The organism is Acinetobacter sp. CAU_H_S170_2 (assembly GCF_058890445.1).
On the sequence record NZ_JBZYAE010000001.1, the window covers coordinates 1,780,880 to 1,838,550 of the forward strand.

General features: G+C 40.8%; 53 protein-coding genes, 1 tRNA gene and 3 pseudogenes (2 of these 57 running past the window's edge). 32 read left to right on the forward strand and 25 right to left on the reverse strand.

All coding sequences use genetic code 11. From position 1 onward, the window contains the following. Together mtlD and AC5EUN_RS08765 are read right to left on the reverse strand one after the other, a co-directional pair. Window positions 1–539, reverse strand: the beginning of a protein-coding gene (mtlD, locus tag AC5EUN_RS08760; protein WP_010326620.1) for a bifunctional mannitol-1-phosphate dehydrogenase/phosphatase. 1,603 nt of this gene lie to the left of the window's left edge; the window shows 539 of its 2,142 coding nt (coding positions 1–539); the start codon lies at window positions 537–539; its stop codon lies off the left edge, out of view. Between the two features lie 205 nt (window positions 540–744). After that, window positions 745–1,644, reverse strand: coding sequence for a LysR substrate-binding domain-containing protein (locus AC5EUN_RS08765; RefSeq protein ID WP_005399541.1), 900 nt, complete (start codon window positions 1,642–1,644; stop codon window positions 745–747). A 100-nt stretch (window positions 1,645–1,744) separates the two neighbouring features. Between AC5EUN_RS08765 and AC5EUN_RS08770 the strand changes: the two genes are divergently transcribed. Further along, window positions 1,745–2,161 (forward strand): CidA/LrgA family protein, encoded by a 417-nt coding sequence (locus tag AC5EUN_RS08770; protein WP_010326619.1) that lies wholly within the window; start codon window positions 1,745–1,747, stop codon window positions 2,159–2,161. 9 nt (window positions 2,162–2,170) lie between these two features. Further along, a complete protein-coding gene (locus tag AC5EUN_RS08775; RefSeq protein WP_010326618.1) occupies window positions 2,171–2,872 on the forward strand; it encodes an LrgB family protein in 702 nt (233 codons plus the stop codon). A 19-nt stretch (window positions 2,873–2,891) separates the two neighbouring features. On the opposite strand, the gene AC5EUN_RS08780 is transcribed toward AC5EUN_RS08775, so the two are convergent. The 10 genes from AC5EUN_RS08780 to AC5EUN_RS08825 all read right to left on the reverse strand — a co-directional run bounded on the left by AC5EUN_RS08780 (window position 2,892) and on the right by AC5EUN_RS08825 (window position 16,077). Next, complete coding sequence (locus tag AC5EUN_RS08780; RefSeq protein WP_010326617.1) at window positions 2,892–4,118, reverse strand: MFS transporter; 1,227 nt, start codon at window positions 4,116–4,118, stop codon at window positions 2,892–2,894. Between the two features lie 75 nt (window positions 4,119–4,193). After that, complete coding sequence (locus AC5EUN_RS08785) at window positions 4,194–6,458, reverse strand: TonB-dependent receptor (protein WP_010326616.1); 2,265 nt, start codon at window positions 6,456–6,458, stop codon at window positions 4,194–4,196. 15 nt (window positions 6,459–6,473) lie between these two features. Next, window positions 6,474–7,733 carry an MFS transporter gene (locus AC5EUN_RS08790; protein ID WP_010326615.1) on the reverse strand — a complete coding sequence of 420 codons (1,260 nt, stop codon included), beginning with the start codon at window positions 7,731–7,733 and terminating at the stop codon, window positions 6,474–6,476. Then, complete coding sequence (locus AC5EUN_RS08795; RefSeq protein WP_010326614.1) at window positions 7,721–8,101, reverse strand: hypothetical protein; 381 nt, start codon at window positions 8,099–8,101, stop codon at window positions 7,721–7,723. The genes AC5EUN_RS08790 and AC5EUN_RS08795 overlap by 13 nt, the downstream gene beginning before the upstream one ends. Beyond that, the gene (locus AC5EUN_RS08800; protein WP_010326613.1) at window positions 8,098–8,742 is read right to left on the reverse strand and encodes a GNAT family N-acetyltransferase; all 645 of its coding nucleotides are present in this window, start codon (window positions 8,740–8,742) and stop codon (window positions 8,098–8,100) included. Before AC5EUN_RS08800 ends, AC5EUN_RS08795 begins: the two co-directional genes overlap by 4 nt. Window positions 8,743–8,769: 27 nt before the next feature. After that, window positions 8,770–10,605, reverse strand: coding sequence for an IucA/IucC family protein (locus AC5EUN_RS08805; protein WP_010326612.1), 1,836 nt, complete (start codon window positions 10,603–10,605; stop codon window positions 8,770–8,772). After that, window positions 10,602–12,053 (reverse strand): lysine N(6)-hydroxylase/L-ornithine N(5)-oxygenase family protein, encoded by a 1,452-nt coding sequence (locus AC5EUN_RS08810; protein WP_010326611.1) that lies wholly within the window; start codon window positions 12,051–12,053, stop codon window positions 10,602–10,604. Before AC5EUN_RS08810 ends, AC5EUN_RS08805 begins: the two co-directional genes overlap by 4 nt. After that, a complete protein-coding gene (locus tag AC5EUN_RS08815; RefSeq protein WP_159152797.1) occupies window positions 12,046–13,830 on the reverse strand; it encodes an IucA/IucC family protein in 1,785 nt (594 codons plus the stop codon). The genes AC5EUN_RS08810 and AC5EUN_RS08815 overlap by 8 nt, the downstream gene beginning before the upstream one ends. Window positions 13,831–14,245: 415 nt before the next feature. Continuing rightward, the gene (gene ybaK, locus AC5EUN_RS08820) at window positions 14,246–14,713 is read right to left on the reverse strand and encodes a Cys-tRNA(Pro) deacylase (RefSeq protein ID WP_005399552.1); all 468 of its coding nucleotides are present in this window, start codon (window positions 14,711–14,713) and stop codon (window positions 14,246–14,248) included. Between the two features lie 146 nt (window positions 14,714–14,859). Beyond that, complete coding sequence (locus AC5EUN_RS08825) at window positions 14,860–16,077, reverse strand: alkane 1-monooxygenase (protein ID WP_159152798.1); 1,218 nt, start codon at window positions 16,075–16,077, stop codon at window positions 14,860–14,862. A gap of 169 nt (window positions 16,078–16,246) precedes the next feature. On the opposite strand from AC5EUN_RS08825, the gene AC5EUN_RS08830 reads away from it, so the two are divergent. Together AC5EUN_RS08830 and AC5EUN_RS08835 are read left to right on the forward strand one after the other, a co-directional pair. Beyond that, a complete protein-coding gene (locus tag AC5EUN_RS08830) occupies window positions 16,247–17,194 on the forward strand; it encodes a helix-turn-helix transcriptional regulator (RefSeq protein ID WP_159152799.1) in 948 nt (315 codons plus the stop codon). Between the two features lie 268 nt (window positions 17,195–17,462). Further along, window positions 17,463–19,667 carry an OsmC domain/YcaO domain-containing protein gene (locus AC5EUN_RS08835; protein ID WP_159152800.1) on the forward strand — a complete coding sequence of 735 codons (2,205 nt, stop codon included), beginning with the start codon at window positions 17,463–17,465 and terminating at the stop codon, window positions 19,665–19,667. A 70-nt stretch (window positions 19,668–19,737) separates the two neighbouring features. On the opposite strand, the gene lpxB is transcribed toward AC5EUN_RS08835, so the two are convergent. After that, the gene (gene lpxB, locus AC5EUN_RS08840) at window positions 19,738–20,910 is read right to left on the reverse strand and encodes a lipid-A-disaccharide synthase (RefSeq protein ID WP_010326605.1); all 1,173 of its coding nucleotides are present in this window, start codon (window positions 20,908–20,910) and stop codon (window positions 19,738–19,740) included. 675 nt (window positions 20,911–21,585) lie between these two features. Between lpxB and AC5EUN_RS08845 the strand changes: the two genes are divergently transcribed. From AC5EUN_RS08845 to AC5EUN_RS08870, 6 genes are all read left to right on the forward strand, one after another. Next, window positions 21,586–23,145: a PepSY-associated TM helix domain-containing protein gene (locus tag AC5EUN_RS08845; protein ID WP_010326603.1), complete on the forward strand. Its 1,560-nt coding sequence runs from the start codon at window positions 21,586–21,588 to the stop codon at window positions 23,143–23,145. Beyond that, complete coding sequence (locus tag AC5EUN_RS08850; RefSeq protein ID WP_493352289.1) at window positions 23,142–23,438, forward strand: hypothetical protein; 297 nt, start codon at window positions 23,142–23,144, stop codon at window positions 23,436–23,438. Before AC5EUN_RS08845 ends, AC5EUN_RS08850 begins: the two co-directional genes overlap by 4 nt. A 195-nt stretch (window positions 23,439–23,633) precedes the next feature. Continuing rightward, a complete protein-coding gene (locus AC5EUN_RS08855; protein ID WP_029575011.1) occupies window positions 23,634–24,230 on the forward strand; it encodes a hypothetical protein in 597 nt (198 codons plus the stop codon). 103 nt (window positions 24,231–24,333) lie between these two features. After that, window positions 24,334–25,230, forward strand: coding sequence for a sulfite exporter TauE/SafE family protein (locus AC5EUN_RS08860; protein WP_010326599.1), 897 nt, complete (start codon window positions 24,334–24,336; stop codon window positions 25,228–25,230). Window positions 25,231–25,369: 139 nt separating this feature from the next. Further along, window positions 25,370–26,461 carry a 3-deoxy-7-phosphoheptulonate synthase gene (locus tag AC5EUN_RS08865; RefSeq protein WP_010326598.1) on the forward strand — a complete coding sequence of 364 codons (1,092 nt, stop codon included), beginning with the start codon at window positions 25,370–25,372 and terminating at the stop codon, window positions 26,459–26,461. A 56-nt stretch (window positions 26,462–26,517) separates the two neighbouring features. Beyond that, window positions 26,518–27,042, forward strand: a complete 525-nt coding sequence (locus tag AC5EUN_RS08870) for a protein tyrosine phosphatase family protein (RefSeq protein WP_010326597.1) — start codon at window positions 26,518–26,520, stop codon at window positions 27,040–27,042. Here AC5EUN_RS08870 and ispF read toward each other — a convergent pair. Next, window positions 27,030–27,518: a 2-C-methyl-D-erythritol 2,4-cyclodiphosphate synthase gene (ispF, locus tag AC5EUN_RS08875; RefSeq protein ID WP_010326596.1), complete on the reverse strand. Its 489-nt coding sequence runs from the start codon at window positions 27,516–27,518 to the stop codon at window positions 27,030–27,032. The genes AC5EUN_RS08870 and ispF overlap by 13 nt on opposite strands. A 101-nt stretch (window positions 27,519–27,619) precedes the next feature. On the opposite strand from ispF, the gene AC5EUN_RS08880 reads away from it, so the two are divergent. The 5 genes and pseudogenes from AC5EUN_RS08880 to AC5EUN_RS08900 form a co-directional block, all read left to right on the forward strand. Further along, on the forward strand, window positions 27,620–28,270 hold the full coding sequence (locus AC5EUN_RS08880) for an A1S_1983 family putative colistin resistance protein (protein WP_029575009.1): 651 nt from the start codon (window positions 27,620–27,622) through the stop codon (window positions 28,268–28,270). 44 nt (window positions 28,271–28,314) lie between these two features. Then, window positions 28,315–28,797: a CinA family protein gene (locus AC5EUN_RS08885; RefSeq protein WP_010326594.1), complete on the forward strand. Its 483-nt coding sequence runs from the start codon at window positions 28,315–28,317 to the stop codon at window positions 28,795–28,797. Between the two features lie 84 nt (window positions 28,798–28,881). Then, window positions 28,882–29,112: pseudogene (locus AC5EUN_RS08890) on the forward strand (aminotransferase); the annotation flags it as partial. A gap of 11 nt (window positions 29,113–29,123) precedes the next feature. Further along, window positions 29,124–30,056: an IS5-like element ISAha1 family transposase gene (locus AC5EUN_RS08895; RefSeq protein ID WP_004637176.1), complete on the forward strand. Its 933-nt coding sequence runs from the start codon at window positions 29,124–29,126 to the stop codon at window positions 30,054–30,056. Between the two features lie 148 nt (window positions 30,057–30,204). Continuing rightward, window positions 30,205–30,571, forward strand: a pseudogene (locus tag AC5EUN_RS08900) (transposase domain-containing protein); the annotation flags it as partial. A gap of 126 nt (window positions 30,572–30,697) precedes the next feature. On the opposite strand, the gene AC5EUN_RS08905 reads toward AC5EUN_RS08900, so the two are convergent. Both AC5EUN_RS08905 and AC5EUN_RS08910 read right to left on the reverse strand, forming a co-directional pair. Beyond that, window positions 30,698–30,774, reverse strand: a tRNA-Ile gene (locus AC5EUN_RS08905). 231 nt (window positions 30,775–31,005) lie between these two features. Next, the gene (locus tag AC5EUN_RS08910) at window positions 31,006–31,329 is read right to left on the reverse strand and encodes a hypothetical protein (protein WP_035330454.1); all 324 of its coding nucleotides are present in this window, start codon (window positions 31,327–31,329) and stop codon (window positions 31,006–31,008) included. Between the two features lie 91 nt (window positions 31,330–31,420). Between AC5EUN_RS08910 and AC5EUN_RS08915 the strand changes: the two genes are divergently transcribed. Further along, window positions 31,421–31,993, forward strand: a complete 573-nt coding sequence (locus tag AC5EUN_RS08915; protein WP_029575008.1) for a 1-acyl-sn-glycerol-3-phosphate acyltransferase — start codon at window positions 31,421–31,423, stop codon at window positions 31,991–31,993. A 261-nt stretch (window positions 31,994–32,254) separates the two neighbouring features. After that, window positions 32,255–33,004: a YebC/PmpR family DNA-binding transcriptional regulator gene (locus tag AC5EUN_RS08920; protein ID WP_010326591.1), complete on the forward strand. Its 750-nt coding sequence runs from the start codon at window positions 32,255–32,257 to the stop codon at window positions 33,002–33,004. Window positions 33,005–33,056: 52 nt separating this feature from the next. Here AC5EUN_RS08920 and AC5EUN_RS08925 read toward each other — a convergent pair whose 3' ends face one another. The 3 genes from AC5EUN_RS08925 to AC5EUN_RS08935 all read right to left on the reverse strand — a co-directional run bounded on the left by AC5EUN_RS08925 (window position 33,057) and on the right by AC5EUN_RS08935 (window position 34,882). Further along, complete coding sequence (locus AC5EUN_RS08925) at window positions 33,057–33,272, reverse strand: GrpB family protein (protein WP_010326590.1); 216 nt, start codon at window positions 33,270–33,272, stop codon at window positions 33,057–33,059. Window positions 33,273–33,367: 95 nt separating this feature from the next. Beyond that, a complete protein-coding gene (locus tag AC5EUN_RS08930) occupies window positions 33,368–33,838 on the reverse strand; it encodes an Lrp/AsnC family transcriptional regulator (RefSeq protein WP_004693423.1) in 471 nt (156 codons plus the stop codon). 279 nt (window positions 33,839–34,117) lie between these two features. Continuing rightward, window positions 34,118–34,882: a glutathione S-transferase family protein gene (locus AC5EUN_RS08935; protein ID WP_010326589.1), complete on the reverse strand. Its 765-nt coding sequence runs from the start codon at window positions 34,880–34,882 to the stop codon at window positions 34,118–34,120. 380 nt (window positions 34,883–35,262) lie between these two features. On the opposite strand from AC5EUN_RS08935, the gene AC5EUN_RS08940 reads away from it, so the two are divergent. The 9 genes and pseudogenes from AC5EUN_RS08940 (at window position 35,263) to AC5EUN_RS08980 (ending at window position 44,483) form a co-directional block, all read left to right on the forward strand. Beyond that, a complete protein-coding gene (locus tag AC5EUN_RS08940; protein WP_010326588.1) occupies window positions 35,263–36,465 on the forward strand; it encodes an SfnB family sulfur acquisition oxidoreductase in 1,203 nt (400 codons plus the stop codon). Window positions 36,466–36,475: 10 nt separating this feature from the next. Continuing rightward, window positions 36,476–37,699 (forward strand): SfnB family sulfur acquisition oxidoreductase, encoded by a 1,224-nt coding sequence (locus tag AC5EUN_RS08945; RefSeq protein ID WP_058952060.1) that lies wholly within the window; start codon window positions 36,476–36,478, stop codon window positions 37,697–37,699. Continuing rightward, the gene (locus AC5EUN_RS08950; protein WP_010326586.1) at window positions 37,699–39,117 is read left to right on the forward strand and encodes an LLM class flavin-dependent oxidoreductase; all 1,419 of its coding nucleotides are present in this window, start codon (window positions 37,699–37,701) and stop codon (window positions 39,115–39,117) included. The genes AC5EUN_RS08945 and AC5EUN_RS08950 overlap by 1 nt, the downstream gene beginning before the upstream one ends. A gap of 22 nt (window positions 39,118–39,139) precedes the next feature. Further along, window positions 39,140–39,982, forward strand: a complete 843-nt coding sequence (locus AC5EUN_RS08955; RefSeq protein ID WP_010326585.1) for a MetQ/NlpA family ABC transporter substrate-binding protein — start codon at window positions 39,140–39,142, stop codon at window positions 39,980–39,982. Between the two features lie 9 nt (window positions 39,983–39,991). After that, window positions 39,992–40,827, forward strand: a pseudogene (locus AC5EUN_RS08960) (MetQ/NlpA family ABC transporter substrate-binding protein). An 11-nt stretch (window positions 40,828–40,838) separates the two neighbouring features. Further along, window positions 40,839–41,909 carry a methionine ABC transporter ATP-binding protein gene (locus AC5EUN_RS08965; protein ID WP_010326584.1) on the forward strand — a complete coding sequence of 357 codons (1,071 nt, stop codon included), beginning with the start codon at window positions 40,839–40,841 and terminating at the stop codon, window positions 41,907–41,909. After that, complete coding sequence (locus AC5EUN_RS08970; protein WP_010326583.1) at window positions 41,890–42,549, forward strand: methionine ABC transporter permease; 660 nt, start codon at window positions 41,890–41,892, stop codon at window positions 42,547–42,549. Before AC5EUN_RS08965 ends, AC5EUN_RS08970 begins: the two co-directional genes overlap by 20 nt. 313 nt (window positions 42,550–42,862) lie before the next feature. Continuing rightward, a complete protein-coding gene (ychF, locus tag AC5EUN_RS08975) occupies window positions 42,863–43,954 on the forward strand; it encodes a redox-regulated ATPase YchF (RefSeq protein ID WP_004693442.1) in 1,092 nt (363 codons plus the stop codon). Between the two features lie 190 nt (window positions 43,955–44,144). Then, window positions 44,145–44,483, forward strand: a complete 339-nt coding sequence (locus tag AC5EUN_RS08980) for a hypothetical protein (protein ID WP_010326582.1) — start codon at window positions 44,145–44,147, stop codon at window positions 44,481–44,483. A 57-nt stretch (window positions 44,484–44,540) separates the two neighbouring features. On the opposite strand, the gene AC5EUN_RS08985 is transcribed toward AC5EUN_RS08980, so the two are convergent. Next, complete coding sequence (locus tag AC5EUN_RS08985; protein ID WP_010326581.1) at window positions 44,541–45,080, reverse strand: Mpo1 family 2-hydroxy fatty acid dioxygenase; 540 nt, start codon at window positions 45,078–45,080, stop codon at window positions 44,541–44,543. Between the two features lie 117 nt (window positions 45,081–45,197). On the opposite strand from AC5EUN_RS08985, the gene AC5EUN_RS08990 reads away from it, so the two are divergent. Beyond that, window positions 45,198–45,893, forward strand: a complete 696-nt coding sequence (locus AC5EUN_RS08990) for a Crp/Fnr family transcriptional regulator (protein WP_010326580.1) — start codon at window positions 45,198–45,200, stop codon at window positions 45,891–45,893. 302 nt (window positions 45,894–46,195) lie between these two features. On the opposite strand, the gene AC5EUN_RS08995 is transcribed toward AC5EUN_RS08990, so the two are convergent. Beyond that, a complete protein-coding gene (locus AC5EUN_RS08995) occupies window positions 46,196–46,678 on the reverse strand; it encodes a hypothetical protein (RefSeq protein WP_004693449.1) in 483 nt (160 codons plus the stop codon). Between the two features lie 101 nt (window positions 46,679–46,779). Between AC5EUN_RS08995 and AC5EUN_RS09000 the strand changes: the two genes are divergently transcribed. The 5 genes from AC5EUN_RS09000 to dapC all read left to right on the forward strand — a co-directional run bounded on the left by AC5EUN_RS09000 (window position 46,780) and on the right by dapC (window position 53,214). Next, complete coding sequence (locus AC5EUN_RS09000; RefSeq protein ID WP_010326579.1) at window positions 46,780–47,532, forward strand: AzlC family ABC transporter permease; 753 nt, start codon at window positions 46,780–46,782, stop codon at window positions 47,530–47,532. Next, complete coding sequence (ygaH, locus tag AC5EUN_RS09005) at window positions 47,529–47,876, forward strand: L-valine transporter subunit YgaH (RefSeq protein ID WP_004980107.1); 348 nt, start codon at window positions 47,529–47,531, stop codon at window positions 47,874–47,876. Before AC5EUN_RS09000 ends, ygaH begins: the two co-directional genes overlap by 4 nt. A gap of 234 nt (window positions 47,877–48,110) precedes the next feature. Beyond that, window positions 48,111–49,325, forward strand: coding sequence for a formate-dependent phosphoribosylglycinamide formyltransferase (gene purT / locus AC5EUN_RS09010; protein WP_171056718.1), 1,215 nt, complete (start codon window positions 48,111–48,113; stop codon window positions 49,323–49,325). A 28-nt stretch (window positions 49,326–49,353) separates the two neighbouring features. Beyond that, window positions 49,354–52,020 (forward strand): [protein-PII] uridylyltransferase, encoded by a 2,667-nt coding sequence (glnD, locus tag AC5EUN_RS09015; RefSeq protein ID WP_010326577.1) that lies wholly within the window; start codon window positions 49,354–49,356, stop codon window positions 52,018–52,020. 24 nt (window positions 52,021–52,044) lie between these two features. Then, window positions 52,045–53,214, forward strand: a complete 1,170-nt coding sequence (gene dapC / locus AC5EUN_RS09020) for a succinyldiaminopimelate transaminase (RefSeq protein ID WP_010326576.1) — start codon at window positions 52,045–52,047, stop codon at window positions 53,212–53,214. 58 nt (window positions 53,215–53,272) lie between these two features. Here dapC and AC5EUN_RS09025 read toward each other — a convergent pair whose 3' ends face one another. From AC5EUN_RS09025 to AC5EUN_RS09040, 4 genes are all read right to left on the reverse strand, one after another. Next, complete coding sequence (locus AC5EUN_RS09025) at window positions 53,273–55,495, reverse strand: TonB-dependent receptor (protein ID WP_010326575.1); 2,223 nt, start codon at window positions 55,493–55,495, stop codon at window positions 53,273–53,275. 169 nt (window positions 55,496–55,664) lie between these two features. Then, a complete protein-coding gene (locus AC5EUN_RS09030; RefSeq protein ID WP_010326574.1) occupies window positions 55,665–56,288 on the reverse strand; it encodes a LysE family translocator in 624 nt (207 codons plus the stop codon). A gap of 47 nt (window positions 56,289–56,335) precedes the next feature. Beyond that, entirely contained in the window at window positions 56,336–57,187 is an 852-nt protein-coding gene (locus AC5EUN_RS09035; protein ID WP_010326573.1) for an AraC family transcriptional regulator, read from the reverse strand. Between the two features lie 21 nt (window positions 57,188–57,208). Further along, a protein-coding gene (locus AC5EUN_RS09040; RefSeq protein ID WP_010326572.1) for a glutathione peroxidase crosses the window boundary here: on the reverse strand, window positions 57,209–57,671 show its 3' portion. Its footprint extends 20 nt past the window's final position; 463 of the gene's 483 nt are visible here — the last part of the coding sequence; its start codon lies off the right edge, out of view; its stop codon occupies window positions 57,209–57,211.

Here is a 57,671-nt window from a genome sequence, read left to right on the forward strand (position 1 = left end):
ATACCATTTTCAGAGTCTTCAAACATGAAACACTGCGCAGGTTCGAGGTTCAGTTTTTGCGCTGCACTTAAAAAAATTTCAGGATGTGGTTTCCCCTTTTCAACCTCATCACCACAGACCAAAACATCAAAAAACTTATAAACATTGGCATTGATTAAATACTCTTCAGCAATCGCTCTTCGGCTAGAAGTCGCCACGGCCATACGTAATCCTGCTTTACGTAAGCGTTCTAGAACTTGTACCAAACCTTTTTTAATCGGCACACCATATTGGCGCACTGTTTCTAATTCTAATTCATCTGCTCGCTTACGAATCTCTGCATAGGGAACTTCCTGTCCATATTGCTTTTGCGCCAAGGCTTCCGCACTTCGAGCGCTTAAGCCTAAACATGCCATAAGGTAGGCATCTGAAAACTCGACCCCAATTAGCTCTTTGGATGCCTGTTTCAAGGTTTGAAACCGTAAACGTTCGGTATCAAACATTGTTCCATCCATGTCAAAAAGCGCACCGTGCACAATATCATTCTTAAATTTAAACATTTAGCCTCCGTTTTTATGTTTGCACTTAGACTATACAAAAATCGGGCACAGAGACTTTGATCTGATTTTATGAAACATTTTTGTTTAATTATTGATCAATAAATTGGCATTTAGGCATTTTTTTGTAAGCATAAGGTAATCTTAGGTAATCAGAACGTAATCAAAGTGATCATTTTTTAATAAAGCGTGTTTGAAGATGAAATATCTAAAAATGAATTTGATCTTTATATTCATCAATGATCGATAACCATGCACGTGTTGCAGGATTCATCACCACGGTTGAATTCCATGCCATATTTAAGTTCCACCGCAAGCTTGGTTGTTCCACTAGACTGACGCTGAATTTTGCGCGATCTAACTGCTCACAATAAATTTGCGGCAATAAAGCAATACCGACACCTGACTCGACCATTTTGGCAATAAAGTCCCACTGGCTACTTTTGCATAACACTTTGGGTTCAAAACCAGCCGCCATCGCCGCATCTAGAATCACATGGTTTAAAGTAAAGGTGTCTGCATACAGTAAAAATGACTCTTCTTTAAGTTCAGCAAACTGTACCACATCGCGCTTTCTCCACTGTGAATCGTAGTTGGAAAGCAAACACAACGGTGAATCGATAATTTGAATGCCTTGAATGCTGGGTTTTAACTCGCCCAATAAAATCCCAACGTCAATTTTTTTGGCCAAAATGGCTTCTTCAATGCCTGTTGCACCGACTTCTAAAAAGTTCAACTCAATGTTGGGATACAATTTGTGAAATTTAACAATTAAGGAACTCAACAATACTGAGCCTAAAGGTGGCAACCCCAATCTCAGCACACCTTGTTTCAACCCACGAATTTGATCTGCTGCTTCAAAGATCTGTTGCTCCTGCTGCAAAATCTGCACGGCATGTAGATAAACTTGTTCTCCCATATAGGTCAGTTTGACTTCTCGCTTGCGCCCTGCTTCACCTTTATGAAATAGAGGCAGTCCTATCTCGTCTTCTAATTGTTTTAAAGATTTACTAATAGTGGGTTGAGTCACAGATAGTTCCTCCGCAGCAAGACTAAAACTGTGACTTTTCACCAGCTGCACAAATATTTTTAGCGCTTTAAAATCCAAAATTATTCCAATTAAGCATAATTATTATTTTATTATTCATAATTACAAGATCAGGTCAAACTTAAAATAACACCAACAACTTATACCCTGTGGTCTTCCAATGCTTTCGTTCAAATTGCCTTATCGTTCTACTCTTCAAGTAGCTTTGCTGATTGGGATTTGGTATATCGGAACGCTGATACAAGTCGCCCTGTCTTTACCGATATCAGGTGGGGTCGTGGGTCTAACGCTTTTACTTATTTCTCTGTTAGCGGGTCTATTTAAGCTGGACTGGGTTAAGTCGGGTTCGGATTTACTTTTAGCTGAACTGTTGTTGTTTTTTATTCCTTGTATTATTGGCTTAATCAAATATAAACATCTTTTTCTTACCCAAGGTTGGCAACTGGTTTTATCTATTGTCCTTGGGACCATTTGCGTGATGACCTGCACTGCCTACTGTGTTTTCTTGGGCTTTAAGCTTGAAGCCAAGTTTCAAAAAAAGTCCAAGCAGTCACATCAGCTGAAAAGTCAAATTTAAGGAACGATCATGCATATTCATTTCGTTGCCTTGATCTGTTTTATCGGAACGGTACTGGCCTATCTTTGGGGTAAAAAGTTTTATCAGAAACACCCGTATGTATTGCTCTCACCAGCGATTTTTATTCCCTGTCTGATTATTTTGTGTCTAGTGTTTTTCAACATTCAGTATGACAACTATATGTACTACAGCAAATGGTTAGTCTGGATGTTAGGCCCTGCAACGGTCGCGTTTGCCATTCCGATTTATGAATATCGCAAAGTCATTCAACAGCATGCTTTTTCAATTGCTTTAGGCATAATCGTGGGTATGTTGGTTGGTGTAGTCAGCTCTTTTTACTTGGCACGTTTATTCCATTTCGATGCTGCAACCAGTTATAGTTTGATGAGCCGCTCTATCTCTACCCCTTTTGCCATGGAGGTCACTCAAGCCGTCGGAGGCTCAGTCGAGCTGGTGATTTTATTCACTGTGATTACGGGGATCGTTGGTGGACTCTTGGCCAACACCGTATTACTTGTTCTAAAATTGGATTCTAAATTTGCTCAAGGTGCGTCATTAGGTAGTGCCGCACATGGTTTTGGTACCAGTACTGCGTTCAGACGTCATAAAGAAGAAGGTGTCGCGGCCTGTCTCAGTATGGTTTTGGCAGGTATTTTCATGGTGCTGTTTGGCCCAAGTTTAATTCACGCTGTCGTTTATCTTCTTGGTTAAACACCATCAATAAAGGATCTCATGCCACACTACTGAGATCCTTGTTGGCTTGTATGTGTTTAAAGCTAAAGTACAGCATCAGCCCCGTCATCAACGCCAATAGAAAATAATAGGGTAAATGTTGATTCCATTGATATAAGCCTGTACTTAGTAAAGGTGCAAAAACGAAACTCAGTGCTTGCGTAGCTGTGCATAAACTGGCAATTTTAGTTTGTAGCGTGGCTGGTGCGGTTTGGGCTGCCCCTGTGGTAAAAGCTGGAATTAAACAGGCCACGGCGATGCCGTAAAAAACATAAGCCGCTTGGAAAGTCCAAATCTGACCAGCACTCAGTGAAAGTAATAAACCTAAAACCATCGTCACAAGACCGATCCAAAGTAATTGTTTAATTGACCATTTAAACCATTTTGAAATCGCCAGTTGCATCAAAACGAGCGCTATCCCCACAATCAATGAACACTGAGAAAAATACACTGCACTCTGATACGTGTCGAAATGGAATCGATCTTGGATATAAAAACCAGCAGTTAAATTCAGGGTGACAATCGCGACATATAAGCTAAAACCCAGCAATAACCAAATCCCTAACTTTGACCATTGCAGCTTTTCTGTAGACACGTCTTGTAATTTAGCTGTGGTTTCGTCCCATTCTTGTGTCTGTGATGCTTGCTTTCCTTGAAAGCCTAGTACAATCCAAGCAGCCATACTCGTTAGAATAGCCACTGCGCCCCATAACGGTGTCAACATGCTCCATGTCAGCAATAATGTCGTCGCTAAAGGACCTATCACCACGCCTAAACTGTTCAGCGCGCCAAACTTCGCCATATTCTGGCTACGTTCCTGTTCACTGTGAAAAGCCGTCATGACATAACTTTGCAGCGCAATTTGTGGCATCGCCATAAAAAAGCCAGTACTGGCACGGGTCAATATCAATAAACTAAACAAAGCAGCAAATGAAATGGCATAACTCAGCCCATAACTGAGTACCGCCGCAAATAAGCCCCAAGTGATCGCCATACCGATAAAACCGATACTTAACAATTGATAAATGCTGATTTTTTGAGTTTGTTTAGAAATATAAATAGCTGAGATGGCCATCACCAAAGCACCAGCCGAAACCAACGCTCCACCTTGCAGTTCCGTCAAGCCCAGTTGCCGAATAAACGGCGCAAGTAAAGGTAAAATCATCGAAAAACAAGCGCCATTGGCAAGGCTGCCTGCAATAAAGATTTTGTTATTGCTATTCATTTTATTATTTAAACCATTTCTTAAGGCGAGATTACAAAGCAAAGAGGTAGCTGAAAGCTACCTCTGGTTGTGCAATTAGTATTTTAATGTGTAGCTCAAACCATAGGTTCGACCTTGAGCAGGTAAGCTTGAAATAGCACCATAAACTGACTCCACCGCTTGACTATAGACTGATTTGTAGTCCGTATTCCAAACGTTATATACACCAAATCCGACCGTACCTGGGCCTGCTTTGGCATTGGCTATGACGTCCATTGTTGCGAAACCTTTGATTTCAGCAGGAACCGTTGAACCGTACTTTACAGCATCTTTTTTGGCTTTATCAGTACCACCGATAGCAAGTGCTTGAACACGCAGGCTCATATCGTTGTTAAACTGCCACTCAGAAAATGCTGTACCTTTCAGTGGTGCAACACGGATTGCATCTAGCTCTTGCCACTTTCCTGCGGTATTTTTAAATTGTCCGCGGGTATAAGCCATGGTTCCACCCACTGTCCAATTTGGCTGTAGTCGATATGACAGATTTCCTTCAACACCATAAACGCGCTCATCGGTATCTAGGACTTCAATCGTGTAGTTGGGACGGCCAAATTTTAAACTTTTATCTGAGTCATTATAGAAAGTGGTGACACTCGCATTTAAACCGTTTGCAGCTTGTACACGCCATCCCAGCTCATAGTTATTGACTTTAATTGGATCAATAGTTTGACTATTCACAGTAAAACTTGCGGGTACATCACGAAGCATACGTTGAATATCAGGTAAATTGGATCCTTGAGAAAAGTTTGCAAACATTTGTTGAGCATCTGTTAAGTGATAAACCGCGCCCAAATTAAATAATGTCGCATCATGCTTTACCTTACCGCCATTTAAAGTTTTGGCTTGGTAGCCTGGCTGCAAGTCCGCTGTAATTGCCTCCATATACGGCGTCGATTCCTCTACTTGGCTTTCTACACGCTCATAACGTACCCCTGCTTTTAAACCTAAACGATCCGTTACATCAAAGTCCGTTTGCACAAAAGTACCCAACTTTTCTGTTTCTACATCAGGTCCAAAAGCATAATAATTAAAAGGTTTATAATTTAGACCGTTGCTGGCAACAAATACAGCACTATCATACATTTGAATATTTTGTTCATCTTGTTCATTTTCATAATCAATGCCGTAGCTGAGTCCCAAATTGCGACCATTTAAATCAAACTGTTTCTGCAAAGCAACACGCGCACCGTACACATCAATATCTGTTTCCGATTGATAAACGAGGTATAAACCGCCACCCATTGCTTGAGCTGAAGGAAACCAACGCGCCTGTTCGTTACGATAATACGCTTCGGCATTTAAGGTATGACCCAATACATTTTGATTTTCATATTGTGTATTAAATGCATAGCGTTCAGTTTGAGGTTGAGTCTCAAGTTGCATGCCTTTAACTGCAGCAAGGCTGGCTGTATAGGTCGGGTCTCGTTTTACATAAGCTAAATCTGGACCATAGTCAGGTCCATACTCACTGTCTTGTTCATCATTAAAATATTGTGCACCAAAACTTAAACTTTGTTCATCTGAAATATTCCACGTCAAACGACCATTGAGGTCCAATGTGTCCGTATCTTGACGGTCAGTCTGCGCAACCTCAGGTCCTATGCGGTTGCCATGGCTATCCTGAATTTCACCGCGTGTGGTATAACTTGCACCGAAGGCTCCTTGCAATGCCCCTTGATTAAATAAGACACTTTGTGATGCTTCATAAGCCATAGCATCAGCTTTAAAGTTATTACCCGCCGTCACCCCAACTTTAGTTTCAAAGCTAATTGGGTCTTGACCACCACGTTTAGTAATAATATTAATAATCCCGCCTGTTGCTCCAGAGCCATAAATACTGGTCGCCCCTGAAACCACCTCAATACGTTCAATCATAGACGGTTGAATGCTATTTAATTGGCGTGAACCATCGCGATAACCCGTTTGTGGCACACCATCAATCATGTATTGCACCACACGACCGCGCATGGTCATGCCATAGTTTGATGTTGTTCCACTACTCGGTGTAAGGGATGGAACCAGTGTTCCCAAAATATCGGCAATGCTCTTGCCAGCATTGGCCTGTTTCTCAATTTCAGCTTGATCGATGCTATAAACAGTGCCTGCAATGTCCGCAATACTCTTTGCAGAGCGGGTTGCTGTCATCACAATCGGTGCAAGTTGTGTGGTTTCTTTTTGTTGGGCTTCAACACCGCTTGTCTGACTTGCTGAATTTGTTAGAACGTTATCTTGAGCATATAACTGTGTACATACAGCCAGTGTTAAACAAGTCAACTGCATAGGTAACATAAAACGGTTCATTTCTTTTTCCTTTTATTAAACTTCTTGATTCAACAGTTTTTGTTGAGTTTTTTGATGACGTGTAATGATGTATTGGCTCAGTAGTACACTGACTACAGACGCAACCGCCAACACCACATAAAAATTGCCATAGCCAAGTGCTTTGGCTAAAAAGCCCGATGCGGCTCCCCCGATGAAATAAACCAGTAGCTCAAAGCACACTAAAATGGTGAAATCAGTGCCTGCCTGTTCTTTGGAACTGCTTTGCATGAAATAGGCATATAACGAAGTCATCGCGACATAACGAATCGCAAGCATGACAATGACAAATCCCCCCAAGAGCAGATGCCACTGGTTTAACCAACCCAAAATAATGGCTGCGCCAATCGCCCCATACAATGCTGTTCGGCACCACCCCGCCCAAATGAGCAACTGTGTAGCCTGAATTTTTTTCAATAAAAATGCGGCACTCACAGCCGCCAACAAACCAACACCTGCTCCAATCACAGACATCAGCACCCCAATTTGGGCAAGCGTCCATTTCTGGTCAATCAGCATTGGATTGAGCATCGCCATTGCAGGTGCTTCAACCACGCGATAACACAGGATCAGTGCCAAGGCAGATAGAATCTCTGGTCGTTTAAAAGCACGGATTAAGCTTGGGGCTTGTTTAGCGATATTCGTCTGTTCGTTTGCATTTTCTTGAATATAAAAAACAGCAAACATCGTTAAAGCGGTCATGAGTGCTAAACACACCAATGCGCTTTCCCAACCGTAATATTGATATAGCCATAATGTCGCTGCACCACCCAACATACTCCCCAAAGCGACCCCTATACTCTGAGCCATACTGCCTAGACGATATTCAGACGCTGAAAAGGTTTCTACGGTATAACCATCTATGGCAATGTCTTGGGTCGCCGCAAAGCTTGAAATCCACAAGCCAATCACAACAAACACCGCGAGGCCATAAGAGAACTGGGTAAATGCCAAGGCCAATACCCCAAGTACCAGTGCTACTTGTGTAAAGAGCAACCATGTTTTTCTTTTACCTAACTTTTTGATATAGAGTCGGTCAATGAGTGGTGCCCATAAAAACTTAAACGCCCATGGAATATAAAGCAGCGACAGCATTCCAATCCAACGTAAATCTACTCCCTGATGTCGCAAAATAGCGGGCAATGCCACATTGTAAAAATACAAAGGCAAGGCATGTGCCAGATATAAAACAATGACAACGGCTAAGCTCAAAGCTGAGATTTGGCGTGTTGCTCTTTGTGTATTTAGGTTGTGCATATCCACCTCTGCACTGCCCATTGCAGTGCATCAGAATGATCAAGTGTGACGTAGTAAGGCACCCGCCATGCAGCATGCAGTGAAGGTGTATTCAGTCGTTGTTGATCGGTTGGGTCTTGTGCAATTCGAACCAAACCCAAGCAGTATTGAAAAAAAAGTTGTTTGTATTTTTTGTACCAAACAGCTTGCAGTTGACGGTATTCTTCAGGAAATTCCGTCCCGACTTCGGTTTGCATGACCAAAACAAAGTTCTGTTTTTTTAAGAAAAAACGTTCGACTTGACTGAGCCATTGTTCAAATTCGGCGACAGTGACATGCGCTGAAAAGCGCATATCCATGATTTGTATATGTTCTGAGCTATAGCTCATGTAAGTTCCTCAGTCCTATTGAGTGGGTTATGGTTTTGCATAAATGCATTTGAATCAGTTAAATACCCTCCAAATTTTTCATAGAATTTTTGTTTAAAGCAGTAATACAACATGGCCGTTTTTTCAGGCATCGGGATTAAGCGCTGCGCCTCATAGCACATTTCTTCGACCACTGCTGCATAGGGTTTAACCGTATGGTCAGGCTCCCCGACAATTTTGTCGGAAGGTGCATTTTCAAAAATATAAAAACCTAATAGCCTCATTACTGGACGCAAATAGCCTTTACCAAAAGCCGACTTTTCACCAAACAGTAAGTGCCACCCGAGGTCTAAATCATCACCATCGTAATAACGTCCTAGACGGTCACGCTTGCCTTCATAGATTTCGGTATAGCCCACATCCTGTCCATCCACACCTACGATCAACAAACGGTGATGGTCATCGGCCAGCATTTTTTCAAAATACACCGCGAGATCAATTTCAGACTTATTCAGCTGCCACTGTGGAATAACATGAGGCTCATGCATCCATTTATGTAACAGTACTAAGTCCTGCGGATACTGTACTTGGCGCAAGTAAAATTGCGTCTCATTCTCATAGTATTCGTAAAAATTGGGAAGTTGTTGTGAAAGTGTTTTCATGTGGAAGCCTGCTAATTTTTTGGTTTTTTATGATGCGATACGCTTTGTCGTTGTATCGTCAGTTGACTTGGATACCTGCTCTGACCATCGTTTTAAGGTTTCAGGGCTGACAGGATTGGCAATTGGATCTAAAAATACAGGGACAGGACGTTCTGCTTCGTCGTTATAACTGGTGGTAAATAGACGCACTCGGTTTAAACAAATTTTTTCAAATTCGGCTCTAAACATGGCAAATTTTTCAATGCGTTCTGCCAACTCTGGATGCGCCTGATGAAAAGCATCAATGACCGATGAAATGCTTTGCCAAAATTCAACTTCGCTATGCTCAGGATAGTCTTGTAGAAATACATTACAGATATAACGGTAATGCACCATAAACAGCCCAGTGAAAATAAAATGGCTGAGTTCATGCGCAGGATGACGCAGTAAAATTTGTCCTTCGATCGGTAAACTGGCCAATTCTGGAAAGTCCTCATCAACCAAATTGACATCATCAATAAAGTCTTTCAGCACCATTTTCTGCGGTACGCCATTGGCATGAATGAGCATGGTGTTTTCCCCATGTGGAGAAAAAGCCAAGCCATATTTGTACAAGCAGATTAAGAGTGGAGTAACAGATACTTCGGCAAAGCGTTTTAACCACTGTAATGGACTCAAACCCGACGCCTGAATCAACACAGCTAATATTGACTGGCCATTGATATCTCGATGTAATAAAGCCGCTTGAGAAAGTGCCTGTTCACCTGTTCCAATCACTGGATCTACACTTTCACGCCACAAACATCCAAACAGTTCTTTAAACTGATACGGCGCACCTTCAATCTGATCAAAACATGGCTGATGAATAGTCAAAGTTGCCACTTCACCTAAGAATGCAACGCCTGACTGTTTTAAGTCTGGATCTTGAGATTGAATCTGCTTTAACCAAGCTGTGACGGCCGGAGCTGCTAAGTTTCGTTTAGACGGCAACCCACGATACACCGCAGTATTGAAGATACTGACAGGTAATTTGACATAATGACGCTCAGGCTGACTGATATTGCAAAGCGTACGAATCGACTGCATAGGTACATAGTCATCTTGGCCAACGCCTAATTCAATAATGCGCTGATCCACGATTTCATTGGCATAAGTTGGCACTAACCATTGATGCCACTGCCATGCATGTACTGGAATAAGGAAATAGTCACGACAAGAGCAGCCTCTTTCATGTAACTGTTGTTCAAAGCTCTCTAACTCTTCTGCATCCAACTCATATTGATAAAGTCTCCCCGCTTGCCACTCCTCGGTAGAACGGAACTCTGCCAAATCACGATGCACCGCGAGCCACAGCACTTTGACCGTTGGCGAAAGTTCAGGAGCGGCACTTAAGTAGTCGTCATAACCAAAACCCATACGACCTTTGCTCATAATCAACCACGGATGACCACGGAGCATACCTTCAATTTCATGATGCGATGCCGTCAATGCCGCTTCACTGCTTAAACGACGTTCATCAAATAAATGCGCCTCAGCTAACCATGTATTGTTCATTTCTTTGATGAGATATGCCTTGGTAAAAGGCTTAACTTCGGTTTGATTTGAAAACGCGCGAATGAAAGTGTGTAAATTCCATGCAGGCAAGTCTTCAACCACGCTCAACTCACGTACTGAACCCTCCTCAATCTGCCAATGTCCCAATAAATAGTTTTGTGCTTTAAAAGTATAGGTTTGATCATCCAACGTCAGCTGGTAACGATTGTCCTTTAAATGGGTTACTTGAATAATTTCTTCATATAAAAATTCAGCAATCGCCATTTCAATTAAGCGCTGTCCTGCCAAACGCCACTGTTTCTGATTCACTTGAAGTTGTGCAAAGCTCATATTATTTTCTCGAATGTATAAGGCTTCATAGAGGGATGTGACCCTGTTTGTATTTTGCGCTGCTCAATATTTTTTGATTTAGAACTCGATGGTGCTAAAGCTGCTGTTCGTGTAGTGGATGTGTCATGCTGCACATACATTTCGGGGTTCTGCTCAGCTCTGAAATGTTGAAATGTCTGTTCATTACTTCCTATTTCATAGAGCTGATAACCCAGTAGTTGATTGGCAATGGTCGCAGCACGAAAAGCGCCTAAGCCTAAATCCGGTGTGCCTACGCCATGACTGTGCATTTCTTGGTTTTGCACATAAATTTCACCCATTGCTGTATGCTGCAATCGATAGTCTTGGCTCACTTTCCACCGCCCCGCTTGATCTGTTGAAATCAAGGGTTTTAAGTATTTAAAAAATGAAAACTCAGGGCTGTAATAACCTGTAGATGCCACCACAAAATCAACATCCATATAAAAACGTTGCTCAGTTACGGTATGTTCAAGGCTCAAGCGAATCTGCTGACTTTCCACTAACTCAGCATCAAGCAACTGGATTTGTGCATGCAAATGTGTTGCTTGTATAGCAGAGGCAATACTACGGTGGTAAAGTTTTTGGTAAATCTCACGTATGGTTTTGGCACTAATGCCTTTGTACAGCAAGCCTTGATCTTTCAACTGCGCTGCTTTTTGTGTTTCTGAGAGTCTATAAAAATGTTGGGTATAGTTCGGACTAAAATGTTCCAAGCCCAATGGTGCATATTCCATCGGGAAAAAACCATTGGAACGCGTCAGCCAATGCAACTTGAAGTCAGCTGCTGGTACACCATCATGTTGATACTGCTGATCGAACAAATCTAAAAAGACTTCAGCCGAAGACTGTCCTGAGCCTAAGACGACAACATTGCCTTTGAGCTTGCCTTTTTTATGGGTTAAGTACTCTGCTGAATGAATACATTTTTCAGGGACTTGTTGTTGTAACTTACGCAGACATTCAGGCAAATAAGGCTGGCTGCCCGAACCAATCACCAAGTTTCGACACAAGTAACGAATAAAACGGCCGCCTTGCTCAACCACCACCTCAAAACCTTCGTTCTTGGCATAAATGGCCTTGACCGTCGATTGATACTGTATATGGCCCAGTTGATCTGCCACCCACTGGCAATAATGGTTGTATTCACGGCGCGGAATATGAGGCTGCTCAAGGAAGTAGAACTTATATAAGCGCTGCTGTGATTTTAGGTAATTCAAAAAACTCAACGGACTGGTCGGATCAACCATCGACACCAAATCCGCCATGAATGGGACTTGCAAGACCGTATTGGGCAGTTGCATACCTGCATGCCAGTCAAACTGCGCTTTTTTTTCAAAAAACAGATAGTGCAATTCTGTCTTTTCATGCAACAAACTGGCTAGGCTTAAGTTAAATGGTCCAAGACCAATCGCAATAAAATCAAGCATAGAGGGCATCCTCTTGTTTGATATATAGCGGATTGGCTAACTGAATATAGACAGACTGATTTTCAACGGGTGCAATCAATTCATCCAGTTCATATAAACGGGTCAGTAAGTTACCCTTATAAGGCAGCGTTGGTTGATACAACAGACTTTGAATCAAACTACTGTCTGGGTATTGCTTCAAAAGGTCAAAGAGGTGTTGCTGTAAAACAGACAGTAAATCTTGCTCACTGACAAAACCTGTTGCACCGATGGCATTGATGATGCCAAACAAGGTATTGCCAAAGAAATAATAACTAAAACGTTCATCGACAAAAGTCTTGGAGCCTACTGCATGGGCTTTATCATGCAGTTCTGGAAATTGTTGTAAAATTTCATCTGCGAGTTCTTCGATATAATAAAAACCTTGATTGTCCCGGAGCCATAGCCACTGTGGCCAGCCATCTTTCAATTCAACCAAGACATTTTGCTGATGTGACTCAAAGGCCATACCATAACGATGGTAGACGTACATGAGTGGGCTCAGACTAATGTTTAAAAAGGTCTTAAACCAATCATGTGCGATTTTCGCCTTATCCTCCAACTTTTGTTGAAAAGCAATCTGATCAAATAATGCATTAAAACGATTACGTTCTTCTACGGGATGGTCCTGACACAATGAAGCAATACACGTGACTTGCTGTGCAGGAATAAAAGGCTGATCACGCACAATACAAATCGTTTCATCGATGATTTCACCATCCAACTGAAGAGCAATCCATGCAGGATCATTGACCGCTTTTAGAGTTGGACATTGTTTTAAAATACTTTGCCCTAACTCACTGTGCCAAAGTCGATGGGTCATTTCTCCTCGGTGACATTCTTTTGCTAAATTGACGCGAATAGAGTTGGTAATCATCACTGAAAGCGAAGGTTTCAGCATCCACGGCGCGTTAAGACTCGCCAAAGTACGTACAGAAGTGGTTGGTGAAAATATCCATGCTTTTTCGCCCAAATCGATGATTTTCAGTTTAGCCTTTAAACTTTTAAACCATGCTTTACTTTGTAAATAGCGGGCTTGCCATGGATGCAGTGGTAAAAGCTTGTAATGTGCATATGCAGCTAAAGTCTCAAGTTCCGATTCAGACAAATGCCATTTGATTTCTTGTTTAAGTTGTATCGAAAAAGCCTGCTCAAGCGCAGTTCCTTCTGCAATATATTCCGGTGCCACCAGCCAATAATGCAGCTGGGTCTGACCACAAGCTTCTGGTGAATATTTTTGCCAGTCCTCATGGACAAAACCTGTTCGGCTTTTCGGTGCAGGATGCATGCTATGACCTAAAATCAAAGCCTGTTCAGACTCTATGAAACCTTGCTCAACCTGTACGAGCGCATCAAAATCTTCTGCCCGAATATTTAAAAACTGTTGTAATGCATCACGACTTTGAATCCAACGCTCAACCAAAGATGCAGCATCGACACGGCCTTCGGATTGTTGCACTAACTCTTCTAGTAGCAAACTGACCATGGCTGCTGCGCTAAAGTTAAGCTTTTGGCCTTTTTGAAAAATTTGCGGTAAAGCCGCAATACGATGTCGCCCAACACGACTGACATAGCTTAACGGAACAAAAAGCTGTGCTTGGATTAAACTAAGCGGCAAAGATAACAGCGTCAAACCTTGGCTAAACGCGAGTTGAGTTGAATTTTGTTGATACTTCTCAAACAAGCTTGCCTTGCCTGTTTCTTGTGAGTATGCATTGACAAGATGCTGCATCGCCAAGCGATTGGCTAGCTCTTTCATCTGACCATTTCCTCTTTTTAAAGCTTATTCCAAGCTCATTTCATGTAATTATGTTTCTTAAAGGTGTTCACGTTGGCCAACGCTGCAAAAGCATGTTAATGGTAATTATTATCATTTATATTTGCAATTTTGTTTATTTTTGAAAACATACGCACTACACCAACATATATTATTGTTTTTTAATACTTTTAAAAATTTAATCAGTTTTTCTAATAAAGCCTATATAAAATTACACCATAGCTTTAAATGATAGTTTATGAATTTATAATTGATTCGAACTATAAAATTTCCCTATATTTCATAAGGAAAAGCCCATTCAGGTGACTGAATGGGCTTTCATTTGTGCTCAAATTAATACTAAAAAGAACTCAAGACTAAATTAATATAGATAAAGCAGCTAAGACGCCACTGCTCTTTATTCATCCAGTACATCTGCAAAAGTGGCTGAAAGCACTTTTGCTAAATCCTGCGGTTTTAAACCGATATCTAAGCCGCGCTTCCCCCCACTGACATAGAGTTTTTCCAACTGTACTGCGCTTTGGTCAATCACGGTTTTTAACCTTTTTTTCTGTCCAACAGGACTAATCCCACCGACCAAATAACCTGTCAGTCGTTCTGCATCTTTAGGGTCGGACATTTTTAGTTTTTTTGCCCCCACTGCCTGTGCAACTTTTTTTAAATTTAACTGATGATGTACAGGAAGAATCGCAACAAAATAGTTTTTTTCGTCGGTCACCAACAGTGTTTTAAACACCTCTTCGACACGTAGATTTAATTTTTCCGCGGCTTCAAGCCCAAAACTTTTTGCATTGGCATCATGTTCATATTCATGAATAGAAAAATCGATTTTATTGGCTTTTAAAAGTTTGGTTGCAGGTGTCATTTCTGTTCAATATTTTCACTACATACTCGGCATTATATGCCTATTCAAAAAGAAAGTTTAGCAGTACGACTATCATGATCATCGAACTTACAGGCACTCAACGAATCAATGAATGTAAGTTCGATGTCAACTATGTATGCAGCTTGTTATCGCTGAAATATCACAGTTGAGTCAGCACTTAATCCAAATTTCTTAAAGATTTGAGCACGGCGCTTTGGCAAGATATTGGCTTTGGTCAAATCACCTTCGTAGTGATCGAACACTCGTTGATCCATCATTTTAAACCATAGCTTTGGAATTAACGCTGGAATTAACATGGTGGCATAACCACTCGGTAGCTCAGGGGCTTCATCAAAATGTCTTAAGGCCTGAAATGGGCGGGTTGGATAGGCATGATGATCTGAATGGCGTTGTAGCTGATATAAGAATAAATTAGTCACAATATTGTTATTATTCCAGCTGTGTTCTGGCATGGTTCGCGCATAGCTGCCATCTTCTTTTTGGCTACGCTTTAAACCATAGTGTTCAATATAATTAATAATTTCAAACAGACTCACGCCATAAAATGCTTGTGTCACTAGATATGGCGTCACTTTTTTACCAAACAACTTCAACATGCTTGCATGAAAACCAGCACTCATCGCCCATCCATGAAATAGTTCATTTTCTTTAGAGAAGAAAGACAGTCCTTTTCGTTTTAGGCGCTTATGTTCAATTTCAACAGCCGACTTCAGCCCACCGAAAACGGTGCGTGGCCAAAACTCATAAAAAGTCTCCCCCATTTTCGATGAAGCAGGATCTTCTGGCGTTGCAGCACGTTTATGATGCCCATAAGGGTGCTCAATGCGGAAATGGTTGTAGACCAACGGCGCTAAAGTCATGTGTGACCAATAATGATCTGATTTTTTAGGACGGTGACACAGCTCATGTGCTGTATTCACTGCTACTCCATTAATTGCCCCCATGGAAACACCCAATAATATTTGGTCGAGCATCGATACATTTTGGCGAGTCACCACATAACCTGCAAACAAATTGGCTGCCATTTGTAGCGGAATAAACAATTTCACTATACGGTCATAGTACGGGTCATTTACCAAGACCTTAATTTCATCATCCGAAGGATTATTTTCATCTGCACCGACCAGACCATCTACCGCAGGAATAATGACATGCAGTAACAGCGGCCCACCCAAAGCGAAGATTTTCTTAGTGGGTTTCGGGCCAAAATGATAGCCCGCTAAAATGCCCATGCCAATCACAGGAAGCCCAGGACTCAATAACCAGCCAAAACGCTTTTTATCGATCCCTGCTGCATTTTTAACGACTACGCTAGAATTCGTCATTTTCACTGATGCATTCATTACCATTCTTCCAATTTTCTTGTTATGCCTTTATATTTCTAGAAATGGGACATAAAAAACAGTTGTTAACGTCCAAGAAAACAGCGTAATCGTCCTTGGCCTGAAATGACTTAAATTGACCCTAAATCAAATATTAAGCCTAAGATATAAAGACTAGAAATCGTAAAGTATGGATGCTTTAAGTAAAATTTTTGAAGATATACACCTCAACCAATCTGAGTACCTTTACCTAAAACCTCATGGTGAATGGGCTTTTCGCTATACCGAACAATCAACCATGATGGCCTATGCGGTACTTCAAGGACAATTCACCATTTGTTTAGATGCTAAACAAATTATTGTTGCTGAAGTCGGAGACTTGATATTACTGCCTTCAGGGCCAAGCCATGAGTGTCGATCCTCAACCACCGACCAACTGTTAGAAGTATTCGATATTTCTGACTTATTTGCCCAAAACCAACATAAAGAAGTCACTTTTGGGAGTAATGTGACACAACAAAAAACTGTGATCTTGGCCTTACATGCACATATGGACCCCATTATGGCGCGTCCGTTGGTACAGGCCTTACCCGCGTTTATTCACCTTCAGCACCAAGATCTCAGCACAGTACCTGAATGGTTGCAAATTGGGCTGCAGTTTCTCGCTCTAGAAGTCCAACGCATACGCCCGGGTCGTGACAAAATTTTGGATCATTTGGTGAGTATTTTATTAATTGAATGTGTACGTGATTATATTGACGCGCTGCAAGACTCGAACAATTGGCTGAGTGCTTTATCTCATCCTGAACTATCCAATGCTCTTGCAAAAATTCATGCGGAACCTGCACAGCCTTGGACCGTTGAGTCCCTTGCAGAACAGTGTTGTATGTCACGGTCTAAATTTGCCACATTGTTTAGCCAAATTTTAGGCACCAGCCCTTTGGCTTATTTGCAACAACACCGTCTGCGTTTAGCCGCCCAATACCTGCGTAATGGACAAGGAACCATTCAGCAAATTGCACATCGGGTGGGTTATAACTCCGAAACGGCTTTTAGCCAAAGCTTTAAACGACAGTATCAAATGAGCCCAAGCCAATATAGAAATAATCAAAACCCAACTGAAAATGCTCGTCCATAATGGTTTAATAGCAGTCTTCACTCTGCTTATGTCTTTCTGCGCCGAGATAAATACCTTGAACTTGCAGACAAAGATTAGCATCTTGTGAAAATCACACTATAATATCCCGCATCCTTGCTAGAGATGGCTTCAAACCACTGCTTGTTTGTTCTTTTTTAGCTCTAGCCACACTTTTTTAAGTCCAGTTTTCATCCGTGATTCGGCTTATTTTTCAATATTTTATCTCTTGTATGTCCATGCTGACATATAAGAAAATTTAGGTGCCAGCATGGAAATCAAGGTTAATTATCTCGATAATCTTCGCCAAGAAGCGAAGTTCGACGATTTTACAGTCATTGCCGATCAACCGATTCGCTACAAAGGTGATGGCTCTGCACCCGGTCCATTTGACTATTTTTTAGCATCTTCTGCGCTTTGCGCGGCTTACTTTGTCAAAGTGTATTGTTTGGCACGTGACATTCCAACCGACAACATTCGTTTGTCACAAAACAACATTGTTGACCCTGAAAACCGCTATAAACAAATTTTCAAAATTCAAGTTGAGCTCCCAGCGGATATTTCAGAAAAAGATCGCCAAGGTATTTTGCGCTCTATCGACCGTTGTACGGTTAAGAAAGTAATCCAAACAGGCCCTGAGTTTATTATTGAAGAAGTAGAAAGCATTGATGCTGACGCTCAAGCCCTGCTTATTCCAAGCCTCGCTTCTGAAAGCAGCACCATCATTGCGGGTAAAGACCTACCTTTAGAAGAAACCATTGCCAATATGTCAGGTATTTTGGCTGGTCTAGGCATGAAAATTGAAATCGCTTCTTGGCGTAATATTGTGCCAAATGTGTGGTCTTTACATATTCGTGATGCTCAATCTCCCATGTGTTTTACCAACGGTAAAGGCTCAAGCAAAGAAAGTGCATTAGCTTCTGCGCTGGGTGAGTTCATTGAACGTCTAAACTGTAACTTCTTCTATAACGACCAGTTCTGGGGTGAAGACATTGCCAATGCTGAGTTTGTGCATTATCCAGATGAAAAATGGTTCATACCAGGTCCAAATGGTGAAATGCCTGAAGGCGTTCTGGATGAATATACACTTGAAATTTATGACCCTGAAGAAGAACTGTTAGGTACGCATTTATACGACACCAACTCAGGGAAAACTGAGCGCGGTATTTGCGCCTTACCTTTTGTTCGCCAGTCTGATGCTGAAGTGGTTTACTTCCCATCGAACTTAATTGAAAACTTATACCTTAGTAACGGGATGAGTGCAGGAAACACCTTAGCTGAAGCACAAGTACAGTGTTTGTCTGAAATTTTTGAGCGTGCGGTAAAACGTGAAATTTTAGAAGGTGAACTGACCCTACCAGATGTACCACAAGAAGTTTTAGCGAAATACCCAAGTATTTTAGCGGGCATCCAAGGTTTAGAAGAGCAAGGTTTCCCTGTACTGGTGAAAGATGCCTCTCTAGGCGGTCAATACCCTGTGATGTGTGTGACTTTAATGAACCCTCGTACAGGCGGTGTATTCGCCTCTTTCGGTGCACACCCAAGCTTTGAAGTTGCGCTTGAGCGTAGCTTAACTGAGCTACTGCAAGGTCGTAGCTTTGAAGGTCTGAACGACTTACCTTGCCCAACATTTAGCTCAAATGCGGTCACTGAACCCAATAACTTTGTTGAGCACTTCATTGACTCAAGTGGTGTGGTGTCATGGCGTTTCTTTAGTGCCAAATCAAACTATGACTTTGTCGAGTGGGACTTTACCAATCAAGGCCAAAACTCAAATGCAGATGAGGCTGATGCACTGTTCGGTATTTTGGAAAATATGGGCAAAGAAGTCTATATGGCCATTTACCAACATTTAGGTGCAACGGCGTGCCGTATCTTGGTACCGGGTTACTCAGAAATTTACTTGGTTGAAGACTTGGTTTGGGATAACACCAACAAAGCACTGCTTTACCGTGAAGACATCCTCAACTTACACCGTTTAGACAACGAACAACTCGAAGCGCTGGTTGAACGTTTGGAAGAATGTGAGCTAGATGACTATACTGAAATCAAGACTTTGATCGGAATTGAGTTTGATGACAATACCGAATGGGGTCAATTGACTCTGCTTGAACTTAAACTATTGATCTATCTTGCATTAGAGCAGTTTGAGGAAGCGAAAGACTTGGTTGAAGCATTCTTACAATACAACACCAATACCGTTGAACGTGGTCTGTTCTACCAATGCATGAATGTCGTGCTCGAAGTGATGTTAGATGACGACATGGAACTGGAAGAGTATGAAGCAAACTTCCGCCGTATGTTCGGTGATGAACGTATGGATGCGGTAATAGGCACAGTTGAAGGTCGTATTCGTTTCTATGGTTTAACAGAAACCAGTATGAAACTTGAAGGTTTGGACCGTCACTTACGTTTAATCGACAGTTATAAAAAGTTACACGCTGCTCGTGCTAAAGCCGTTGGATTAAAACCTTAAAATAAAAAGAAACAACCCAAATACGTTTGGGTTGTTTCTCACTGCACCTATCACGATGTCTTAAAGAGAATTAATCTAAAATATTTAAAATCGCCTCAACAGGATTTTCACTATTACCTGCAAGTAATTGTTTATGCATGGTAATGTGCTGCATAGCCTGAATCTGTGCTGTTTCTATATTCATTAATTTTTCAATTTCAGCCGCCAATTTCTCAGGTGTTGCATCTTTTTGAATTAATTCTTGTATCACTTTCTTGCCCGCAATAATATTCGGCAATGAATAATATTGAATCTTGATCAAGAATTTCACCACATGATAGGTGAGCCAATTCAACTTATAGAAGGTCACCATTGGTCGGTGTAACAGCATAGCTTCCAAAGTTGCTGTACCTGAAGCCAAAGCTACAATATTAGCGGCGTTCATAACTTGACGCCCAATCTTCGACTCGGTGCCTGAGTTTTCAAGCAAGTCTATTTGATCGACCAATGCTTTTGGATACTGAGTAAGCAAAGCTTCGATTTGTTGCTTACGTGCATCATTGATTGCTGGTATCACAAAGCGATAGTTTGGATATTTGGCGTAGAGCAATTTTGCAGCATCTAAAACCAGTGGACCGAGCTTTTCAATTTCACCACGTCGACTTCCCGGCAATAAGGCAATATGCCTTTGGGTCAGATCTAAACCCAGTTCTTCTTTGGCTTGTAAAATTGGGTTTTCCAAAGGCAATTGGCTCGCCAAGGGGTGTCCTACAAACGCAGCAGGAACATCCCATTTTTTATAAAATGCTTTTTCAAACGGAAATAAACACAATACCAAATCAATTGAGGCTTTGATGCCATGAACCCGTCCCTGACGCCATGCCCAAACGGAAGGACTAACATACTGCACGGTTTTTATGGGCAGTTGTTTTTGTTTTAAACTTTTTGAAAGGCGCAGATTAAAGTCTGGCGCATCAATCCCAATAAACACATCGACAGGATGGGCTGTCCATTTCTCTACCAGCCCATCACGTACAGCAAAAAGCTTTTTAATGTCTTTAAGAACCTCAACCAGCCCCATGACCGACAAGATATCCATCGGATAAAAGCTCTTGAAACCCTCTGCAATCATTTGCGGGCCACCAATACCCTCAAATTCTGCATCAATTCCTTGCTCACGAAAACTGCGAATAAGTTTAGCACCTAAAGTATCACCCGATACTTCACCCACTACGATTCCAATTTTAAGTTTCCGATTTTGCAAAGCATTATTCCTTATTTTTCAACCCATGCATCATAACATAGCGTCTTTTGGGATGGGTATTGGTCGAGTCTTTCTATTTATGCTGCAGATATAAAATGAGTGACCTATTTGACTCATATAAAAAGTACGAAAAAAGGCGAGTTAATTTAAATTTTCGATCATTTAAATATTGCACAGGATACCTATTAGAACATAGAATTACTGAGAATCATTATCGTTAATTCTATCTATGCTTTGTTCCTCAAGTTACACTGCTCAATCTCACTATTTTAGTATGTAGACTGCTTAACTCGTGATAGAGATAGCTTTGCTTAAATATTAAATTTAGGTTCGATGCTTAATGAGTACAACGTTAAGCCCCTTTATGACTTCATTCATGTGATCTTTATGCCCCTAAGTCAGCTTAATTACCCTATAACCGTTATGTTTCGGTTTTTGATCGCATTTGGCTTAGGCTATTTATGTACATCCATGTTATCAGAACTGCTTACCCTTAGTTTTCACCTTCACTTCGCTAAAGCAGAATCCATTTATTTGGCGGCTTTTCTATCTCTTATTTTCTTTACCACTTTTGTCATTGTAAGCTTTTGTGCTCAATCCCTGAAAAAGTTAAGCGCTTCAACCATTTCGCTTTCCCTTTGCTTTTTTGTATTGCTGAAGTTCGTAGGTTAAACCATGCAAAAATCTGTTCGCCAATCAATGGCATGGCTACACTCTTGGCTTGGACTAACACTGGGATGGTTATTATTTGCCATTTTTTTAACAGGTGCTGCGACCTATTACCGTCATGAAATAAATTTATGGATGCAACCTCAATTTGCCACCATGCAGGTCAAACAAGACACTGCGATGAATTCGGCATATCAATACTTACAAAAAAATGCTGCAGATGCGCAAAGTTGGTATATCGGCGTAGCTAGTCCGAGTTCACCTGTTAATAAAATCTACTGGCAAAAGGCCGATGGTGGCTACGAAAATAAGACTTTGGATGCGAACACGGGTGAAGAAGTCACCTTATCTGCAACTCAAGGCGGTGAGTTTTTCTATGGCTTTCACTATCAGCTGTATGGTGTGCCCTATTTTATCGGTAGGCTTTTGGTCACTATTGCGGCCTTCTTAATGTTGATCATCCTCATTTCAGGCATCATCACACACAAAAAGATATTCACCGAATTTTTTACCCTAAGAGCCTTCAAGGGTCAACGCTCGTATCTAGACTTTCACAATGTCACCTCTGTTATTGCTTTGCCTTTTTTCCTGACCATTACATTCACTGGTTTAGCCATTTTCTTTTATCTCATTCTTCCCAATGGCATGAAGAAACTTTATCCAGAGCAACCGTTCCAATATTTTGATGAAATTAGAAATATTAGCATCAGCTCTGAGGCTAAACCGACACCTGCTACGATGCGACCGATTGAGTACTTCATACAACAATCTGAGCAGCGTTGGGGGAAAACAGAGATTGACAATATTACGGTCAAACATCCCAACGCCAATATCGCTCAGGTGAACTTGGTTGAGTCAACTGACCGAAGCATCATGCGAAACCAAGCCCAACTCAGCTTTAACGGCGAATCTGGTGCCCTGCTCGGTGACACTCGGAACAATAGCGCAATTGCCACGCTCAATAATGGAGTCTATGGTTTACACATGGCACACTTTGCGCAGCCCTTATTACGCTTTGCGTTATTCTTCTCAGGGCTTTTAGGCTGTGCCATGATTGCGTCTGGACTTTTACTCTGGAGCTTAAAACGTCAGTTACAAAATAAGAAACAAAGTTTCCACTTTGGACATTATGCGGTTAACCGCTTAAATACGGCTGCCATCATTGGCTTGCCGATTGCAATGCTCAGTTATCTTTGTGCAAATCGTTTACTTCAGTTAGAAGCAGGTCAACCCAACTACGAAATCTACGCATTTTTCGGCACTTGGTTACTCAGCTTAGTCATTGCATTGCTCACTCCACAGCAACACCTTTGGAAAACTCAACTGAAAGTCTTCATTTTACTGGCTGTATCTTTGCCTATTTTCAATCTTTACTATTTAATCAGCCACCAATATGTGCATAACTTGAATGAATATTGGTTATTCTTGCGAGTTGATCTTATGATCTTCATCCTTGCGATATTGACTATTTTCTTACATCAAAAAATCCAGCCCATTCAACAAAAAGCTGTACAAAAAATTCAGAAAAAATATGCCAATACTGCGGTTCAGGAGTCCAATTCATGATCTACCTGATTGCAGGACTTCTCATCACTTTCGCGTGCTATGTATTATTTCTGGTGAGCGATAAGCCGCGCCCTAAAACTCAAAAGTCACGTTGGGCCAAGTGTGCAGAACATTATCAAATCTGCCGATATCTGGCTTTTGGTGTACTGGCCGCGACATTAATTTTATTGATTCAATTCACGGGTCGCGGTGTGGGGAGTGTCAGTTTATTTGTATTTGCAACCCCGATACTTTTTATACTGATTTTAAGCATCAATGACTTAAAACCCAAAAAAACAGCTCAATCTAAGTAAGTATTTACTCTACAACTCACACACTTTTTTATTTCGATCATGAGCCAAATAAAAAGGTATGTAAATATATGAGCCAGAACAATTGCAACAGAATTTTAGAGACTAATCAAAATCATTTAAGTTGAAGCACCGTGATTTTTAGTTATAACACGCTAAATAATAAGCACTTTTATAGATATTTTCACGGGGCAAACATTGCGTTCAGCTTTAGATTGGTCACAACAAGAAATCATCATACCCTTTCAACAGCTCTGCAGTTGGTCGAAGCATCATTTTGGCTGGACACTTTTTATTTCCCTCATTTTCAATTTGCTTGTATTTATTTGTTTCCCAAGCAGCTGGATCCCCACTCAGATTCAGAGTAAAACCTTTGATGAAATCACCGTTGAAATCAGTAAAGGACGAATCAGCACGTTGAAATTTAAACAACAGCATCATTTATGGATCGCAAACTGCGCATTGATGGGAGAACCTGTTCAAACACTATGTGACCAGTCATCACATCGTCACCAATTTACGGCAAAGCAGGTCGAGGTTTACTATTTTGAGCATATTTTTTGGAACCTAAAAAATGCAAAAAAGGAGGCATTTATTCATCAGATCACATTAGCTGATCCACGTCAGCAACACTTAGATATGACAGATAGCTCGACCGCAGCGGATTTTGAGCAATGGAAAAAGCATCAGCTAGCCCCTCTTTATATTTTACGAACACTCATAGGTTTCAATCTATGGTGGTTGCTGACAATTGTAGGCTTAAAAATAAAAGCACGGATACAGCTCAAACAATAACTCCTATATCTCTTTTTAGAATAAGTAAATCAACAATCAAGACAACGACTTATATGAAAACGTCATAAGATATGCACGTTTTTTGATATTTTGGCATATAACAATGTTTGGTCCACTCGAATTTATTCTCGCAGGTGTTTTAGTCGGTTTTTGTGTGGGAATTACTGGTGTAGGTGGTGGTTCATTAATGACACCGATCCTCATTAGCCTTTTCAGAATTGAACCTCACATTGCCATTGGTACAGACTTGCTCTATGCCGCAATTTCAAAATTCTGTGGTTCATTTGTACATGCAAAAAAACTAAATATTGTGTGGCCAATTGTGCTTTGGCTTGCAATTGGCAGTATTCCAGCTTCCTTTGCAACGCACTGGGTACTCGACAACTATTTGAGCCAATCTACCCACTACAAAGCCGTGCTCACTATGGTTTTAGGCTTCATGTTGACCATTACAGGTTTATCAATTGTCTTCCGTAATCAAATTGAAAAATTTTTCAACAAATTACGTAAAGATGAGCTCCCAGACATGACCGAAGACTTAGAAAAAGTTCAGCTTCAAACCAGCAATAAACGTAAGTACATTGTGATGATGGGTGTGGTTCTTGGGGTCTTCGTGACACTGTCATCAGTTGGTGCAGGTGCTTTCGGAATCATGGCTTTGGTCATTATGTTCCCAAATCTACCAATGATTCGTATTATTGGTTCTGACGTTGTGCATGCGGTGTTACTTACTTTCGTTGCAGGTATGGGTCACATGACTTCAGGCAACGTCGACTTCCACCTCCTTATGTGGTTATTGGTAGGGTCTATTCCAGCAATTATTATTGGAACACTGATTAGTTCACGTCTTCCTGAAAAAATCATCCGTAAAGTGTTGGGTATTACCCTGTTCGCGCTGGGTGTGAACTTCATGTTGAATCCGATCAAAGCCAAACCAGTGAAGCCAGCCGAAACTGTTCAAGTCATTCAAATTTCAACAGTTAAGAATGCCTCAGTGTAGGCATTCTGATTTAAAATAAACCTAAGATTCATCACTTTTTTTTCAAAGATTCATTCGACTTTTTTATAACCTTTTATCAGCTAAACCGTGTTATATTCAGCTTATAAAGCAACTTAATACGATCGAACCAGTGACGGCAATGAATACTCTACAGTCAAACTCTATTACCCAAAACGACATCGATGACGTGAATTTACAAAGCATTCATCCGCTAGTTACCCCAGCGGAATTAAAAACTGAATTGCCTCTCACTGAGTCTGCATATCAAACTGTACTTCACGGTCGTGAAACGATTCGCAATATTTTAGATGGTAAAGACAAACGCATTTTTGTGGTGATTGGCCCATGTTCAATTCATGACCCAGTTGCTGCTCACGAATACGCAGACCGTTTAAAAGTTTTAAGCGATAAAATTAAAGACTCAATCTATATCGTAATGCGTGTTTATTTTGAAAAACCACGTACCACTGTGGGTTGGAAAGGTCTAATCAATGACCCTGACATGAATGACTCATTCAACATTGAAAAAGGTTTACGCATTGGTCGTAAGCTTTTGGTTGAGTTAAATGAAAAAGGCTTGCCGTGCGCGACCGAAGCACTCGATCCAAACTCACCACAGTACTACCAAGACTTAATCTCTTGGTCAGCGATTGGTGCACGTACGACTGAAAGCCAAACGCACCGTGAAATGTCTTCTGGTCTTTCTTCACCCGTAGGTTTCAAAAATGGTACAGATGGTGGCTTAACTGTTGCAACCAATGCCATGCAGTCGGTGAAACATGGTCACCACTTCTTGGGTCTAAACAACCAAGGCCAAGTGTCTGTTATTCGTACTTCAGGTAACCCGTATGCACACGTGGTACTTCGTGGTGGTAACGGTAAGCCAAACTACGATGCTGGTTCTGTAGCAGAAGCAGAAGCAGCATTGGCTAAAGCGAAAGTCAGCACCAAAATCATGATTGACACCAGTCATGCAAACTCGAACAAAGACCCGTTCCTTCAACCACTTGTTCTGAAAAATATTACCGAACAAATTATTGATGGAAATAAATCTATTATCGGCATTATGGTTGAAAGTCACCTTAAAGGTGGTCGTCAGGAAATTCCTGAAAACCTATGCGATCTTGAATACGGCAAGTCAGTAACCGATGGTTGTATTGACTGGGATACCACAGAAAAGGTATTACTAGAGATGCACGAAGCACTCAAAGACGTTTTACCGAACCGTTAAGTTTTTAAAACGCCATCTTCGGATGGCGTTTTTCATTCTAAGATTAAGAAATAATTATGAACGCTATTGAAACACACTTAAGCCAAACACTTAACTTTCAATTTATCCACGAGCATTTGTTTACTTCTGGACAACCGACTGCTGAGCAATTACAGCAAATTAAAGAGTATGGCGTAAACACGGTCATCAATCTTGCGCTCAGTAATAGCAATAACTATTTAGCCAATGAAGATCAAATCTGTTTAGAGCTCGGTTTGAACTATATACAAGTGCCTATTTCGTGGGATACACCGTCTGATGATCAATGTTTATTGGTCTTAGATATGATTGATCATTTGGTTCAAGAACAAACCATTTGGGTCCATTGCTCAGAAAATTATCGCGTCAGTAGTTTGATGTATTTATATCGTCAATATTATATGAATATCGATATGCCAACCGCACATGAAGCCATGCATCAAATTTGGGAACCGAATGACACATGGACAGGTTTGGCGCATGCTGTTGCCTTACAACTTCAAGGTCGTAAAGCGACACAAGAATTGAAGCTGGCTATGATCAATCCTGATCATTTTGCATGAGAAATCAGCACTGTAGCTGTAGATAAAATACCTTCCTGACGACCCGTAAAACCCAGTTTTTCCGTGGTCGTTGCTTTGATGCTAATCTGTGTGATTTCAACATCAAGAACGTCTGCAATGCTTTGGCGCATCGCTAAATTATGCGGTGCCAACTTCGGACGTTCACATGCCACAGTAATGTCAGCATTATTTAACTGATAACCACGATCTAAAATAAGCTGATAGACATGGTTGAGTAATACTCGACTGTCTGCCCCTTTAAAGCGAGGATCGGTATCGGGAAAGTGCTGACCAATATCGCCTAAAGCCAACGCACCCAATAATGCATCTGTTAAAGCATGCAAAACCACATCACCATCTGAATGTGCTTTTAAGCCGTGTGTATGTGGAATTTGAATACCTGCCAGTGTGACAAATTCACCCTCTTCAAAAGCATGTACATCTAGTCCCTGTCCAATTCGAATATGTGCAACCATGCTCAGTTTCCTTTAAGAAATAAATGATTGAAATCTTGTATTCACGCTTTCTCTTTCGCTATAGTTACAAGCAGCGCAACATAGTGAAAGTATAAGCGATCATGCTGTTGAAAACCGACATAAAACTTATGAAAAAATTTAGTATTTTAGTGTGTCTAAGTTGTCTTTGTACCAGCTTTAGTTATGCTCAAGTCATTAACTGTGATGATCCGACCTCGTCTAGCCTTAAAAAGATCTGTAGCGATCAATTTAAAGACATTCGACAAAAATTAGACACACAATCAATGACTGCTTTTTTAATCAGTGATGCGCCGCAGCGTTTATTGGTCGATACCCATCAGCTATGGCTAAACCGCCTACAGCAATGTAAATCCTTAGCATGCTATCAGCAGCAAATGGACTTCCGAATTGATGATCTGAACTTCTACACATCATTAAATCAAAGTTTGACGCAACACTATTTAAAGTTTGAACATGGGGCCATTGCCAAACAACCTGTGCACCTACAAGTGCATCAGCTGTCTAAAGATAAAATTAAGATCGAAGGTGTTGCATATCGTAGTCCCAATAACCGCATAGAAACCCAAACCATTTCATTTTTGGCCTATACCACACCCGATCAAAAGCAAAACATCACGGACAATGAAAACAACTGTCACTACCAGTTCAACTTTCAAAAAGCCATTCTTTCTGTAAAAAGTGAAAGTAAAGCATGTAATCGTTTTGTTGGTGTGTACCGTGTTTATGACTAAGCTGTTAAACAAATCAAAATAATGGACATCGGGAGGCTAAAGTGGTGCAAGTACTCAAGCAATGCTGCAACCTCCTAGAACAAAAAAAATTGACCATTGCTTTTATCGAAAGTGCCAGTTCAGGTTATCTATCCAGTCAATTTTCGATTTATAAACATAGCGGAGCTGACATTTTGTTGGGTGGACTGGTGAGTTATGACCCCAGTATCAAATGTGAAATTTTAAAGATTGACGCTGCACTTATTCAGCAATATACAGCGGAGTCGATTGAAGTCACTGAAGCTATGGCACTTCACGGGCATCGACTATTTCGTCATGCCGATATTATTGTCTCCTGTACAGGGTTGCTCAAACCTGGTGGAAGTGCGACGCCTGAAAAACCAGAAGGCACCTTTTATATTGCCATTCATTATCAAAACAGTTTAAGTACTTACCATTATTTACTGCTAGGCAGTGCACTCGAGCGACTTGATCAACTTACGAAAAATGTCGCTCAAATGGTCATTGAACGTGTTCAAAATGCTTAAATCTTTACACTAAATTTGATTTTTCTACATTTTGAACCCTTAAACTGAACCATAATCAATAAAAATGTGAAGCGCCTTGTGATGATGAAAATAATCCATCCGCTAGTTTTCAGCACCTTATTTTTTTCAAGCCACAGTTTTGCAACTGTAGGTGGACCACAAAATATTGAAGTTTTAGGACTCGACCAAGCTGATCAAAAAATTTATGTGATGCGACATTATTTAGATGGTCGTGGTCGTTTGCCACAATTGTATTATTATCAACTTAACAGGGCTTTGTTGCACAAACCTATCTCTAAAGGCTTATTCCACAATATAATTCTCAAATGAATAAGCCCACACCTAAAATCTATCGTACAACCAATTGGTCTTCTTATAACAGTGCATTAATAAATCGAGGAAATCTCTCAATTTGGTTTGATCCCAAGACTCAATGGTACGCTCAACCCAAAGGTAAACATGGTCGAAATCAAACTTATTCAGATACAGCCATCCAATGCTGTTTAATGATCAAATCCTTATTTCGTCTTTCTTTACGCATGGTCACTGGCTTTGTGCAAAGTCTCATTCATCTTTGTAGATTAGATTGGACAGCACCAGACTATTCCACCATCTGCAGAAGACAAAAGCATATTGATATTGCAATTAACTATCAAAAAAGCAGTAATGGTCTCCAGCTACTCGTCGATTCTACTGGCTTAAAGTTTCTAGGCGAAGGTGAATGGAAGCGTAAGAAACACCAACCTGAATATCGTCGCCAATGGCGTAAACTTCATATTGGTATAGATGCTGAAACCCTTCAAATACGCGCTATTCAACTCACTACAAATAATGTGAGTGATTCACAAGTGCTTGGTGATTTACTCGATCAGATTCCACAAGATGAGCAGATTGACTCTGTCTATACTGATGGGGCTTATGACACCAAGCAATGCCGTCAAGTAATTGCAGACCGACAAGCACATGCGGTGATTCCGCCAAGAAAAAATGCGAAACCTTGGAAAGATACAAAGACCAGCTCGCTAGAGCGAAATGAATTACTTCGAACAGTTAAACGTTTAGGAAGAACAATATGGAAAAATTGGTCAGGCTATCATCGCAGAAGTCTGATAGAAACCAAGATGCATTGCATCAAATTATTAGGCGATAAACTCCGTGCGAGAAACTTTCAAAGCCAAGTCAATGAGATTCATGCACGTGTGGCCGTATTAAATAAATTTACAGATTTAGGTCGACCTCACACCCAAGTTGCCACTTAAATTTAGATAACTTGGAAGAAGTTTAGCTTTTGAATGTTTGTGCAACAAAGCCCCCCGCATATGTAAGCCCTACTATGTACAGACCAAAGGTAAAGTTGAACGCTTTAATGAATACCTCAAATCGAGACTATATTAATGGCTCAACTAACACCATCTGACGCTGCTATCGGATTCCCTAACCGCTCTGAGGATCAACTACAGCCTAAAAAACTGGCAAGCACTCTGGCCGCTATCTGGTTGATGGTAACTTACCAATCAACATAAGAAGCATTGCTTCATAAGGGATCTAAAATCAGATGTGTTCCAGGGCCTTGGGACGTAATAACTAGTTATTTGCTGGCTCGATGAGCAGTTGTCAGCGAGCAGCTAATATCATACACCTGATTCAGTCAGCAAAGCTGAATGGACTGGATCCGCATGCCCAATTAAGTGATGTGCCGAAAAGGTTGCCGATACATAAAGTGACCCAGATTGAAGTATTACTTCAACACCGATGGAAACCCAACTCAAATTAAAAAAAGCTATGGGGTTTAGCGAATGCTTACAGAATAATGTTGATTTAAGCTGCTTACCATTTGCTTACCAGAATCTAAAAACAAAAAAACCACTTAGGATCAGTACACCTAAGTGGTTGTTTTATATGGTGGGCCCAGACAGACTTGAACTGTCGACCAACGGATTATGAGTCCGCTGCTCTAACCAACTGAGCTATAGGCCCTAATATACTGAATTTGTTATATATCAACAAGTTCAGGCGAAATGAATACTAGCGAAGATTTTTTCAAAAGACAAGCTTTTTCATACATGGTTGTACACTATCCAAACAATCGGGAAAATTTAGATCATCAAACTGACATATCAGGTCTTTCACGATCTTTGAGTTACATACTAAGACTCAAAAGTACTTATAAATACTAGAATAATAAAATTTAATTAAATTGGATAAAAACTAAATACCGGCTTTTTCTTTTTTTCGTGACTCAATGAAAAACTCAACAATTGACCAAATAACCACCAAAACAAAGAGAACGATTGCACATAAAAAAGTCGGAAGATAAGCCATTTTAACAATCCTGAACTTTGTTAAACCAAAGTTAAAGTGTGAAAATGCACACTTTAGTCTTAGACCAAAGTCTAATCTGTCATTTCGTTTATGAATAGTGGTATTTTCATTTTCACCATATTTATTTTCTATTTGATTAGATTTAAAACATCTTAGTGTTCTATTTTTACCCTCTCCTTGTTCAACTGATGAGGATTCAAAACGACTCATAAAAGTGGTAAGTGCAATCAAGTAGGACTTGACTCAAATCGCAAACAAGCAGACATTAGCCTCTTTAAAAAACACTTGTATTTTTATGCTCATGTTAAAAAAATTCATTGGTGAGTCTGCGTTTAAACTCGCAGGCTGGAAATATCATGTAGAACCAAACGTTTTGGAAGATAAGCAAGTCATTATTGGATTTGAACATACTTCTATGTTGGATGCTGTCTTGTCACTGGCGATTTTTCAAATCTACGATATGAAAATCCATACTCTGATTAAAAAAGAATTATTTAAAGGGCCAATGAAGCCCATACTCGAAGCCATTGGTGGTATCGCAGTCGATCGTAAGTCAAATAAAGACATTGTGTCTCAAATGGTTGAACACTTTAGCCAAAATGAAAAATTCAATTTAGTCATTGCACCTGAAGCGACACGTGCCAAAACAGGTGAAGTACGTAAACCTATTCGTACTGGATTTTGGCATATTGCTAAAGCAGCAAATGTCCCTATTGTGCTGATGTACGCGAACTCAAAAACTAAGCAAGGCGGTATTTTTGGAAAAATCTACCCAACAGACCTAGATCATGACTTAGTGCTTATTAAAGCACTTTATAAAGAGCATGTTGGTTTAGATATTGAGATTCCTGAACCTAAGACTGCTGCACAATAAGGTCGTTTAATTAACCTAAAAGAATGTGAAAACCCTATTCTTTTAGGTCTCTGTGAGTGTTTCCCAACAGTTAATTTTTAAAGTGAACTGCCTCATAGGGTAAATTTTAAATAACTGGCTTTATTTCAAACAATTTTAATTCTTTTTTTGTTTGTTCAGGCGATTTTCAGAAAAACACCTACTTTCGCATAAAAAAGTGCTTATGGTAGAATTTGCACAATTTGATAGGCACAAAGCCAATCTACAAGGAGCATATTTCGCATGGCGGGTCATTCCAAGTGGGCCAATATTAAGCATCGTAAAGCAAAACAAGATGCTAGCCGTGGTAAACTTTTTACCAAATTTATTCGTGAATTAACAACTGCTGCAAAGCTTGGCGGTGGTGATGCTGCAAGCAACCCACGTCTTCGTGCAGTTGTAGAAAAAGCGCTTTCTGTAAATATGACACGTGACGTCATCAACCGTGCAATCCAACGTGGTGCCGGTGGTGAAGATAACGATGATTTAAAAGAAATTACCTACGAAGGTTATGGTGTTGGTGGTGTTGCAGTTATTGTGGAAACCATGACTGACAACTTAAACCGTACTGTACCGGATGTCCGTCACTGTTTCTCAAAAACAGATGGTAACTTAGGCACAAACGGTTCAGTTGCTTTCTTGTTCACAAAGCGTGGTGAGATCACTTTTGAAGATGTATCTTTAGAAGATAAAATCATGGACGTGGCACTTGAAGCAGGTGCTGAAGATATCGAAGTGGATGAAAATGAAATCTTAGTCATTACTACACCTGAATCTTTTGGTGACGTACAAGATGCTTTAACTGCTGCAGGTTTAAAATCGGACAATGCTGAAGTGGTCATGAGCCCTTCAACTAAAGCCGAAATCACCGATATCGATCAAGCCAAAAAAATTATGAAAATGATTGATATGCTGGAAGATTTAGATGATGTACAAAACGTATATACCAACGTTGAATTCTCTGACGCGGTATTGGCAGAATTAGACGCCTAATCTACTGCTTTATAAAAATGCGTTCTCAAACATAACTTTGAGAGCGCATTTTTTATGGCTGATTGAATACACTTTCAATAAATTTTGCTTTTTTAGATCGATATTCATCCATCGTTAAATATTGGCTGTCTTGTTTTAATTGGTTATACGCCGTCACTAATTTTTGATTTTCCAACAAACGATCACGAAATATCAGAAAACTTTGCCACCGAGCGTTTTTCACGACCAATTGAATAGTAACATCATCCTGCTGTAGCACCTCTAACATACACAGCTGATGTACTCTTATTGTCGCTGATAATATGCAAACTTTTGAAAGTAGGAAGCCTAATACTCATTAGACTCATACAAGTTCAGCGTGACTTAGACTTTGCTCAACAAACCACTACAGTTAAAAACGTTATATTCTTTAATCACAAAGCTTGAGTGCAGTGCCACCACATGTTCGATTTTACCAATGCGTTTGAGTAAAATATCACTATAGTTTTCCATATCTCTTGCCACAACTTCAACGATAAAGTCTGCCGACTGCCCTGTCACTAAAAAGGCATTGGTCACTTCAGGAATATTTTCTAGCTCTTCTAAAAACTTGGAAAAAGTGTCGGTATCGTGCTTGCTCAAAGATACTTGGAGTAAAACATGTAGACTAAAACCGAGCTTTTGATAGTTAATATCACGCTTAACTTTGGTCATAATGTCGTTATCAATGAGGTGCTTAATACGACGATGTACTGAACTGACCGATAGATTAATACGCTCTGATAATTCGTTTAGATTGATATCTTCATTACTTAAAATTTCTAAAATTTGCTTATCAAAACGATCTAATTCCATTATTTAACTCTCATGACAACTTATGTTTATAGGTGTTTATTTTATATTAAGCATTTCAAATGAAAGATAAAGCTTATTTGCATTTTTTTTCATATATTTTGAGATTGATAAAAAGATATCAGCTTTTTCAAACAAAGAGTGCCATGATCTTTTACAAAGTTGCAAATCAACTGAGAAAATTTCTATTTAGCTTATATAAATCATGATATTGAAAATACAAGAAAGGCAAAGGCTGTCTGTGTCACACATCACCTTTGCCTTGTTTGGCTTAAGCTTATTTTAAACGCCACGCCAGTCGACTCGAGCATTGCGCTCGGTTTGATAGACTCTTAAAACATACTGCCCCAAGGGTAAATTGGTTAAATAGGTTTTATAAGTACTAAATTCTTCAGATAGACTTTCCTCATGGTCTTTTTCCCAAGGTGTCCCTTTAATTTCCAGCACAGGCGCCAACATCGAACACACAGCAATATCGGCCAAACCTAAACGATCCCCGACAAAGTAACGTCCATGATTAGCAATTAACTTCTCATTCAATACTTCAATTAAACGCTGCATTTCAGCTTTGGAATGCTCTATTTTCTCTGCATTCAACTCATAGCCTTTCGACATCAATGTTTTCATTAAAGGTTTGGTGTATTTTTCAAATTTACGTAAATACCCCTTTTCGCCCAACATAATCTGTAATGATTGATCGTTATCGGACAATGCATGTGCCAACCCCCAACGACGGACATGCAATCCCAAATCATTGGCTAACGTATTAACATCTAAAGCCTCTTTACGAAGCTGTGCTTCATTACGTAACAGTCGATGTTCTGGATAACGCTCATCAAGATATAGTGCAATCTCGGTAGTATCAGCGACCCATTTGTCCTGATCACGCAAAATAGGCAGTTTATTTTGACCGGTCTTTAACTGTGCAAATGCCCGGTGAACCCCAGGCACCACATTTTGTGCGACAAAATCTAGCTCTTTATGATCGAGCAACCAGCGAGCTTTCTCACAAAAATGAGATAAAGGAAACTGGTATAAAGTTCTCATAAATGCTCCACATTTATTTTTCTATTTTGGCTTTTCAGAAAAGCCATCTATTTCAGTTGGATACTTTAGTCACTGTATTTAGGATTTACAATGTACTTTTTACTCAAAACTGCCTAGCAAATGTTCAACAGCCTTTATCAAATTTATACATTTTTTTCTCTACAATATCTCAAATCTTGATAAATAAGACTTTGATCATCCCATTCAGCCCTCAGTTAAATTAGTTATTCCTTATTTTTCAAATACTTAAAATATCATCTAAATGTTTAAACTTAGCATATTTTATTTTTAACTTTTTAGCTGCTAAGTAATTCAAAATCCTTCATTTAATCATTCAAGCAATCCCAAGTAGCGTATAGGCATTAAGTAAAGGTGCTTTTATGTCTCATACACTCTCTAAAAATATTCACGTGATACAAAATGATCAGGATGCGATTAATGCAGCCTATCATGTCGCTGACTTTGCCTTAGAAGGTCGGGATCAACGTGATCAGAACCGTCAGCTTCCTTTTGCTGAGGTCGAGTTATTTAGCCAAAAAGGATTAGGCGGTATTCGTATTCCTCAAGCTTTTGGAGGCGCATTTGTTTCCAACAAAACCTTAGCTCAGGTTTTTCGCATTATTAATAAAGCCGACTCAAGTGTCGGTCAAATTCCACAAAACCAAATTGCGCTGCTCAACATGATTGATCTCTTGGGCAGCGAACAACAAAAACAGTTTATTTTTAATGAAATATTAAACGGTAAACGCCTTGCCAATGGCGGCCCCGAACGAAACACCAAAGACACTAAAACTCTGAGTACAACATTAAGCATGGAGAATGGTCGTTACTATGTCGATGGTGAAAAATTCTACTCTACAGGCAGTAGCTTTGCCCATTGGTTAGCCATTAAAGCCATTCACCCTGAAGGATATGTGGTACTGACTATTGTTGATGCCACAGCACTAGGTGTGGAAGTTATCGATAACTGGAATGGTTTTGGTCAGCGTACAACTTCAAGCGGTACAGTAAAATTACAGCGGGTTGAAGTCGATCCACTACTTATCTTTGATGAGCGGAAACTGGTTGAAGACGTCAATTACCGTGGTGCTTTCTCGCAGTTAATGCAAGTTGCGATTGATGTCGGTATTGCAGAAGCTGCATTTGAAGATACTTTGTCAGCAGTTAAAAAAGCCCGACCAATTGTCGATGCGCAAGTTGAGAAAGCCAGTTTTGAACATTACACCTTACAAGAAGTCGGCAAATCCGCAGTCCTGTTAGATGCCGCTATCCTACTGCTCGATGAAGCTGCTGAATATTTAGATGAGCTCGACCAACTGAGCGTTGTCAGTGCCGAACAAGCAGCTAAAGCCTCTATTTTAGTCGCTGAAGCAAAGGTCTATGCCAATGATGCTGCACTACAAATTTCTGAAAAGCTCCTAGAGCTTGGCGGCAGTCGTTCGAGCCTAAGCCAACATAATTTAGATCAACATTGGCGCAATGCACGTGTGCATACCTTACACGACCCGATCCGCTGGAAGCTGCATGCACTGGGTAACTACTATTTGAACAACACTTTCCCTGCTCGCCACGCTTGGATTTAAGGAGAACGTCATGACTTCATTTCAACCTATTCTTCCACTTCAATCCCAAAACGCGGCATATGCACATATTATTCAAAGCGATGCCGAAGCCTTAGAAATTGCCAAAAATTTAGCTGAGCAGTTTAAACAACAGGCTATCCAACGCGATGCGGAACGTATTTTGCCTTTTGAGGAAATCGAGACCTATAGCCAAACTGGCCTTTGGGCCATTACTGTACCTAAGGAATTCGGGGGAGCCGATGTTTCCAGTTATACTGTCGCACAAATTATTGCGCTAATGAGTGGTGTGGATGGTTCGATTGGACAAATTCCACAGAACCATTTCTATGCCTTAGAGGTTTTACGTAATAACGGTACTGAACAACAAAAGCGTAAACTCTATGCAGAAGTGCTCAAAGGCGCTCGCTTTGGTAATGCCTTGGCTGAGTTTAAAACTAAAAATGCAACACAAAAACAAACTGCACTGAGCCAAACGGAACAAGGCTATGAGGTCAATGGTGAAAAGTTTTATTGCACGGGCAGCCTGTTTGCAGACCGCATACCGACCTTAGTCAAAGATGCCGATGACAAAGAGCTTCTGGTCTTTATCCCACGGAATAACTCAGGACTAGAACTGATTGATGATTGGTCAGGTTTTGGTCAACGTACCACAGGCAGCGGGACAGTCAAATTCAATCATGTCGCTGTAGATGCAGAAGATATTGTTCCTTTCGATACCGCTTTTTCTAGGCCGACTCTGGTTGGGCCTTTTGCACAAATTATGCATGCTGCAATTGAAACGGGTATCGCACGTGCTGCTTTTGAGGAAACACTGGTTCGTGTGCGTCAGGCTCGGCCATGGATTGACTCTGCTGTTGAACAGGCAACCGATGATCCTCTAACTCAGTTTGAACTAGGACGCGTGGTTGCCGATGTGCGTGCCAGTGAAGTCTTACTCAAACAAGCAGCTCGCTCAATCGATGCAGCACGTCCTAATCCAACCATTGATAGCATTGCAAAAGCTTCTCTCGATGTAGCGAAAGTTCGTGCACACAGCACAGAAACCGCTTTAAAAGCCGCTTCGAAATTAATTGAACTAGCAGGCAGTCGTGGTAGTCAGCGTGAAGATGGCTTAGACCGTTTTTGGCGTAATGCCCGTGTTCACACGCTACATGATGCGTCACGTTGGAAATATTACTTCATTGCCAATTATCTTCTTAACGGTGTACTTCCGCCACGCAGAGGGACATTGTAATGACACTATCATCTCAAAATAACAAGCCGAAGCAAATCATCCTGAATGCCTTTGATATGAATAGCGTAGGTCATATCAATCATGGTTTGTGGACACACCCACGTGATGAGTCACATCGTTTTAATGAGCTCAGCTATTGGACCGATTTGGCGCAAACTTTAGAACAAGGTTTATTTGATGGTTTATTTATCGCCGACATTACGGGTGTCTACGATGTTTATCAAAATGGTCTGGATTTAACCCTAAAAGAGTCAATTCAACTTCCAAGCCATGACCCAAGTACACTCGTTTCTGCAATGGCTGCCGTTACACAGCACTTAGGTTTTGGTGTCACTGTAAATTTGAGCTATGAGTCGCCTTATCAGTTTGCACGGCGCTTTGCGAGCCTCGACCATCTAACAAACGGTCGTATTGGGTGGAACATTGTCACGGGTTACTTAGACAGCGCAGAACGGTTAATTGGTCAAAAAGGTTTAAAAGATCACGACTTGCGTTATGAACAAGCTGAAGAGTTTCTCGAACTTTGCTATAAATTTTGGGAAGGTTCTTGGGAAGACGATGCCGTACAAAAAGATAAGTTAAACCGTGTCTTTACCGACCCTTCAAAAGTTCACGCCATACAGCATCAAGGCAAATTTTTCCAAAGCCAGGGCATTTTTCAAGTTTCTCCATCTATTCAGCGCACGCCTGTACTTTATCAAGCGGGCGCTTCAAGCAAAGGCTTAGCTTTTGCAACTCAACATGCTGAAGCCATGTTTATTGGTGCTGACACACCTGAAAAACTGAAACAGCAAGTCGATAAAATTCGTGCGCTTGCATTAAGCCATGGTCGTGATGAGCAAGCCATTAAACTCTTTGTTGGCATTAGTGTAGTTACGGCAGAAACAGACAAACTCGCACAAGAAAAACTCGCCGAATATATTCGCTATGCCAGTCCAGAAGCAGGTTTGGCGCATTTTTCAAGTTCAGTCGGAATTGATTTAGCGCAGTTCACAGATGATGAAGCGATTCCTTATAAACAAACCAATAGCATTGCCTCGGTCAATAACAAATTTAAAGAGCAAAAAGTTACACGAGCGGATTTAAAAGCCCAGCATGTACTCGGTGGACGCTATCCACTGATCGTCGGGAGTGGAAAAACTGTAGCAAAAAAACTCATTCAGCTCTTAGATGAAACTGGCATAGATGGCTTTAATCTCACACGAACCGTCGCCCCAGAGTCACATCAAGACTTTATTCGTTGGGTCATCCCAGAATTACAAGAGCGTGGCCGTTATAAAACCGCCTATGAAACAGGTAGTTTACGCCACAAATTATTCGCTCAAGGTGACCGACTGGCCGCAGACCACCCAGTACAGCAGTATCGATGTCAAAGCTCGTGCGCTCATCCTAAAACACAGCAAAAACAAACTGCATAAATTTTAAAATACGAGAAATATCATGGCTCAAACTGCAAAAACAAAATTTACCGTTATTGGGGTAATTGTCGCTGCCATCGTCATTGTACTGGTGGCGTGGTCTTATCATAAAAAATCGAGTAACTCTGAACTGGTGATTGGGATCAGCCCACCCTTTGCCAATCCATTAAAAGTGGCTGTGGAAGAAGCGAAACAGCAAGGCATCAACGTCAAACTGGTCGAGTTTTCGGATTGGAATACCCCCAATATCACGCTCAACCATGGTGATATTGATGCCAACTATTTTCAGCATCAGCCCTTCTTAGATAACGCCATCAAAGAAACCCAATTTAAACTGAAAGCACTGGATAAAGGCGTCACCACACACGTCGGTTTATATTCAAAAAAATATGACTCGATTGATGCGATTCCTGAAAATGCACGTACAGTTATTCCAAATGATCCAGTAAATCAAGGGCGTGCGCTTTTACTGTTACAACAGGCTAAATTGATTAGCTTAAAAGATCCAAACAATCATCTATCGAACCTGCAAGATATTGTCAGCAATCCTAAAAAGCTCCAGTTTATTGAAGTTGAAGGTCCACAAACTGCGCGTGCCGTTGATGATGCTGACTTGGTCTTTAGCTATCCACATTATTTACGTCTTGCAAAAACCATCGACCCAAATGATGCGCTGATCTTAGATGACAACACCAATACTTTGTATTCGATTTTATTTGTGGTGCGTGACGACTACCAACAGCAACATCCAGAGAAAGCAGCACAACTTGAAAAATTCATCAAGATTTATCAAACATCAGACAAAGTTAAACAGACCTTGAATAGTGAAATTGGTGAAAAACTTTGGTTCTCTGGTTGGAAGTGAGTATAAGCCATGACGCAATCTTTCACTCAAAATCTAAAAAAATGGCTGATTGGCTTAAGCGTCATCGTGGCAATTTTTACTCTAGCGGGTTACCGCTATAGCAAAAGCCATGCGCAAGATGATGTCTTAACGATTGGTATTAGCCCACCTTATGCCGAACTTCTGCAAAGCGTGGCAGATGAGGTAAAGAAACAAGGCATTCAAGTCAAACTAGTTGAATTCTCGGACTGGCATGCGCCAAATGTTGCTGTGCAAAATGGTGACATTGATGCCAACTTTTTTCAGCAAAGTGTCTTTCTGAGCAATGCAATTCGCGAAACAAATTATGATCTGCATGCATTCGCCACAGGAGCAGGAAGTCATGTCGGACTGTATTCAAAAAAATATAAGTCCTTAGATGCACTACCCACTCAAGCACGTGTGGTCATCCCCAATGACCCTGTAAACTCGGCACGCGCCCTAATTTTACTGCATCGTGCAGGTTTGATTCAGCTCAAAGACCTCAACAATGAACTATCTACCGTAAAAGATATTGTGAGCAATCCTAAACAGCTTCAGTTTATTGAAGTAGAAGGCCCACAAACTGCCCATGCGTTTAATGATGCCGATTTAATTTTTGGCTTCCCGCATTATTTAAAAATGGCTAAGGTCACAGATCCGCATCATGCCTTTTTCTTGACCCGATAAACAAGAAATACGCCATTTTATTTGTGACACGTAAAGACTATCCAGATCAAAACCAAAAACTTGCGACTTTTGTGCAAGCATTCCAAAACTCAAAACACGTTCAAGAAATTTTAGATCGTGATTTTGGCCAAGGTCTGTGGTTTGAAGGCTGGAAATAAGGAGAAAAAGAATGGTCAGCTTTGGTTCTCATGTGGATTTTTCAATTCCACATATCAAAATTCGTAACTTAAACAAACACTATGCGGTACAAGGGCATACTGTACATGCACTCAAAAATATTGACCTCGATATCCCGACAGGTAAAGTGTTTGGCATTATTGGCAAAAGTGGTGCAGGTAAATCTTCTCTGCTCCGCACCTTAAATGGTTTAGAACGTATCAGTGAAGGTCATATTCATATTCATCAACAAGACTTGGCGGCATTGAGCCATGCTGAGCTGATTCAGCTCCGCCAACGCATTGGTATGATTTTCCAGCATTTTAATCTAATGTCTGCCAAGACAGTTTATGAAAATGTCGCACTACCCCTCAAAGTTGCCAATTATCCCAAACAAGACATCGAACAACGTGTCAACGAGGTATTACAGTTGGTCGGGCTGAGTGATAAGGCACAGCATTACCCATCACAACTGTCTGGCGGTCAAAAGCAGCGTGTCGGCATTGCCCGTGCATTGGTTCACCATCCTGAAATTTTACTCTGTGATGAAGCAACATCTGCACTCGATCCAGAAAGCACCTCTGTGGTGTTGTCCCTGCTCAAAGAGATTAATCAAAAGTTAGGTATCACCATTGTATTGATTACCCATGAAATGCAAGTGATTCGGGAAATCTGCGATCAGGTCGTGGTCATCGATGCTGGTGAAATTGTGGAATCAGGCGAAGTATGGTCGGTGTTTTCTCAACCCCAACAAAGCATTACCCAAGAACTACTGAATCTAGAACAACTCGATTTGCCTTTTCGCTTAAATGCTGTACCTATGCAGCTTGATACACATGCCATTTTCAAAATTCGCTCGACTTCAGATGCGCATCATCCACCTGACTTAAAAAAGATTTTGGAGCACTTTCCACAAACTGTGCATTTATATCAAAGTCAGGTCGACACCATCCAAAACCATTTAATTGGAACATTGGTTATTGCTGTTCCTACACAGGACTTAGAAATTCAATCGCTACGACAAAAACTAAAAGCGCATGTGACACATGTAGAGGTACTGGGCTATGCACGACCAACTCATTGATTTATTACTGACAGGCACCATCGATACCTTAATCATGGTCGGTGCATCCGCATTTTTTGCCTTGCTCCTTGGTCTGCCAATGGCAGTGGTTCTAGTGAGCACCTCTGAGCATGGCATTTATCCTTCTAAAAGTATTAACCATAGCTTAGGCTGGTTGGTAAATATTACCCGTTCTGTTCCCTTCCTTATTTTGATGGTGGCCCTCATTCCACTCACACGTTGGATTGTCGGCACCAGTTATGGTGTTTGGGCAGCAGTTGTCCCTTTAACCTTGGCGGCAACCCCTTTTTTTGCACGGATTGCAGAAGTCAGTTTACGCGAAGTAGATCAAGGTTTGATTGAAGCTGCGCAAGCTATCGGCTGTAATCGCAGTCAAATCATTTGGCATGTGTTGTTACCTGAAGCGCTACCAGGAATTGTCGCGGGTTTTACCGTGACCATTGTGACCATGATTAACTCCTCTGCCATTGCAGGTGCCATTGGTGCAGGTGGTTTAGGCGATATTGCCTATCGCTATGGTTATCAGCGTTTTGATATGCAGATCATGTTGGCCGTGATTGTCGTGCTTGTAATTTTGGTGATGTGTGTGCAAGCAATTGGAGACAATCTGGCAAATCAACTCGATAAAAGGAAGGTTTAATCCCATTTCCCATATAAAATAGAGCTCTATACTGTACATTTAAGTTTTTTAGCCCCTCCTTTTTCTGAGGAGGGTGTTTCAATATGAAGTTCACGCCATTTTCATGAAAGACTCCAGTCCTTACATAGACAATGATCTACATGCAATGGATCTCTTAAATCTAGTTCCTTTATTAAAAGAAAAGGCTTAAATGAGGAGATTCTGCCCACAACATGATTTACAACTTTGATTCTTCTCCCCTGAGACCTGACTTTGTCATGGCTTTCATGTAAAATCACTGGCAATTTTTATATAACACGTTGTGAGTTATTTCATGGGTTTTAATTGCGGTATTGTCGGCTTGCCGAACGTTGGTAAATCTACACTTTTCAATGCATTGACTAAAGCTGCTATTGCTGCTGAAAACTTCCCATTCTGTACCATTGAACCAAACACAGGCATCGTTCCTGTGCCAGATCCACGTTTAGACAAACTTACCGCGATTGTAAAACCTCAGCGTGTGATTCCAACAACGATGGAATTTGTAGACATCGCAGGTTTAGTTGCTGGTGCATCTAAAGGAGAAGGCTTGGGGAACCAATTCCTTGCAAATATCCGTGAAACGGATGCGATTGCTCACGTTGTACGCTGTTTTGAAGATGAAAACGTCATTCACGTTAACGGTAAAATTGACCCGCTTGATGACATCGCAACCATCAACACGGAACTTGCACTTGCTGACTTAGAAACTGTGACAAAAGCAGTGACTCGTTTAGCAAAATCTGCAAAAGGTGGCGACAAAGAAGCGCTCGCAACCAAAGCGGTTTTAGACAAAATTTTACCTTTACTTGATGAAGGTAAACCTGCTCGCGCAGCTGACCTAGACGACGACGAACGTAAACTGGTTCGTGGTTTTGGTTTAATGACTTTAAAACCAACCATGTATATTGCGAACGTTGCTGAAGATGGTTTTGAAAACAACCCACATTTAGATGCTGTGAAAAAACTGGCAGCTGAAGAAAATGCAATCGTGGTTCCGCTTTGCAACCAAATCGAAGCTGAAATTTCACTGCTTGAAGATGAAGACCGTGCTGAGTTCCTTGAAGCTTTAGGCATGGAAGAGCCGGGTCTAAACGTGGTAATTCGCGCGGGCTATGGTCTTTTAGGTTTACAGACTTACTTCACGGCGGGTGTACAAGAAGTTCGTGCTTGGACCGTTAAAGTGGGTGCAACTGCACCACAAGCGGCGGGTGTGATCCACACTGACTTCGAAAAAGGCTTTATCCGTGCTGAATGTGTTGCTTATAACGACTTCGTTCAATACAACGGTGAAGCAGGCGCGAAAGAAGCAGGAAAATGGCGTTTAGAAGGTAAAACGTATATCGTTCAAGACGGTGATGTTCTACACTTCCGCTTTAACGTATAAGTCGTTCCGAATATAAAAAAACCCGATACCCATCGGGTTTTTTTATAAGCTTAAACCAATCTTAAAAACAGCATTAAATAACATATGAACACCTGATCCGTTTGGATCTCACACAATATTATCACTTCTATTCTTTCGTATTATCGCTAATTTAATCACAGGCATTAATGCCTTCATTGAACAAACGAAAATGAAAAAGATCAGCACATTTATTGCAGCAGGTTTATTCACAACGCTTAGCGCTACAGCATTTGCATGCCCACAAGGAACAACACCGTCGGGTGGTACAGGTGCAAATCATAAAGGTGGTAAGTGCGTCGCAACCATGAACGTGACGAAACATGATCAGGTAATGAAACAAGACAAAACAGCCAAACATGATCCAGCCATGAAGCAAGATAAAATGGTGAAACATGATTCAATGAAAGCCAATGAAATGGCCAATAAATCCCATAAAGATGCTCATGCTCCAAGCCCGAATACACCCAAAGCTCAACCAGATACACGTAAAGTCGCGAAGACATCTTAAAACAGCAGAAAAAAGCCAGTGAAATTCACTGGCTTTTTTCTCGATAAAATAATTCAGTTAATGTGATGTCACAGAGACATATTTATCATCCATTGCAGCACGCTGTTTACGCGCTTCATCTAACATACGTTGTTCGATGTCTTTTCTAAAACCAAGCATAAACACCATTTCCGCCAAAACAAATAATGGTCCGATAGCTAGGCCAATCACATCATCCATAAAGGCCGGTTTTTTCTTCTCATAGAAATGCCCGACAAACTGGAACGCCCAGCCGACGACAAAAATACCAATACTGAGACTTAACCAAAGTCCCAAATCAAACTGTGAAATTTTATATGCCAATGGATAAGCCATGGCATAGATTACTAACATGATCACACCAAAAATTCGATCTAGGCTTAAGTAGTAAACAATACTCGCTAATATCAAAACCATCGCCAAGGTAATTTCAAAACTGCCAATAGTCATGCCAGCTCTTGCGGTTAAGCACATAATTGAAAACACAATCAACGGAATACCCACAAAGTGGGTCACGATATTTTTATGATCAAGATGATAAGCTGCATACTGACTTAATAATTTTTCTAATTTATTCATACTGTATTTCCTTATTGCATGATATTGATCACGATATAGAATAACTTTAAAGGAAAACAGCTCATAAAGTTGTCGTCGACCTGACAAGTTGCTCGATCAATCACGAAAGGACGCGGAATGCTGGAAGTTCAACATCAACAACAATTACTCAATAACAATTGGTTCGCCAAACTACCACAAGCCTATCAACAGTATATTGTGCAACATGCCAAATATATTGAGGTTGCAAAAGACCAAGCTGTTTTTCACTCTGGAGATTTATTTGATGGCATCTATGCAGTCTTGAACGGCGCAATTCGTTTAGGTCATGTCGACATTGAAGGTAAAGAAGCCGTTGCAGCAATCGCTGAACCGATTATGTGGTTTGGAGAAATTTCGTTAATTGATCAGCAACCGCGTTCGCACGATGCGATTGCTATTCAAAAAAGCACCCTGCTCCATCTGCCTAAACGCGATGTTGAGGCGTTTATCCAAGCTACCCCAGAATTTTGGTTTCATATTGCACAGCTTGCTTCACAGAAGTTACGCCTCGCTTTTTTAGAACTGATCGCAATCCAAAGTCAAAATATCAGTCAACGACTGGCTCAACGCTTACTGTTTATTTTAAGCGGTTATGGCAACCATCTGTCGATTACCAATGATGAAATCCATTTATCACAGGAGCAACTGGCTCAAATGCTGATGTGTTCACGCCAAACCATCAACCAAGAACTTCAAAACTTAGAAAAACAAGGAATACTGGCAATTGCTTTTAAAAAGATTAAGATTTTAGATCCTGCAATGCTGCATAAAATGGCACATAGCTCAGAATAGGCAATCAAGTGTGCGCCTTAAGAGCGCAATTCATATAAAAAAGATGTATAAAAATATTGCTTACACGGCGTAACGTCTTGACTATTTTTCTCAACGACTTTGGACTGCTGTGGCAGCATTTGACCAATAATTAATGTAAACATCACAAAAACTAATTTTTTAAATTAACGCTTAAAATTCGACTCAATTCAGATATTTTACTGCATTGGGATAATGTACTATTTTTATTATATTTTTCATTAAAGCTCTAACCATAAAAAAGCGAGTTTTAAAAACTCGCTTTTGGGCATGCTATTTCGGTCTTAGACGCCTACTTTTTTAGGATCCGTATTGCCTAAACTTGGATTATCAATTGCGCCCCGACATTGTGCTTTATCACGTTCATAATCGCTCTGTTTCTGTGCAACACTTGACGAACCGTCTAAGGTCTCACGTGCCCATACTTCTAAGCTGGTCAAGGCTTTACGACACAGTGCGTATTTTCCTTCGGTTACTGAGTCTGTCATTTTGACATTAATACGCCAGTCCGTACTGAGTTTACGTGCAGGATGACGGACTTTGGCTTCAATCTGATCCAATTGCTTGTTATACACCAAGCCATCTACTTCATTGATAAACACCCAAGCACGCTGGGCATATTCCGTAGCATCATTGGTAATTTTTGGCGCAGCCTTAATTTCTACTTTTTGTTCAGGAGCTTGCTCTGACTGCCCACAAGCTTGCAAAAGTAAACTGCTTACAATAATTGCAGTCAGCCCTAAAGTACGTAATTCGAGCTTCAACATGGTTAAACGCCTCAACAAACAATTGGGCACTATGCTAGTGAATTCAGTTACAATACACAATCAATTTTGACCCATTGATAAAGTCTTCTTCAAGGTGTGTTGTGTCCGAACTTAATCCCACTCCTGCACAAGCTGCTGGCTTTTGGCAAGGGGCTAAGGATAGCCAAGCGATTATCTTTACCTATCTACCTGTTTCTTTTGCCTTTGGTGTATCTGCAACCCAGTTTGGCTTTAGTGCATGGGAGGCTTTATTTTTATCCTGCTCAATGTATGCAGGGGCCAGTCAGTTTTTAGTCGTTGCACTATTGGGTAGTAGCACGTCTATTTGGATGACTGCCCTCACTGTGATTGCCTTAGATATTCGTCACTTACTCTATGGCCCTGCGCTACAAAACTTAATTCAAGATAAACTGAACCTAAAGAAAACTGCTATTTGGTCATGGGGGCTAACCGACGAAGTTTTTGCCTCAGGCATGATTAAACTGTCACAACGTCGCCAAGAGTGGTCTGAGTCTTGGATGCTGGGCTTAAGCCTGTTTAGTTGGCTCGCATGGGCTACAGGTTCTTTTCTAGGTGGAATGTTTGCAGACCAAGTCAGTCATTTACCCCAGTTTTTACAAGCCGCTCTAGACTTTCTACTACCTGCACTGTTCTTAAGTTTCTTATTGGCAGCATTTGAAAAGAAACATACCTTCGTGGTGGCTGTGACCATTCTTGTATCTGCCATTGCCTGCTATTTTATTGACTTATCTGCTGCAATTTTTATTGGTATCAGTTCAGGTATATTTGCAGGTTTGTTTAAACACTATGTACTGAAAAAACCAGACCCTGAACATATGGGAGATCAAGCATGAATATCGAAATTATCTTGGTCGGCATTGTAGTGGGTATTGCAAATTTTGCCTCACGCTTTGGCCCATTCTTCGTCATTCAAAAGTTCCAACAAGGTTCACAAAAGCGCGGTGCTCTATGGTTGAAGATTGCATTAGGTTCGATTGGTATCGCGGCGATCAGTTCAATGCTCGTGGTTGCTACTTTGCCACCACTGTTAGATACACCCAATAAAAGTTTTGCCATGTTAGTCGGCTTCATCGTATTAGCTGGACTTTATTTCAAGTTTAAGCAAATCGTCCCTGCCACACTCACCGCGGCGCTTAGCTACGGCTTGGTTTACACCTATATTCCTATGCCTTTTTAACCCATATCTTGCATCCATCAAAACTTAAAGTGCTATTTGAAGCGATTCATCTGTGCAAGTCATTTCCAGCTTGATTGTAAAAGTTTATTGAGCATCTTTTTACATGAAAATTTTGATGTTGGAATGCACAGCATTATAAAAAAAATTGTTGGACAATATCATTAATTTATGTGAATGAACCCTGAACACTTTTAAGAGTTCTGCTATGCTAAAAGCCCATAAAATCAAGCATGGATGATTTACATGAGCGTTACTATTGGTACTCCACTTCAGCCTTCAGCATTTAAAGTTCTGCTATTGGGTTCTGGAGAGCTTGGGAAAGAAGTTGTGATTTCTTTACAACGTTTAGGTGTAGAAGTTCATGCTGCTGACCGTTACGATCATGCTCCTGCAATGCAAGTGGCACACTATGCCTATACCTTAAATATGGCAGATGCGACAGCGCTTAAACAACTCATTCAGGACGTTAAGCCGAATTTAATTGTTCCCGAAATTGAAGCCATTGTGACACAAGTATTGGTTGAAATCGAACAAGATAATATTGCGACAGTCATCCCCTCTGCAAAAGCGGTCAATTTAACCATGAACCGTGAAGGCATCCGTCGTTTAGCTGCGGAAGAACTGGGCTTACCTACATCGGCTTACCGTTTTGCAGATACTTTAGAATCTTTCCGTGCTGCATGTGATGACATTGGTTATCCAAACTTTGTTAAACCGGTCATGTCCTCTTCTGGTAAAGGCCAATCCCGCGTAAAAGAATTTTCAGAAGTAGATGCTGCTTGGGAATATGCGCAAACAGGTGGTCGTGTAAACCAAGGGACTGTGATTGTAGAATCGCAAATTGATTTTGATTTTGAAATTACGCTATTAACAGTTCGCTCTAAAAACCCTGAAACAGGTGAAATTGAAACGTCGTACTGTGACCCAATTGGTCACCGCCAAGACGCAGGCGACTATGTGGAAAGCTGGCAGCCTCAAGCCATGACACCAGCCGCACTTGACGAAGCAAAACGTATTGCCAATAAAGTCACTATCGCATTGGGTGGCTGTGGTATTTTCGGTGTAGAACTCTTTGTCAAAGGCGATAAAGTGTGGTTTAGTGAAGTATCACCACGACCACATGACACTGGTCTTGTGACGCTTGCCTCTCAGTTCCAAAGTGAATTTGAACTACATGCACGTGCGATTTTGGGTCTACCTGTAAATACGGCACGTCATAGCGTTGCAGCGAGCGCCGTGATCTATGCTGGCGTAGATGATAATAACTTATCTTTTTCTGGCTTAAATCTTGCTTTGGCAAACCCAAATACTGATTTACGCATTTTTGGTAAACCAGAAGGCTTTACACGTCGCCGTATGGGTGTTGCGACAGCACGTGCTGAAACAACCGACCAAGCGCGTGAACTAGCAGCACAAGCTGCTGAACTGGTTAGCGTTCATCAAAATTAAGCGTTGTTAAAATATACGGATACGGTTCATGATCAATACTTCTCCACTGCTTAACTATGTCAGCAGTAATCACGACATCAAAGCGATTAATCAATGGCGTAGTGATGTCGAAAATCAATTACAAGAAAGTTTTGATCATGGCCAATCCATTCGTGATGTCATTTTAACGCGTTCAAATATGATCGATGAAGCACTTATTTTCCTATGGAAATATGCAAAACTCGATCAGACAGACTTAAGTTTATTTGCTGTCGGTGGCTATGGTCGCCGAGAGATGCTGCCTTACTCAGATGTAGACATCATGATCTTGTCTGAAGATGAGTTTAGCGAAGAACAAGAGAAAATCATTTCAGTCTTTATTTCCTCACTTTGGGATGTCGGCAATTTCAAGCCCGGCATTAGTGTACGTACCATTGCCAACTGTGTTGAACAAGCAACCTCCGACTTAACAGTTGCCACAGCCCTCATTGAGTCCCGTTTAATTACAGGCAATGAACACTTAGCCAAATGGCCGCGACGCATTGTTTCGCAAACATGGACAGATAAAACCTTCTATGATGCAAAAATGGAAGAACAGGCCAAACGCTATGCACAGCATAACTTTACGGAAAGTAATCTAGAACCCGATATTAAAAACGCGCCGGGTGGCATTCGGGACATTAACCAAATTGGTTGGATTGCTAAGCGGCATTTCCGCGTCAACCGTATTTATGACTTGGTGCACTTAGGCTTTATTTCAGAGTTTGAGTTGGGTGTATTAGAAGAAGCCGAAAGCTTCCTCTGGGAAATTCGTCATCACCTACACCGCCTCACTAAACGTGATGAAAACCGTTTACTGTTCGACTATCAACGTGACATTGCAGCAAAGTTTGGCTATGTGCGTGAAGAAGGTAAATCACCGAATTATCCAATTGAACAATTCATGAAGCGTTACTATCGAAGCGCTCAACAAGTCACCACGCTGAATGAAATGCTGTTGGCTTATTTCAATGAATCTGTGATTACCCCACGCCTACCGAACTATGAGCGTAACATTGAAGAAATCAATGAAAATTTTAAACTAGTCGACGGCAAACTAGCCGTTCAACACCATAAAATTTTCTCTGAAAACCCAAGTGCTATTTTAGAAATTTTCTATATATTGGCTAATCGACCTGAAATTACAGGCATTCGCGCGCGCACTCTACGTCTGTTAATTTTGGCAGCTAAACGCATTGACCAAAAATATAGAGATAATCCATCACATCAAGCCCTGTTTATGGCCATCATTCGCTCACCCCATCGTTTATATGAAACCATGGTGGCAATGAAACGTTATGGCGTTTTAGGCAACTACATTCCTGCGTTTGGGCAGATTATGGGGTTGATGCAGTATGACTTATTCCATATCTATACCGTAGATGCACATACTTTATTATTACTGCGCAACTTAAACCGTTTCAAAGAACCTGAGTTTGCTAAAGACTTCCCTGTCGTCAGTTCAGTGTTCCAACGTCTGGCACGTCGTGACATTGTTTATTTGGCTGCCATTTTCCATGATATTGCTAAAGGCCGTGGCGGAGACCATAGTGAGCTAGGTGCAACCGATGCGATTGAATTCTGTCGTAGTCATGGTTTTACCGAACGCGAATGCAACCTTGTCGCATGGCTCATCCAAAACCATTTACTCATGTCCGTCACTTCTCAAAAGAAAGACATTTCTGACCCCGATGTGGTTAAAGCTTTTGCTGAGAAAATGGGCGACATGGAACATCTCGACTATCTATATACGTTGACAGTTTCGGATATCAATGCAACCAATCCTTCACTTTGGAATACGTGGCGCGCATCTCTTATGCGTCAGCTCTATACCCATGCACGTGACGTGATTCGCTCAGGTTTAGGCCGTCCTGTGGACTATCAAATGCTCATCGAGGACACCAAGTTTTCTGCCAGCGAACAACTGGTCGAAGAGTTTGCACTAGATGATGTCGAAAAAGTCTGGCAAGAACTGGGGGATGAATATTTCCTCAAAGAATCTGCTGATGAAATTGCTTGGCACACACGCGCTATTTTACAGCACGGTGACAACCCTGAACCGCTGGTTTTAATGCGTGCCCAGCGTAAATTTGCTCAAGATGCGGTACAAATCTTTATTTATACCCAAGATCAGCCCAACCTGTTTGCGACAACAGTTGCTATTCTCGATCGTATGAACTTGGATGTACAAGATGCACGTATTATTACCGCGACCAAAGCATTTAGCTTAGACACTTATGTCGTGCTTGACCGTTTTGGTACGCTGCTAACCGACCCTGAACGTGAAGCCAAAGTACTGTCAGCATTAAAAGATGCCTTAGCCAATTCAGATAAATACCCTGGGCTCATGCAACGTCGTATCCCACGTCAACTACGCCATTTCGACATTGAAAACACCGTTGATATTACGCTGAATGAAGCACTGCAACAAAACATGGTCGAAATTGCAACACTTGACCATCCTGGCTTACTTGCCAAAGTGGGCGGGTTGTTTATGATGCAAGGGTTAGATATTCACTCTGCTAAAATTGCCACCCTAGGTGAGCGTGCCGAAGATATTTTCTTTGTCACCAAAAAAGATGGTCAACCCATGACCGAAACTGAAGCTGAAACTTTTGCTGCACAACTAAAATCAGCCTTAGATGAAGCCTCTAGTCAGGTCTGTGGTCAACATTAACAATACACACTGGTATTTTGTTTCATGAACTCGAGTTTATCCCTTTTACACCCTTATCCTTTTGAAAAGTTGAATAAACTATTTCAGGATATTACTCCCGCAGACTTACCTCTCATTCCATTATCGATTGGTGAGCCTAAGCATCCTGCACCCGAGTTTGTGAAACAAGCCATTATCGATAATTTTCAGCATTTATCGACCTATCCAAACAGTAAAGGTATACCCGAATTACGCACCAGTATTGCAAACTGGCTAACCCGTCGTTTTCAACTCAATCAGATTAGTGTAGAAAACAATATATTACCTGTTTCTGGCACCCGTGAAGCAATCTTTTCTTTTGTACAGGCATTGGTAAATCGTGAAGATGCGCCTTATGTGGTTATGCCTAACCCGTTCTACCAAATTTATGAAGGTGCCGCTTTACTTGCTGGAGCAAAACCGTACTTTGTAAATTGCACCGAAGAAAATGGTTATCTCGGTGACTTTGATGCTGTACCTGCTGAAGTCTGGGAGAAAACTGCCCTATTATTTGTCTGTACACCAGGCAATCCGACTGGTGCTGTGTTATCAAAAGAACAATTCAAAAAATTAATCGCACTTTCAGACCAATATGGTTTTGTGATTGCATCGGATGAATGCTATTCAGAGCTTTGGTTTGATACTGCACCTGTGGGCTTACTCGAAGTTTGTGCTGAAATAGGCCGAGACGACTACAAAAACTGTGTCGTATTCCACTCACTGTCTAAGCGCTCAAACTTACCAGGTATGCGTTCTGGCTTTGTCGCGGGTGATGCAGCATTGCTCAAGCCTTATTTGCAATACCGTACGTATCATGGTGCGGCGATGCCTGTACAGCACCAATTGGCTTCGATTGCAGCATGGGATGACGAAGCGCATGTTGAAGCAAATCGTGTGCAATATCGTGCAAAATTTGATTTATTTCAAAAGGAATTGGGCCATATACTGCCCCTACAAAAACCAGATGCAGGTTTTTACTACTGGTTAAAAGTAGATAATGACGAAACTTTTGCAAAAATGCTCATGGAAAAAGCACATGTCAAAGTGCTTCCTGGACGTTATTTGTCACGCGATACTGAGCAAGGTAACCCAGGCGAAAACCATGTACGTCTTGCGCTAGTTGCAGATCTTGCACAGTGTGAACAAGTCATTGCTCGCCTTAAAGCAATTTTATAAATAAGCTCATCTAAAAAAGAAAACCTCCTATAAAGGAGGTTTTCTTTTTTTCATTCGATTAAAAATCAAATGATGCACTAAGCATAAATGTTCGCGGTAAACCAGCAACTAAATAGCCATTATTGGTGTTGCTTGTATTGTTAATATTGTCATATAGACCAACAGAACCCCAATAATCCTGATCAAATACATTATTCACAAGGAAGTTAAATGTTGTTGGGGTTTGACCAAACTGAGTTCTATAACTTGCACCTAAATCAAGCGTAGTCCAATCTTTAACTTTCAAATTATTGTCCAAGCTTGCATAAGTTGAACCTGTATAAGTCAATTGGGCATTCAAAGAAATATCTTGCGGGAGTGGTAATTTCCAATTCGTGCCTAGGTTCGCCTGAAACTTTGGAACCCCTACTTCATAATTTCCATCATAAATAGCTGAGCCAGTATTCTCTTGCGTCGCATGCATCCACGTTAAACCACCTAAAACAGTCAAGGAGTCTGTAAGCTTTCCATAACTGCTCAGTTCTAGCCCCCGATGAACGTATTCACCAGAATCACTAAATACACCATTTTGCATAATGCCACGTTGTTTATTAATATCAAATAAACTTAATGTCACCCCAAGATGGTCATTTTCATATTTGGCACCTACTTCTTTCTGTTCAGCCACAAACGGTTTAATCGATGTGGTCACCCCACCAGTTGTATTTGTTAGACCCTTCGCTAAAGATTCAATGTAGTTGGCATAAACTGAAACTTCTGGAGTAATTTTATAGGTTACTCCAAGTGCAGGCGTCCATTTACTCTCATCATATGCCCCTGTTTTCACTTGAGAATAATTATATGTATCTTGGAGAATCTGCTGATAACGCGCACCCAACATGATAATTAATTTATCATCTAATGCAGTCAGATTATCCCCAATAGCAACACTTCTTAAGCGCGTCCGAGTGGTCAATTTCGGACTATCCATATCTCCACCTGAGAATGCTGGTGTTAAAGCAGCAGGTTGGTCATGTTGAATAGGATGATAAATATTAGAGTTCAATGGATTCCCTGAATCCATAAAATAGGCATTTCTCGTATTTAGTTGAAATGCTGATCCAGAAACAACTAAATTATGTTTAATTGAACCTGTATCGAACTTTCCACGTACCCCTACCTCACCTGTATTGACCATGTCTACACGAGCATTGTCAAAACGGTAGAGTGTACTAGCACCCGTTGAAGCATTTCTTAATGTGTAGCTTGCCAGTGAGTTTTGTTCTTCGCCATGACGGAAACCATATGCTGCATATGCAGTTAGTGCATCATTAAAATCATATTCCGCACGGTAACTTCCAAAAACATTCTCTTCATTTGAATAAGACCATTTTTGAGCATAATTACTAGAACTATCAATAGCCTTTGGTACCAACGTTAACCCAGCACCCAATGTTACATTTGGTCGAGTTGCATTTAAGCGATTGTTGCTATAGCCCATATCACCCGAAAGGCGTAGGCCCTCACCACTATAATCTAGTCCAATAGCAGCAAGCCCTAATGATTTCTTTTCATCATCAACAGACGTATTTCCATCATGGTAGGCGGTGTTTACTCGTACACCAAATTGCTGATCTTTACCAAAACGTCGTGAAATATCATTTGAGATATAGCCACCATTAAAATCGGTACCCACAGTTACCCGATTTAATGGCTCATTTCCTGCTCGTTTTGGTAGAAGATTGATTGCTCCACCGATCCCACCATTACTTGGCATAGCACCGTTTAAAAACGATGAGGCACCCTTTAATACTTCCACACGCTCAAAAAGTTCTGTTGGAATATATTGACGCGGTAATATTGAATATAAACCATTATAAGCAGTGTCATCTGACCCTAAGTTAAAACCACGGATATAGTAGTTTTCTTGAAAATTACCATATCCTCGCCCAACACGTACACTCGGATCTGCTTTTAGCACATCCCCAACACTCTTTGCTTGACGCTCTTGAATATATTGATTGGTATAGCTAGTTAAATTAAATGGCGTATCAAGATTTTTTTGATTCCCAAAAATCCCAACTCGGCCGCCACTTGCAACCTGACCACCAGCGAAAGCTTCCATTAAACCATTTGCAGAAGCATCGGCACTTGCAACTATACGGATTGTTTCCAAAGCTGTAAGATTACTCGCCTGAGATGATGAGTCAGATTCAACGACTACTGGAGCTTCGGCAGCATATGAAATACTGTACCCAGATACACATGCCATCATTAACACCAATGGTTTCAGCTTAACCATTTCCTACCCTTTTTCATCAATCTAAAATTCGAGCCTGATAGTAAATGAGAATTGATCTTAGTCAAACTGATTTAATTCTCATTTAAATTGTAAATTCAAATGAGAATTAATTATTCCATTGTTATAACTTATGACGTCAGACAACTGATTGACTTTTACTTTAAGATTCTCATATTACTAGCCCATCTAATAGCAAAACGATTGCAAAAGAGGCAAAGCAGCACCCTGACATCTTATAAAGCCAATTGAGTCGCTGGGTTAAAAAATGATTCCAACGCTTCCAACTCAATAACTTAAGCAACAGCAGATTCCACATCAGAACCAGTGCCACCATCCAGAGACTCATTAAAAGCAAAGTATAAAAATCAAATTTTGAATAAACCAGCAATATCAAACTACTATAGAACATCATATTTTTAGGATTCAGCAAACTTGACTGTAAACCTTGAGTAAAACATAGAATTCTCGTTTGAGGAGGTGCAGGATCACGCGCTTGAACTTCAACACTCTCATGATGCTTATAGCGAAAACATTGCATAGACAAATACAATAAATAAGCAACACCTAATCCGCGTAGCAACAGCAGAACATAAGCATGAATATGCCCAAGCCACCCCAGTAAAGTAAAAATAAGCGCTAGAATAAAAACATTCCCAGCTACAATACCGAAAACTGTATATCGTGCCCTTCGTTGACCACTGTTTAATGCCGTCATCAGTATCAGGAAAAAATCGGGGCCAGGAGAAAGCAAAGCCACAAAATGCGTCACAGCAATAACAATAAAAAGCTCCATCACTAATCTCTCTTTAAAAGTGAGACAAGCCTAACGATGGATGAAGATCAACTCTTGGATAAAATTGCGCGATGTTGCTTTTGATAGAGCTTAGGCGTAGTGCCCGTTAAATTTTTAAAAACACGATGAAAATGACTTTGGTCACTAAAGCCCAGCGTATAACTCAGTTGCGCTATATCCATACCTTGTTTTAAAAAGGTACGTGCATCATTAATTTTATGATTCAATTGATAAGCGTGCGGCGTCATACCTAAAGACGATTTAAATAGCCGAATAATGGCATACCGACTCAACTGGACTTCTTGCGACATTTGCTCTAATGATAAAAACACATCAGCATCCTGAATCATCGATAAAAGCTGCTTAAACTCTTGCTGTGCATAGTGTTGAGGAGCAAGAAATTCTAGCTGAATATATGGAAATAAAAGCTCAGTAAGTGTTGTGATTAAGGTTTGTTCTTTTTCCCAATAAGACAGTGCAGTATCAAATAATTGACTGTTAAGACAACTGAAGTCATGATACATCTTAGGCTGTTTATACAGCACGGGTTTGAACTGCGGTATGTCTTGATAAGCATCTTTATGTGCAGTTTCTTGTAATAACTGATTCAACCAATGTGCATCTAAATGCATCATTTGGTAGCTCCAAGCCTGATCTGGAACAGGATTACACGCATGTTCTACATGTGCAGGAACCAATACCAAAGTACCAGCGTCTATTTGTTGCGTTCCACCGAAGTGGCTAGTGAAAATGCTGTTACCTTGATCCACCGTTCCAATTGAAAATGTCGGATGACTATGGGCTTTATAACAAGCACGACTTGCACATGCCCGACGTGTTTCCACATAAGGCATGTGTGGGTCACTCCAAAATTCAACTAAAGCACCTTGCTCTTTCATCACTGACGATACATCAACCGATTATTGTTGTAATGCTTTTTCAATATCTGCCTGAATGGCTTCAGGCTTGGTGGTTGGCGCATAACGATTAATTACTTTGCCATCTTTACCAATCAAGAATTTTGTAAAATTCCACTTAATGCCGCTGCCGAGAATCCCTTTGCTGTTATTGGTTAAATAACGGAATATGGCGTGGGCTTCAGGGCCTTTAACATCAACTTTGGAAAACATGGGAAAAGTCACCCCATAGTTTTTCTGACAATACGTTCCTATTTGCTCATTGCTACCCGGATCTTGCCCCCCAAACTGATTACAAGGGAAGCCTAACACCTCAAACCCTTGTGCATGATATTGCTCGTAAATTTTTTCTAATCCCGCAAATTGTGGTGTAAACCCACATTTACTGGCCGTATTGACGATGAGCAGCACTTCGCCCTCATAGTCAGCAAAGGCTTTATTTTTTCCATCTAACAATTCCGCTTCA

Excerpts from the sequence above, each read along its gene's own strand:
- AC5EUN_RS08770 (WP_010326619.1), top strand. The coding sequence starts at position 1,745 with ATGCTTTCGTTCAAATTGCCTTATCGTTCTACTCTTCAAGTAGCTTTG.
- AC5EUN_RS08775 (WP_010326618.1), top strand. The coding sequence starts at position 2,171 with ATGCATATTCATTTCGTTGCCTTGATCTGTTTTATCGGAACGGTACTG.
- AC5EUN_RS08780 (WP_010326617.1), bottom strand. The coding sequence starts at position 4,118 with ATGAATAGCAATAACAAAATCTTTATTGCAGGCAGCCTTGCCAATGGC.
- AC5EUN_RS08785 (WP_010326616.1), bottom strand. The coding sequence starts at position 6,458 with ATGAACCGTTTTATGTTACCTATGCAGTTGACTTGTTTAACACTGGCT.
- AC5EUN_RS08790 (WP_010326615.1), bottom strand. The coding sequence starts at position 7,733 with ATGCACAACCTAAATACACAAAGAGCAACACGCCAAATCTCAGCTTTG.
- AC5EUN_RS08795 (WP_010326614.1), bottom strand. The coding sequence starts at position 8,101 with ATGAGCTATAGCTCAGAACATATACAAATCATGGATATGCGCTTTTCA.
- AC5EUN_RS08800 (WP_010326613.1), bottom strand. The coding sequence starts at position 8,742 with ATGAAAACACTTTCACAACAACTTCCCAATTTTTACGAATACTATGAG.
- AC5EUN_RS08805 (WP_010326612.1), bottom strand. The coding sequence starts at position 10,605 with ATGAGCTTTGCACAACTTCAAGTGAATCAGAAACAGTGGCGTTTGGCA.
- AC5EUN_RS08810 (WP_010326611.1), bottom strand. The coding sequence starts at position 12,053 with ATGCTTGATTTTATTGCGATTGGTCTTGGACCATTTAACTTAAGCCTA.
- AC5EUN_RS08815 (WP_159152797.1), bottom strand. The coding sequence starts at position 13,830 with ATGAAAGAGCTAGCCAATCGCTTGGCGATGCAGCATCTTGTCAATGCA.
- ybaK (WP_005399552.1), bottom strand. The coding sequence starts at position 14,713 with ATGACACCTGCAACCAAACTTTTAAAAGCCAATAAAATCGATTTTTCT.
- AC5EUN_RS08825 (WP_159152798.1), bottom strand. The coding sequence starts at position 16,077 with ATGAATGCATCAGTGAAAATGACGAATTCTAGCGTAGTCGTTAAAAAT.
- AC5EUN_RS08830 (WP_159152799.1), top strand. The coding sequence starts at position 16,247 with ATGGATGCTTTAAGTAAAATTTTTGAAGATATACACCTCAACCAATCT.
- AC5EUN_RS08835 (WP_159152800.1), top strand. The coding sequence starts at position 17,463 with ATGGAAATCAAGGTTAATTATCTCGATAATCTTCGCCAAGAAGCGAAG.
- AC5EUN_RS08845 (WP_010326603.1), top strand. The coding sequence starts at position 21,586 with ATGCAAAAATCTGTTCGCCAATCAATGGCATGGCTACACTCTTGGCTT.
- AC5EUN_RS08850 (WP_493352289.1), top strand. The coding sequence starts at position 23,142 with ATGATCTACCTGATTGCAGGACTTCTCATCACTTTCGCGTGCTATGTA.
- AC5EUN_RS08860 (WP_010326599.1), top strand. The coding sequence starts at position 24,334 with ATGTTTGGTCCACTCGAATTTATTCTCGCAGGTGTTTTAGTCGGTTTT.
- AC5EUN_RS08865 (WP_010326598.1), top strand. The coding sequence starts at position 25,370 with ATGAATACTCTACAGTCAAACTCTATTACCCAAAACGACATCGATGAC.
- AC5EUN_RS08870 (WP_010326597.1), top strand. The coding sequence starts at position 26,518 with ATGAACGCTATTGAAACACACTTAAGCCAAACACTTAACTTTCAATTT.
- ispF (WP_010326596.1), bottom strand. The coding sequence starts at position 27,518 with ATGGTTGCACATATTCGAATTGGACAGGGACTAGATGTACATGCTTTT.
- AC5EUN_RS08880 (WP_029575009.1), top strand. The coding sequence starts at position 27,620 with ATGCTGTTGAAAACCGACATAAAACTTATGAAAAAATTTAGTATTTTA.
- AC5EUN_RS08895 (WP_004637176.1), top strand. The coding sequence starts at position 29,124 with ATGAATAAGCCCACACCTAAAATCTATCGTACAACCAATTGGTCTTCT.
- AC5EUN_RS08910 (WP_035330454.1), bottom strand. The coding sequence starts at position 31,329 with ATGAGTCGTTTTGAATCCTCATCAGTTGAACAAGGAGAGGGTAAAAAT.
- AC5EUN_RS08915 (WP_029575008.1), top strand. The coding sequence starts at position 31,421 with ATGTTAAAAAAATTCATTGGTGAGTCTGCGTTTAAACTCGCAGGCTGG.
- AC5EUN_RS08920 (WP_010326591.1), top strand. The coding sequence starts at position 32,255 with ATGGCGGGTCATTCCAAGTGGGCCAATATTAAGCATCGTAAAGCAAAA.
- AC5EUN_RS08925 (WP_010326590.1), bottom strand. The coding sequence starts at position 33,272 with ATGTTAGAGGTGCTACAGCAGGATGATGTTACTATTCAATTGGTCGTG.
- AC5EUN_RS08930 (WP_004693423.1), bottom strand. The coding sequence starts at position 33,838 with ATGGAATTAGATCGTTTTGATAAGCAAATTTTAGAAATTTTAAGTAAT.
- AC5EUN_RS08935 (WP_010326589.1), bottom strand. The coding sequence starts at position 34,882 with ATGAGAACTTTATACCAGTTTCCTTTATCTCATTTTTGTGAGAAAGCT.
- AC5EUN_RS08940 (WP_010326588.1), top strand. The coding sequence starts at position 35,263 with ATGTCTCATACACTCTCTAAAAATATTCACGTGATACAAAATGATCAG.
- AC5EUN_RS08945 (WP_058952060.1), top strand. The coding sequence starts at position 36,476 with ATGACTTCATTTCAACCTATTCTTCCACTTCAATCCCAAAACGCGGCA.
- AC5EUN_RS08950 (WP_010326586.1), top strand. The coding sequence starts at position 37,699 with ATGACACTATCATCTCAAAATAACAAGCCGAAGCAAATCATCCTGAAT.
- AC5EUN_RS08955 (WP_010326585.1), top strand. The coding sequence starts at position 39,140 with ATGGCTCAAACTGCAAAAACAAAATTTACCGTTATTGGGGTAATTGTC.
- AC5EUN_RS08965 (WP_010326584.1), top strand. The coding sequence starts at position 40,839 with ATGGTCAGCTTTGGTTCTCATGTGGATTTTTCAATTCCACATATCAAA.
- AC5EUN_RS08970 (WP_010326583.1), top strand. The coding sequence starts at position 41,890 with ATGCACGACCAACTCATTGATTTATTACTGACAGGCACCATCGATACC.
- ychF (WP_004693442.1), top strand. The coding sequence starts at position 42,863 with ATGGGTTTTAATTGCGGTATTGTCGGCTTGCCGAACGTTGGTAAATCT.
- AC5EUN_RS08980 (WP_010326582.1), top strand. The coding sequence starts at position 44,145 with ATGAAAAAGATCAGCACATTTATTGCAGCAGGTTTATTCACAACGCTT.
- AC5EUN_RS08985 (WP_010326581.1), bottom strand. The coding sequence starts at position 45,080 with ATGAATAAATTAGAAAAATTATTAAGTCAGTATGCAGCTTATCATCTT.
- AC5EUN_RS08990 (WP_010326580.1), top strand. The coding sequence starts at position 45,198 with ATGCTGGAAGTTCAACATCAACAACAATTACTCAATAACAATTGGTTC.
- AC5EUN_RS08995 (WP_004693449.1), bottom strand. The coding sequence starts at position 46,678 with ATGTTGAAGCTCGAATTACGTACTTTAGGGCTGACTGCAATTATTGTA.
- ygaH (WP_004980107.1), top strand. The coding sequence starts at position 47,529 with ATGAATATCGAAATTATCTTGGTCGGCATTGTAGTGGGTATTGCAAAT.
- purT (WP_171056718.1), top strand. The coding sequence starts at position 48,111 with ATGATTTACATGAGCGTTACTATTGGTACTCCACTTCAGCCTTCAGCA.
- glnD (WP_010326577.1), top strand. The coding sequence starts at position 49,354 with ATGATCAATACTTCTCCACTGCTTAACTATGTCAGCAGTAATCACGAC.
- dapC (WP_010326576.1), top strand. The coding sequence starts at position 52,045 with ATGAACTCGAGTTTATCCCTTTTACACCCTTATCCTTTTGAAAAGTTG.
- AC5EUN_RS09025 (WP_010326575.1), bottom strand. The coding sequence starts at position 55,495 with ATGGTTAAGCTGAAACCATTGGTGTTAATGATGGCATGTGTATCTGGG.
- AC5EUN_RS09030 (WP_010326574.1), bottom strand. The coding sequence starts at position 56,288 with ATGGAGCTTTTTATTGTTATTGCTGTGACGCATTTTGTGGCTTTGCTT.
- AC5EUN_RS09035 (WP_010326573.1), bottom strand. The coding sequence starts at position 57,187 with ATGAAAGAGCAAGGTGCTTTAGTTGAATTTTGGAGTGACCCACACATG.